This is a genomic window from Sphaerimonospora cavernae (assembly GCF_042435035.1).
GTDB lineage: Bacteria > Actinomycetota > Actinomycetes > Streptosporangiales > Streptosporangiaceae > Sphaerimonospora > Sphaerimonospora cavernae.
Genome location: NZ_JBHMQT010000070.1, coordinates 1 through 49,891 on the forward strand (window position 1 = coordinate 1; position 49,891 = coordinate 49,891).

General features: G+C 69.9%; 41 protein-coding genes and 2 tRNA genes. 29 read left to right on the plus strand and 14 right to left on the minus strand.

Annotation, left to right across the window (positions count from 1 at the left end; all coding sequences use genetic code 11):
• From ACFHYQ_RS28390 to ACFHYQ_RS28415, 6 genes are all read left to right on the plus strand, one after another.
• Positions 1 to 306: ATP-binding protein (locus ACFHYQ_RS28390; protein WP_512701478.1), on the plus strand; the 306-nt coding region annotated here is incomplete at its 5' end.
• 655 nt (positions 307 to 961) lie between these two features.
• A complete protein-coding gene (locus tag ACFHYQ_RS28395) occupies positions 962 to 2,104 on the plus strand; it encodes a type I restriction endonuclease (protein WP_394304218.1) in 1,143 nt (380 codons plus the stop codon).
• A gap of 29 nt (positions 2,105 to 2,133) precedes the next feature.
• A complete protein-coding gene (locus ACFHYQ_RS28400; RefSeq protein ID WP_394304219.1) occupies positions 2,134 to 2,598 on the plus strand; it encodes a hypothetical protein in 465 nt (154 codons plus the stop codon).
• 24 nt (positions 2,599 to 2,622) lie between these two features.
• Positions 2,623 to 2,847 (plus strand): hypothetical protein, encoded by a 225-nt coding sequence (locus tag ACFHYQ_RS28405; RefSeq protein ID WP_394304220.1) that lies wholly within the window; start codon positions 2,623 to 2,625, stop codon positions 2,845 to 2,847.
• Between the two features lie 133 nt (positions 2,848 to 2,980).
• On the plus strand, positions 2,981 to 6,301 hold the full coding sequence (locus ACFHYQ_RS28410) for an ATP-dependent helicase (protein WP_394304221.1): 3,321 nt from the start codon (positions 2,981 to 2,983) through the stop codon (positions 6,299 to 6,301).
• Positions 6,302 to 6,405: 104 nt separating this feature from the next.
• Complete coding sequence (locus ACFHYQ_RS28415) at positions 6,406 to 9,690, plus strand: ATP-dependent helicase (protein WP_394304255.1); 3,285 nt, start codon at positions 6,406 to 6,408, stop codon at positions 9,688 to 9,690.
• A 4-nt stretch (positions 9,691 to 9,694) separates the two neighbouring features.
• Here the strand turns inward: ACFHYQ_RS28415 and ACFHYQ_RS28420 are convergent, their stop codons facing one another.
• From ACFHYQ_RS28420 to ACFHYQ_RS28435, 4 genes are all read right to left on the minus strand, one after another.
• Positions 9,695 to 10,369, minus strand: a complete 675-nt coding sequence (locus tag ACFHYQ_RS28420; RefSeq protein ID WP_394304222.1) for a Uma2 family endonuclease — start codon at positions 10,367 to 10,369, stop codon at positions 9,695 to 9,697.
• A 204-nt stretch (positions 10,370 to 10,573) separates the two neighbouring features.
• A complete protein-coding gene (locus tag ACFHYQ_RS28425) occupies positions 10,574 to 12,241 on the minus strand; it encodes an IucA/IucC family protein (RefSeq protein ID WP_394304223.1) in 1,668 nt (555 codons plus the stop codon).
• Positions 12,238 to 14,082 carry an IucA/IucC family protein gene (locus ACFHYQ_RS28430; RefSeq protein WP_394304224.1) on the minus strand — a complete coding sequence of 615 codons (1,845 nt, stop codon included), beginning with the start codon at positions 14,080 to 14,082 and terminating at the stop codon, positions 12,238 to 12,240. The genes ACFHYQ_RS28425 and ACFHYQ_RS28430 overlap by 4 nt, the downstream gene beginning before the upstream one ends.
• Positions 14,079 to 15,359, minus strand: coding sequence for an ATP-grasp domain-containing protein (locus ACFHYQ_RS28435; protein WP_394304225.1), 1,281 nt, complete (start codon positions 15,357 to 15,359; stop codon positions 14,079 to 14,081). The genes ACFHYQ_RS28430 and ACFHYQ_RS28435 overlap by 4 nt, the downstream gene beginning before the upstream one ends.
• 133 nt (positions 15,360 to 15,492) lie before the next feature.
• Here ACFHYQ_RS28435 and nudC point away from each other — a divergent pair, with 133 nt between their 5' ends.
• A complete protein-coding gene (gene nudC, locus ACFHYQ_RS28440; protein WP_394304226.1) occupies positions 15,493 to 16,413 on the plus strand; it encodes an NAD(+) diphosphatase in 921 nt (306 codons plus the stop codon).
• A gap of 42 nt (positions 16,414 to 16,455) precedes the next feature.
• Here the strand turns inward: nudC and ACFHYQ_RS28445 are convergent, their stop codons facing one another.
• Both ACFHYQ_RS28445 and ACFHYQ_RS28450 read right to left on the minus strand, forming a co-directional pair.
• Positions 16,456 to 16,695: a mycoredoxin gene (locus tag ACFHYQ_RS28445; RefSeq protein WP_394304227.1), complete on the minus strand. Its 240-nt coding sequence runs from the start codon at positions 16,693 to 16,695 to the stop codon at positions 16,456 to 16,458.
• Between the two features lie 134 nt (positions 16,696 to 16,829).
• Entirely contained in the window at positions 16,830 to 17,870 is a 1,041-nt protein-coding gene (locus tag ACFHYQ_RS28450) for an alpha/beta hydrolase (RefSeq protein ID WP_394304228.1), read from the minus strand.
• Positions 17,871 to 18,009: 139 nt separating this feature from the next.
• On the opposite strand from ACFHYQ_RS28450, the gene ACFHYQ_RS28455 reads away from it, so the two are divergent.
• The 5 genes from ACFHYQ_RS28455 to ACFHYQ_RS28475 all read left to right on the plus strand — a co-directional run bounded on the left by ACFHYQ_RS28455 (position 18,010) and on the right by ACFHYQ_RS28475 (position 22,062).
• Complete coding sequence (locus tag ACFHYQ_RS28455) at positions 18,010 to 20,082, plus strand: ATP-dependent DNA helicase UvrD2 (protein WP_394304229.1); 2,073 nt, start codon at positions 18,010 to 18,012, stop codon at positions 20,080 to 20,082.
• A gap of 26 nt (positions 20,083 to 20,108) precedes the next feature.
• Entirely contained in the window at positions 20,109 to 21,002 is an 894-nt protein-coding gene (locus ACFHYQ_RS28460) for an acyl-CoA thioesterase (RefSeq protein WP_394304230.1), read from the plus strand.
• 117 nt (positions 21,003 to 21,119) lie between these two features.
• Positions 21,120 to 21,431 carry a hypothetical protein gene (locus ACFHYQ_RS28465; protein WP_394304231.1) on the plus strand — a complete coding sequence of 104 codons (312 nt, stop codon included), beginning with the start codon at positions 21,120 to 21,122 and terminating at the stop codon, positions 21,429 to 21,431.
• Between the two features lie 120 nt (positions 21,432 to 21,551).
• The gene (locus ACFHYQ_RS28470; protein ID WP_204018708.1) at positions 21,552 to 21,815 is read left to right on the plus strand and encodes a WhiB family transcriptional regulator; all 264 of its coding nucleotides are present in this window, start codon (positions 21,552 to 21,554) and stop codon (positions 21,813 to 21,815) included.
• A gap of 64 nt (positions 21,816 to 21,879) precedes the next feature.
• Positions 21,880 to 22,062: a hypothetical protein gene (locus tag ACFHYQ_RS28475; RefSeq protein WP_394304232.1), complete on the plus strand. Its 183-nt coding sequence runs from the start codon at positions 21,880 to 21,882 to the stop codon at positions 22,060 to 22,062.
• Positions 22,063 to 22,092: 30 nt separating this feature from the next.
• On the opposite strand, the gene ACFHYQ_RS28480 is transcribed toward ACFHYQ_RS28475, so the two are convergent.
• A complete protein-coding gene (locus ACFHYQ_RS28480; RefSeq protein WP_394304233.1) occupies positions 22,093 to 23,424 on the minus strand; it encodes an ABC1 kinase family protein in 1,332 nt (443 codons plus the stop codon).
• Complete coding sequence (locus tag ACFHYQ_RS28485; protein WP_394304234.1) at positions 23,421 to 24,497, minus strand: ThiF family adenylyltransferase; 1,077 nt, start codon at positions 24,495 to 24,497, stop codon at positions 23,421 to 23,423. Before ACFHYQ_RS28485 ends, ACFHYQ_RS28480 begins: the two co-directional genes overlap by 4 nt.
• A gap of 198 nt (positions 24,498 to 24,695) precedes the next feature.
• Here ACFHYQ_RS28485 and ACFHYQ_RS28490 point away from each other — a divergent pair, with 198 nt between their 5' ends.
• Both ACFHYQ_RS28490 and ACFHYQ_RS28495 read left to right on the plus strand, forming a co-directional pair.
• Positions 24,696 to 25,211, plus strand: a complete 516-nt coding sequence (locus ACFHYQ_RS28490) for a M48 metallopeptidase family protein (RefSeq protein ID WP_394304235.1) — start codon at positions 24,696 to 24,698, stop codon at positions 25,209 to 25,211.
• The gene (locus ACFHYQ_RS28495; protein WP_394304236.1) at positions 25,208 to 25,828 is read left to right on the plus strand and encodes a hypothetical protein; all 621 of its coding nucleotides are present in this window, start codon (positions 25,208 to 25,210) and stop codon (positions 25,826 to 25,828) included. The genes ACFHYQ_RS28490 and ACFHYQ_RS28495 overlap by 4 nt, the downstream gene beginning before the upstream one ends.
• Here the strand turns inward: ACFHYQ_RS28495 and ACFHYQ_RS28500 are convergent.
• The 3 genes from ACFHYQ_RS28500 to ACFHYQ_RS28510 all read right to left on the minus strand — a co-directional run bounded on the left by ACFHYQ_RS28500 (position 25,820) and on the right by ACFHYQ_RS28510 (position 28,715).
• Positions 25,820 to 26,809, minus strand: a complete 990-nt coding sequence (locus tag ACFHYQ_RS28500; protein WP_394304237.1) for an endonuclease/exonuclease/phosphatase family protein — start codon at positions 26,807 to 26,809, stop codon at positions 25,820 to 25,822. The two genes, ACFHYQ_RS28495 and ACFHYQ_RS28500, sit on opposite strands and share 9 nt — an antisense overlap.
• Positions 26,810 to 26,915: 106 nt before the next feature.
• Positions 26,916 to 27,473, minus strand: a complete 558-nt coding sequence (locus tag ACFHYQ_RS28505; protein ID WP_394304238.1) for an NUDIX hydrolase — start codon at positions 27,471 to 27,473, stop codon at positions 26,916 to 26,918.
• Positions 27,474 to 27,482: 9 nt separating this feature from the next.
• Positions 27,483 to 28,715 (minus strand): zinc-dependent metalloprotease, encoded by a 1,233-nt coding sequence (locus ACFHYQ_RS28510; protein ID WP_394304239.1) that lies wholly within the window; start codon positions 28,713 to 28,715, stop codon positions 27,483 to 27,485.
• Positions 28,716 to 28,848: 133 nt separating this feature from the next.
• Here ACFHYQ_RS28510 and ACFHYQ_RS28515 point away from each other — a divergent pair, with 133 nt between their 5' ends.
• The 13 genes from ACFHYQ_RS28515 (at position 28,849) to ACFHYQ_RS28575 (ending at position 44,291) form a co-directional block, all read left to right on the plus strand.
• Entirely contained in the window at positions 28,849 to 29,919 is a 1,071-nt protein-coding gene (locus ACFHYQ_RS28515) for an NAD-dependent epimerase/dehydratase family protein (protein ID WP_394304240.1), read from the plus strand.
• A gap of 41 nt (positions 29,920 to 29,960) precedes the next feature.
• Positions 29,961 to 30,386 carry a molybdenum cofactor biosynthesis protein MoaE gene (locus ACFHYQ_RS28520; RefSeq protein ID WP_394304241.1) on the plus strand — a complete coding sequence of 142 codons (426 nt, stop codon included), beginning with the start codon at positions 29,961 to 29,963 and terminating at the stop codon, positions 30,384 to 30,386.
• Between the two features lie 28 nt (positions 30,387 to 30,414).
• Positions 30,415 to 31,458 carry a YlbL family protein gene (locus ACFHYQ_RS28525; protein WP_394304242.1) on the plus strand — a complete coding sequence of 348 codons (1,044 nt, stop codon included), beginning with the start codon at positions 30,415 to 30,417 and terminating at the stop codon, positions 31,456 to 31,458.
• 161 nt (positions 31,459 to 31,619) lie between these two features.
• Positions 31,620 to 34,562 (plus strand): UPF0182 family membrane protein, encoded by a 2,943-nt coding sequence (locus tag ACFHYQ_RS28530; RefSeq protein ID WP_394304243.1) that lies wholly within the window; start codon positions 31,620 to 31,622, stop codon positions 34,560 to 34,562.
• A gap of 107 nt (positions 34,563 to 34,669) precedes the next feature.
• Positions 34,670 to 34,743 (plus strand) — tRNA-Met (locus ACFHYQ_RS28535).
• 128 nt (positions 34,744 to 34,871) lie between these two features.
• Positions 34,872 to 34,948: transfer RNA gene (locus ACFHYQ_RS28540), tRNA-Met, on the plus strand.
• A gap of 132 nt (positions 34,949 to 35,080) precedes the next feature.
• Positions 35,081 to 36,733 (plus strand): ABC transporter substrate-binding protein, encoded by a 1,653-nt coding sequence (locus ACFHYQ_RS28545; RefSeq protein WP_394304244.1) that lies wholly within the window; start codon positions 35,081 to 35,083, stop codon positions 36,731 to 36,733.
• A 3-nt stretch (positions 36,734 to 36,736) separates the two neighbouring features.
• Entirely contained in the window at positions 36,737 to 37,753 is a 1,017-nt protein-coding gene (locus ACFHYQ_RS28550; RefSeq protein ID WP_394304245.1) for an ABC transporter permease, read from the plus strand.
• Positions 37,750 to 38,631: an ABC transporter permease gene (locus tag ACFHYQ_RS28555; protein ID WP_394304246.1), complete on the plus strand. Its 882-nt coding sequence runs from the start codon at positions 37,750 to 37,752 to the stop codon at positions 38,629 to 38,631. Before ACFHYQ_RS28550 ends, ACFHYQ_RS28555 begins: the two co-directional genes overlap by 4 nt.
• Positions 38,628 to 39,461: an ATP-binding cassette domain-containing protein gene (locus tag ACFHYQ_RS28560; RefSeq protein WP_394304247.1), complete on the plus strand. Its 834-nt coding sequence runs from the start codon at positions 38,628 to 38,630 to the stop codon at positions 39,459 to 39,461. Before ACFHYQ_RS28555 ends, ACFHYQ_RS28560 begins: the two co-directional genes overlap by 4 nt.
• Positions 39,458 to 40,408, plus strand: a complete 951-nt coding sequence (locus ACFHYQ_RS28565) for an ABC transporter ATP-binding protein (protein WP_394304248.1) — start codon at positions 39,458 to 39,460, stop codon at positions 40,406 to 40,408. The genes ACFHYQ_RS28560 and ACFHYQ_RS28565 overlap by 4 nt, the downstream gene beginning before the upstream one ends.
• 35 nt (positions 40,409 to 40,443) lie before the next feature.
• Positions 40,444 to 42,582, plus strand: coding sequence for a hydantoinase/oxoprolinase family protein (locus tag ACFHYQ_RS28570; RefSeq protein WP_394304249.1), 2,139 nt, complete (start codon positions 40,444 to 40,446; stop codon positions 42,580 to 42,582).
• Positions 42,579 to 44,291 (plus strand): hydantoinase B/oxoprolinase family protein, encoded by a 1,713-nt coding sequence (locus tag ACFHYQ_RS28575; RefSeq protein WP_394304250.1) that lies wholly within the window; start codon positions 42,579 to 42,581, stop codon positions 44,289 to 44,291. Before ACFHYQ_RS28570 ends, ACFHYQ_RS28575 begins: the two co-directional genes overlap by 4 nt.
• 24 nt (positions 44,292 to 44,315) lie before the next feature.
• Here ACFHYQ_RS28575 and ACFHYQ_RS28580 read toward each other — a convergent pair whose 3' ends face one another.
• Entirely contained in the window at positions 44,316 to 44,687 is a 372-nt protein-coding gene (locus ACFHYQ_RS28580; protein WP_204018725.1) for a DUF742 domain-containing protein, read from the minus strand.
• The gene (locus ACFHYQ_RS28585) at positions 44,684 to 46,693 is read right to left on the minus strand and encodes a sensor histidine kinase (protein ID WP_394304251.1); all 2,010 of its coding nucleotides are present in this window, start codon (positions 46,691 to 46,693) and stop codon (positions 44,684 to 44,686) included. The genes ACFHYQ_RS28580 and ACFHYQ_RS28585 overlap by 4 nt, the downstream gene beginning before the upstream one ends.
• A gap of 158 nt (positions 46,694 to 46,851) precedes the next feature.
• On the opposite strand from ACFHYQ_RS28585, the gene ACFHYQ_RS28590 reads away from it, so the two are divergent.
• The gene (locus ACFHYQ_RS28590; RefSeq protein ID WP_394304252.1) at positions 46,852 to 48,510 is read left to right on the plus strand and encodes an ABC transporter substrate-binding protein; all 1,659 of its coding nucleotides are present in this window, start codon (positions 46,852 to 46,854) and stop codon (positions 48,508 to 48,510) included.
• Between the two features lie 95 nt (positions 48,511 to 48,605).
• On the opposite strand, the gene ACFHYQ_RS28595 is transcribed toward ACFHYQ_RS28590, so the two are convergent.
• Positions 48,606 to 49,004 (minus strand): hypothetical protein, encoded by a 399-nt coding sequence (locus ACFHYQ_RS28595; RefSeq protein ID WP_394304253.1) that lies wholly within the window; start codon positions 49,002 to 49,004, stop codon positions 48,606 to 48,608.
• A gap of 324 nt (positions 49,005 to 49,328) precedes the next feature.
• On the opposite strand from ACFHYQ_RS28595, the gene ACFHYQ_RS28600 reads away from it, so the two are divergent.
• Positions 49,329 to 49,472: a hypothetical protein gene (locus ACFHYQ_RS28600; protein ID WP_394304254.1), complete on the plus strand. Its 144-nt coding sequence runs from the start codon at positions 49,329 to 49,331 to the stop codon at positions 49,470 to 49,472.
• Positions 49,473 to 49,891 lie beyond the last annotated feature (419 nt).

Genomic DNA, 49,891 nt, shown 5'->3' on the forward strand with positions numbered 1-49,891 from the left:
GTGGCACGTCCGGTTCTGAGGGGGCCCCGGCGCAGTAATGCGCTGGGGCTACCCGACACCGATTCCGGAATCGCACCGGACGGGCTGGTCACCGTGTATCTGGCTGCCGGGTGCGGGAAGGTGCACGTCGAAGTGATCGATGAAGGATCGGCAACCAGTACTCCCGTGGTGCGTCAGGTGCACGACGACAGCGACGGTGGGCGGGGACTGTGGATGCTTGATCTCATGGCTACCGCCTGGGGATCTCACCTGGACGACGAAGCAGCAGGGGTCGTGTGGTTCGAGATCGCCCACGGTGCCGCCTGAACCCCGAGACACAAGGGTCCACATAGACACAGAGAGCGCAGCGACTGGCGTCGTTGTGGAGCACTACCAAGGGGCCGCATCAGCGGGTGGCCGCCTCGGCGTCGCCGTGCCCAAAGCAGTTCATCGAGCTCACGCCCGCCTGGCCGCCCAGCCGATCATCCATTCCCTAGAGACACGCCACAAGACGAATCCGTTCTCCTGGCCGGTCTTGTCCAGCCGCCCCGACCGTCATGGCGCCTTTGCGGCCTCTGTCTGGGACACAGGCCTCTGTGTGCATACACAGGCATCTGTTTGCCTGCCAGCGTCTCTGTCGGACGCAGATGGCGGCGCTATCCATACAGAGCTTCTCTCAAGGCCGTGGAACAGGGACGTCGAGGTGGCGGTGCTGTCGAATGGGTTGAGAGCCCACCATGAGACCGTCGCCGGCATCGGTGGCATTTCTACGGTCCCGCCATGGAGCATGGCTGATGATCGGTTGGGCTCGGCTATGTAGTTGTGTACTATGTTCACGAGTCGATCAGGTCTCATTTCCGCTGAAGGGTTCTTTCGCATGGCGATATGACGGTGTCGTCCAGTGACACCATGTGTATCCGCCCTTGCAAGTCCCGCCACCCATGATGGAGACCCCGGCGAAGGGAACGCGAGCATGGCCCCGGTGCATCATGAGAAGGTTTTTGAGGACGCCATCGAGTCGGCTCTGCTCAAGCGGGGGTGGGGTAGGGGCTCGAACGAGCTGTTCGACCATGCGCTCGGTCTGAACCCAACCGAGTTGCTGCACTTCGTCCAGGCGACCCAGCCCAAGCAATGGACTCGCCTGGTCACCCTGCAGGCTGGGGATGAGGCGGGGGCGGCGCGGCGGCTGGCGGAGGTCGTGGCCAAGACGATCGACGCCGACGGGGCGCTCGAGGTCCTCCGGCACGGCGTCAAGGACCGGGGTATCACCTTCCGGATCGCCTACTTCCGGCCGGCGCACACGATCGCGGCCGATGCGCTGGAGCCGTACGGCAAGAACATCCTGAGCGTGGTGCGGCAGTTCCGATACGCGGCCCAAGGGAACGACTCGGTCGATCTGGCGCTGTTCGTCAACGGCATCCCGGTCGCCACCGCCGAACTGAAGAACGACCTCACCGGGCAGACGGTCGAGGACGCCAAGGAGCAGTACAAGGCGCGCGACCCCAAGGAGCCGGTGTTCGCGAAAAGGACGCTGGTCCACTTCGCGGTGGACCCGAATCTGGTGTTCCTCACCACGCGGCTGGCCCGGGAGAAGACCCGGTTCCTTCCGTTCAACCAGGGCACGGGCGGTCCGGGCAACAAGGGCGGCGCGGGCAACCCCCAAATCAGCGAGGCACAGATCAGCGGGGCACAGGTTGGCGAGGCACAGATCGGCGAAGCGCAGCTCAGCGGGGCGCAGATCGGCGCAGCGGGCTACCGGACGGCGTATCTCTGGGAGCAGATCTGGGAGTCGCACACCTGGCTCGACCTGCTCAAGCGGTTCCTGCACGTGGAAGACGAGGACGTGAAGAAGGGCCGGGGGCGCAGGACGCAGCCCGGAAAGGCCCACAAGCTCCCGCTGATCTTCCCGCGCTACCACCAGTGGCACGCCGTACGGGATCTGACCACGCACGCCAGACGGTACGGCTCGGGCCACAACTATCTGGTGGAACACTCGGCGGGATCGGGCAAGTCGAACACGATCGCCTGGCTCGCCCACTCGCTGTCCAACCTGCACACCTCCCACAGCCTGGCCGAGATCGCCCCGGAAGCGCTGGAGAAGGGCACTTCGGCAGGTTCCTGCTGAACCGCCTGCCGCGCCGCGAGGACCCCGCGGTGGACATCGGCGAGGTCGACCTCACCCATCTGCGCATCAGCAAGACGGGCGAGCACGACGTCAGCCTGACGCCCGTGCCCGGCGGGGAGGTGATGCTGCCCGCGCCGTCCGGGGAGAGTTCGGCCGCGGCCGAGCCGGAGATGACGTCGCTGCACGCGCTGATCGCCGCCGTCAACGACAAGTACGGCCTGGGCCTGTCCGAGGCCGACCAGATCTGGGTGGAGCAGCAGTTCCAGGAGGCCGTCGGCAACGAGTCGCTGAAGGTGGCCGCGCTCGTCAACGACGAGGCGAACTTCGGCGAGGTCTTCGCCGACCACCTGGAGAAGGTCGTCGTCGACCGGCACACCGGAAACACCAACCTGGTGCAGCGCTTCTTCGACGACTCGCTGTTCCGGTCGAGGATCACCGACCTGGGCCGCAAGCAGGTGTACCGAATGATCCGCGAAAGCAACGACCTTGAGTGATACGCCAGTGATATAAGCGTGATCATGGATGCGGGCGCAGTCGTCGGGGAACGGTACCAGCTGGTCTCACGCTTGGGCGAGGGCGGTTACGGCGAGGTCTGGAAGGGCTTCGACCAGGTTACCCTCCTGTGCGCGTTACTCCCCGAGATGATCGCGGTCCTGGGCGCCGATGACCCGGAGACGCAACAGGCCCAGGCCCTCCTGGAGAATCTGAAGCGGCTCGACAGCACCGATCTGGATCTGCTCTGACAGGCGCTCTTCGGCTGAGCGGTGCAAGACGGCCCGGTCACTTGCTCCACATGTGTGGGCTCTGGCCACTCTTTTCCACAGGGCTGGGCGATCGGGCACGATCTGTGCCCGTCATCTGGTGGAATGCTGAGTTGTGAGTGGTCAGAACTACCGCCTGGTGCGCCGGGAAGGCCTGGGGCGGCGCGACATTCCCGTGCTGGACGAGCATCAGCGTGCCGTCGTCGAGCACGAAAGCGGCCCGCTTCTCGTGCTGGCCGGGCCGGGCACGGGGAAGACCACCACAATAGTGGAGACGGTCGTCGACCGGATCGAGCGGCGGGGCGTCGACCCGGAACGGGTCCTGGTCCTCACCTTCAGCCGGAAGGCCGCCGGTGAGCTGCGCGAACGCATCACCGGACGGATGCGCAGGACCACGAGGACCCCGCTGGCCCTCACCTTCCACAGCTATGCGTACGCCCTGCTGCGCCGCGAGGCCGTGCTGGACGACCGGCCGCCGCCGCGGCTGCTGACCGGCCCGGAGCAGCTCCTCGAAGTACGGCGGTTGCTCCTGGGCGAGCTGGAGGACGGAGGGCGGCACTGGCCTGCCGACATGCGGGAGCTGCTCAAGACCCGCGGGTTCGCCGAGGAGTTGCGTGACTTCCTGTCGCGGGCGGCCGAGCGCGGGCTGGACGGTGAGGCGCTCGTCCGCCTGGGTCGAGCGCAGGGGAGAGACGACTGGGTGGCCGCCGGCGGCTTCTTCGGCCGCTACCACAACCGCTTCGACCTCGACCCGGTGCCCGCGCTCGACTACGCCGAGCTGATCCGGGACGCGGCCGGGCTGCTGGTGGACGACGCGGACGTACGGCAGCGCGAGCGGGACGCGTACGACGTCGTGCTCGTGGACGAGTACCAGGACACCGATCCCGCGCAGGAGGATCTACTCGGACAGCTCGCCGGAGACGGCCGCGACCTGATCGCGGTGGGGGACCCGGACCAGTCGATCTACGGTTTCCGCGGTGCGGATGTGCGGGGGATTCTGGAGTTTCCGCAGCGGTTCCCCACCCGGGACGGGCGGGACGCGCCGGTCATCGCCCTGCGGGTCTGCCGGCGCAGCGGCCCGGTGCTGCTCGACGCTTCCCGCCGGGTCGCCCGCCGACTGCCCGCCGCCCCCCTGCCGGGTTCCGGCGGCGGACACCGCGATCTGCTGCCGACGCCGGCGATCGCGCCGGGCGAGGTCAGAGTGCTGCTGGCCGACAGCGAGAGCCAGGAGGCCGCGGTGGTGGCCGACACGCTGCGCCGGGCTCACCTGATCGACGGCGTGCCCTGGTCGCGGATGGCCGTGCTCGTGCGCAGCACGGCCAGGCAGTTGCCGCTGCTTCGGCGGGCGCTCATGACCGCCGGCGTGCCGGTGACGGTCGCCGGTGACGAGTTGCCGATCGTCGCCGAGCCCGGCGTCCGGCCGTTCATCACGCTGCTCAAGGTCGCCGTCCGCCGGGAGTCGCCCGACGACGCGGTTCGCCGGGAGTCGCTCGACGTCGCGACGGCCGAGGAACTGCTGACCGGCCCGCTGGGCGGCACGGACACGATCGGCGTCCGCCGCCTGCGCCGAGCCCTGCGCGTCGCCGAACGCGATGCCGTCTCCAAAGAACCGGCGTCCGTCGACCCGGATGGCGCCGGTCCGGACGGCAGCGGCTCGGGCGACAGCGCGCACGGCTCAGTCGGGTCTGACGCCACGCCTGAGGCCGATGCGCGGAAGCCGCGGTCGTCTGATGAACTGCTGGTCGCCGCCTTATGGGATATCAGAGAACTGATCGGGGTGGAGTCGCACATCGCCCTCCCGGTCGAGCGGGTCGCCCGTCTGCTCAAACTGGCCTGCGATGCCGTACGGCAGGGCCTCGGCGCCGAGGAGGCGCTGTGGGAGCTCTGGCAGGCCAGCGGGCTCGCCGAGCGGTGGACCGAGGCGGGCCTGTCCGGGGGGTATCGGGGAGCCCAGGCCGACCGGGATCTGGACGCCGTCGTCGCGCTGTTCGACCACGCGGCCAGGTTCACCGACCGCCTGCCCAAGGCCAAGGTGGAGGTGTTCCTCGACGACCTGACCTCCCAGGAGATCGCCGGTGACACGCTCGCCGAGTCCGCCCCGGAGGGCGAGGCCGTACGGATCCTCACGGCACACCGCTCCAAAGGGCTCGAATGGGACGTCGTCGTGGTCGCCGGGGTGCAGGAGGGGATCTGGCCGGACCTGCGGCTGAGGGGGTCACTCCTCGGCACCGACGCGCTCGTGGAGCTGACCGCGGGTGCGGAGCCGAGCGGCCCCGACGCGGCGACGGCCACGCTCACGTCCAAGCTGCTCGCCGAGGAGCGGCGGCTGTTCTATGTGGCGGCGACCCGGGCGCGCAGCCGGTTGGTCGTCACGGCCGTCGGCGGTGAGGACACCGAGGAGCGGCCGTCCCGCTTCCTCACCGAACTGTTGTCCGACGGCGTCGAGAAGGCCACCGTGGACGACCGGGCGCGCTGGCTCAGCATGCCCGCGCTCGTGGCGGACCTTCGCTCGGTGGTCTGCGATCCTGAGCAGCCGGAGGCGCTGCGCCGCGAGGCGGCGGCCCACCTCGCCAGGCTCGCCCGCGCCGAGGTGCCGGGCGCCGCGCCGAGCGAGTGGTACGCGATGACGGAGCTTTCCGACACCCGGCCGATCGACTGGCCGGACGGGATCGTCCAGATCTCGCCCTCGGCCGTGGAGACGTTCGACACCTGCGGCCTGCGCTGGCTGCTGGAGCGGGCGGTGGGCGCGGGCGGATCCGCTGCCACCCAGCATCTGGGCTCGGTCATCCACGCGCTGGCCGTCCTGGCCACCGATGACGGCGTGGACCTCCACGAACGGCTGGACGGCATCTGGAACCAGTTCGATTTCGGGGGGGTGTGGTTCAACCACAAGCAGCGAAAGCTCGCCGAGCAGATGATCGACCGGTTCGTCCGGTGGCACAAAAACAACACGCGCGAGCTGGTCGAGACGGAGCAGGGCTTCACCGTGGCATTGCCCGAGCGGGAGATCCAGATCAAGGGCCGGGTCGACCGGGTGGAGCGTGACAGCGAAGGCCTACCGGTCATCGTCGACATCAAGACCGGCACCGGCAAGCCGAAGAAGGCCGAGATCGCCCGGCATCCGCAGCTCGGCGTCTATCAGCTCGCCGCGCTGCTCGGTGCCTTCGAACGGATCGGCCGCGAGAAGTTCGAAGAAGGAGTGGGCGGCGCGTCGCTCGTACACGTGGGGAAGGCCGGGGGCAAGACGGACGCGATCGAGCAGGTGCAGCCGGCGCTTGGCGGCGATCCCGAGCGCAACTGGGCCAGGGACCTGGTCGAGAGCGTCGCGGACGGGATGCGGCGGGAGCACTTCATCGCCAAGCGCAATGACGGCTGCCGCACCTGCGCGGCGAAGCTCGTCTGCCCGCTCGACGACAAGGGAGGCCAGGTGTGTTGAGCGACAGGACCTGGACGCCGCACGATGATCTGCCCGAGCGTGCGACGCGGCCCGCATCGGGTCCGGCACTGAGCCCCGAGGAGCTCGCCCGCCGGCTGGACATCATGCCGCCCACGCCGGAGCAGGCGGCCGTCATCAAAGCCCCACTGGAGCCCGCCGTGGTCGTGGCGGGTGCGGGGTCGGGCAAAAGCGAGACGATGGCCGGACGCGTCGTCTGGCTGGTCGCGAACGGCAAGGCGAAGCCGGAGCAGATCCTGGGGCTCACCTTCACCCGAAAGGCGGCGGCCGAGCTCGCCGAGCGGGTGCGTAAACGTCTGAACGGCCTGCTTGAGGCCAAGCTGATCGAGCCCGAGCTGCTCGACGCGGAGCCGACGATCTCGACCTATCACGCCTACGCCGCCCGACTGGTCGCCGACCACGCGCTCCGTGAGGGGCTGGAACCGACCATGCGCCTGGTCACGCCGGCCATCGCCTGGCAGATGGCGGCCCGGGTCGTGGGTCAGTACGACGGCCCGATGGACAGGGTCGACTACGGACCGGTGAGCGTCACCAAGGCCGTCCTGGAACTGGCCGGGGAGCTGGCCGAGCACCTGCGCAGCCCCGACGAGGTGCGGGAATTCGGCGGGTGGCTACGGAAGCGGCTGCTCGGACTGCCAGGGCGAACCAATCAAGATCAGCGGACTCCCGTCGACACTCAGGCGGTCCGCGAGCAGTTGCTGCCGATGGTCGAGGCGTACCAGCGGCTGAAACGCGGCCGCGAGGTCATCGACTACGGCGACCAGATGGCGTTGGCGGCGCGGATCGCCACCCGCCATCCCGAGGTGGGGGCGGTGGAGCGCGCCCGGTTCTCTGTGGTGCTGCTCGACGAGTACCAGGACACCAGCCACGCCCAGCTCGTACTGCTCCGCGCGCTCTTCGGTGGCGGCCACCCGGTGACCGCCGTCGGCGACCCCTGCCAGTCGATCTACGGCTGGCGTGGCGCTTCTGCGGGCAATCTGTCGCGGTTTCCCCAGGACTTCCCCACCGCCGTCGGCGATCCCGCGCCCGTGCGGCAGCTCTCCGTGAGCTTCCGCAACGGCGAGCAGGTGCTGGGCGTGGCCGCGGCGATCCAGCGTCCGCTGCGCGCCGAGGCACGACAGGTGCCGGTGCTGCGCCCGGGCGAGAACCGGGCCGGCCGCGGGCGGGTGGTCTGCGCCTTCCACGAGACCGCCGATGCCGAGGCCGAATGGATCGCCGAACGGGTGGGCACGCTGCTCCGCCGGGAAGGCGCCCCGGACGGCCTGCCCTGGGGTGACGGGGAGCGCGGCCCGAACGGGGAAACGGTGCAGCCCAGGACTGTGCAGCCAAAAGACGTGGCGATCCTCGCCCGCAGACGGTCACAGTTTCCGACCCTGCGTAAGGCGCTGGAGAAGCAGGGCATCCCGGTCGAGGTGGTGGGCCTGGGCGGGCTGCTCATGGTGCCCGAGGTCGCCGACATCGTGGCGACCCTGCGGACGCTGTACGACCCCACGGCCGGTGACGCGTTGGTACGGCTGCTCGCCGGGCCACGCTGGCGGATCGGCCCGGCCGACCTCGCGGCGCTCGGCGCGCTGGCTCGCGATCTCAGCCGGGAGATCCGGGACGGGAAGCAGGGTGAACAGCGGACCGGAGACCTGTTGGACCAGGTCGTCATCGAGCTCGCCGAAGAGCGCGGCAGCCTCATCGACGCGCTCGATGAACTGCCCGAGCTGTCCGACCGGCGGTCCGAATCGCTGAAGGATTTCTCGGCGGCCGCACAGGAGCGGCTGCCCAGGCTCGCCCGTGATCTCCGCCTGCTGCGTGCTCATGCCGGACAGCCGCTGCCGGACCTGATCGGCGAGATCGAGCGGCGATTGGGGCTCGACATCGAGGTGGCGGCCAAGGGAGGCGGTCCGCTCGCGGCTCGTGCCGATCTCGATGCGTTCCTGGACGCGGCGACCCGCTTCGCCGGTGACGCGGAGGACCCGACCCTCGGTGCTTTCCTCACCTATCTCAATGCCGCCGAGGCCGAGGAGTTCGGGCTGGAAGGCGGGCGCGTGGGCGACACCAACAGCGTCAAGTTGATGACCATCCACGCGTCGAAGGGGCTGGAGTGGCCGATCGTCATCGTCCCCGGGCTGTCGCAGGCCACCACCCAGAAGGGGGAGTTGGCCAAGGGCACGATCTTCCCGGCCATGCCGGCGACCAACCCCAGTTGGACGAGGAACCCGCGCAAGCTGCCGTACCCGCTGCGCGGTGACCGGATGGATCTTCCTGAGCTGACCGGTCTGGAGAAAGACGTCCTGGCCGCTTTCGACGAGCGGTGCCGGGAGCGTGACCTGATGGAGGAGCGACGGCTCGCCTACGTGGCGGTGACGAGGGCGCACTACCTGCTGGTCGCGTCCGGCTACCGGTGGGGGACCTCATCCAGGCCCCTTGAACCGTCCGCCTTCCTGACGGAGGTCCGCGATGCGGGCGCCCTGATCGACGGCTGGCACGAGAGCGGCGAGGACGAAGGCGAGCAGAACCCGCGGCTCGTCGAGCCGCCTCAGCAGGAGTGGCCCGTCGTCTCGGTGGCCGAGGGCATCCACGATGGTGCCCGACTGGTCGAGGAAGCACTGGCGGAGGTTTCACGGGCCGAGGACGCGCGGGTAGCAGGTGACGCCCGGGCGGATCACGGGGCCCGAGAGCTCCAGGACTGGGACCGGGAGCGGATGCGCCTGTGGGCGCGGGACACCGAGTTGCTGCTGCGGGAGCGGGAGACGAACCGGAGGCGGACCGAGGCGGTAGTCGAGCTGCCGGCCAGGCTGACGGTGTCGTCGCTGGTGACGCTGGCCGCCGATCCCATGGCGTTCGCCCGGCAGGTGCGCCGGCCGGTGCCGCGCAAACCGGCGCCGCTGGCCCGGCGGGGCACCACGTTTCATCGCTGGCTGGAGTCGCGCTGGGGTCAGCAGCGCCTCATCGACGACTTCGAGCTGCCCGGCGCCGCCGACGAGCCGTCCGACGCCGACGTCCAGCTCGCCGAACTGCAGGAGCGGTTCGAGGAGAGCGTGTGGGCCGGGCGTGAGCCGCTCGACCTGGAGGTGCCGTTCGAGACGGTGATCGCCGACCGGCTGCTGCGCGGCCGGATGGACGCGGTCTTCCGGGAGGGGGACGGGTTCGTGGTGGTCGACTGGAAGACCGGCGAGCGGCCGCAGGGCAGGGCGGCCGAGACCGCCTCGGTGCAGCTCGCGGCGTACCGCATGGCCTGGGCCGCGCTGGTGGGGGCGCCGCTGGAGAAGGTCGGCGCGGCGTTCCACTACGTCCGGTCCAACGAGACCATCCGCCCGGTGGACCTGCTCGACGCCGACGGCCTGGCGGCCCTGATCCGGCGGGTGCCCGAGGTGGACTGACGGGTCAGCCGAAGAGCGTCCCGGTGTCCAGCTTGATCCCGAACGGCTCCGGCAGCTCGACGAGCTCGCCTTCCTCGGCCATCACGATCTGCCGGTACGGCTCCCGATCGTCGTCGGGGGTGAGATCCGGCAGCGGATCGCTCAGCAGCACCACGGTCCGCGGCTCCGCGAGAGGATCCACGATCAGGTAGAGCGGGACGCCGGCCCGGGCGTAGTCGAGCGGCTTCTCCTCCCAGTCCACGGAACGGGTGCCCGGCGAGCACACCTCCGCGACCAGCAGCGCGCTGTGTCCCTTGATGCTCATGTCGTCGAACTGTTCGGCGTCGTCCGGGGCGACCATCAGGTCGGGAAGCCGGAAGTCGGGGAAGGGTGGGATATGCACTCCCCAGGTCTGGTGGAAGCGCCAGCCGTTGGCCAGCTTGAGCGGGTACAGGATGTCGGAGAGCCGGTCGACGATGTTGGAACTCTCCCTGCGTGTCCTCGGGCTCACGACGACCTGGCCCCGTGAGATCTCGGCCGTGTAGCCGGCCTCATTGAGCTCCAGGCAGAGCCGCTGGATGACGTCCTTCTCGTCGACCGGCTCCGGCCTGGGGACATCCGCGGGTGTTGGTGGTGGTGCTGGGTGGATGTGCGGGTGCTGCTGGTGCCTGCCGTGCTTCGTCGGCATCGTGAGCGCCATCTGATCGCCATCCTCTCTGAGACTCCCTACGTTTCCGATGGTACGCATCGTTGCTTTGGAACCACAGAACGTAACAGCACTGCAAACAGAGAAGCGAGGAGACCGAAAGGCGTACGACCAGGCGCGGCGGAGGAAAACGGCACCTTGGATGGAGAGAACCTCACCCCTGGGAGCAGGTCTCCCCCTTGCGTGGAAACCGGCTGGTCAGCGGCCAGGGCCGATTGACACGAGTGGGTTGGCGACGGGGATGTATCCGGCGGTGCGGTCGGCGTGCCGTCGCCACCGCACGCCGAGGTTGGCCTTGGCGGGCAACGTCGCGTCGGAGAGCAACGCCCTGAGCGGGGCCGGCCATCCCCGTTCTTCGGCGTAGCGAGACAGCACCTCCCTGGCCGCCACCCAGAGTTCACGCAGAACGTGACGCTCGCGATTCTGGTCGGCCACTTCCGCGACGGTGGCGGCGACTTCGGCCAGATGATTGACCATCAGGCAGTACGCGACCCGGTTCCAGCCGTGGTCGGGCGCGTACGTCATCGCCTCGGCGACCCGCTCCGGCAGACCCGACAGGTCGTGGCGGCCCTCGACCAGCTTGGCCCCCTCCAGATCACGGAATATCGCCTCGACGGGCAGGCCATCCGGATCGACCCCGACCAGCACGTTCTGCAGGTGCGGTTCGAGCACGACGCCGTGGTGGACGAAGGCGTCGAGCGACGGTACGGCAACGCACTCGACGTAGGCCCGCCACCAGGTGATCGGTTCGGCCCGCCGGCGTGCCTCGACGACCTCCGGAACCCCCGTGCCCCGCACTTCCGCCATGCCGCACGGCGAGGTGGCCAAGACGTATGGAGAGGTGGCCAGCGCGGCGGCGAGGACCGGGGTGACGCCGGGCCCGCACCCGGACCAGGGGCCGGACCGCACGATCACCCCCAGGCCTTCGAGAAGCCGGGTGCCGAGACCCGCCGACCGATACCCGGGCTCGGGCAGCCATCGGGTGCCCGGGAACCGCTCGGCCAGCCGGTCGAAGATCGGTTCGAGCCGCCGGGTGAGCTCGACCGATCCGACCAGTTCGTACCAGGCGTTCTTCCGCACGCAGTTGGTGATCCGTACGTCCAGGCTGAATTTGAGACAGACCGCCGAGACCGGGTCGTACACGGTCCGCACCGACGAGGTGGGGAAGACCGGGCGGGAGCCGTACCCGAGATCGACGAGCCGCCCGTCGGCGAGCGGGGCGCGCAGGTCGGCCGCGAGCAGTTCGAGCTGCCACGGATGCGCGGGCAGCGGCACGTACCCCGGCGGAGCGGCCGCGATCGTGTCGAGTGCCGACGTGTCGCCCTCGCCCATCATGAGGTCCGCGCGGACGCCGAGCAGCCGGAGCGGGAAGCGCGCGTGCGCCTCCGGTGCGTACCGCTCCCATCCCGTGCCGGTTCGCGTCTTCGGCGAGGGATGGAACGGGTGTCCGGCCACGAGGGCCTGCTCGGAGGCGAGCCATGGGTCCGCCGGGGGGGTGGCGAGCTCGCGGGCCGCCAGGAGCGTCGCGACGGCGTCCCGGCTGGCTGCGACCTGCGCCGCGAACTCCCCGTTGAAGCCACTGTCGAGATCTTCCGCGAGCTCCCGTTCGACGAGTTTGATCAGCATGTCCGAGGTCAGCGGCTCCCACACTCCGCCAGCCAGCCGCTGAGCGCGACCACAGAAGTGCAGGGCGATCCCACCACGGGCAGGTACGCGCACGCGGGTCCCCCCGATGCTCGCCAGCAGGTACGGCCCGGCGGTCCGCACCCGGGACCCGCACAGTTCACGTACGCAGCAGCGCAGCAGGGCGCCGAGCGTGACCTCCTCGGCCAGGGCGGAATGCGGGTCGAGCAGCAGGCTGTTCATGGAAGCCTTTCGGGTGCCCGGCGGTCGGCTGCACGGGGCGGTGCGATGCCGACGGCGGCGCGGTTCGGTCGTGGACGGAGATAGTTGGGGCCGGTCGTGCCGTAGAACTTGTTGATGTCGCGCGCACCCGTTCGCTCCTTCGCGACGAGCGTCCCGGCGACGAGCATCGACTTCCCGACGAGCCGCGCGGCGTCGATCGTCCTGGCCCGCAGCAGCGCGGCCATCGGGACGTCGCCACACCGGTCGAGGGCCGCCGACAGCGCCTCCCGGACCAGACCGCCGGCGGTGGCGACGTCGGCGAGCGCTCCGTGGACCACGGCCATCGCGGCCAGGTGAAGGGTGATGGTCACGAACACGTCGGCCAGGGCGTGCGGGTCACGCGTCAGCATGCGGTCGTCGCCGAAGTCCGGCACCTCGATTCCCGCCGCCCGTAGAAGATCGGGGGAGGCCAGCAGTCCGTCGTTGTCCTTTATCAACAGCCGCATCGATCCATCGCGGAACAGCAGCGCCAGGTTCTGCTGATGCGCCTCCAACGCGATGCCGTACCGCACGAACAGTGTGACGTTCCAGTCGAAGAGCGCGGCAAGGTAGTCGCGCAGCAGCGGCGTGAGGTCACCGCCGTGGAACCGGTCGGCGAGGTCGTGCAACACCATCCGGGGTCGGCGCCCCTCGCCGGAGACGGGGCCGGGAACCTCAGGAAGCGCGGGAACCTCGGGAAGCGCGGGAACCTCGGGAAGCGCGGGAACCTCGGGAAGCGCGGGAACCTCGGGAAGCACGGCGAGGAGCGCCGCCACCGGCACGATCTCCCCCTCGGGCAGGCCCCGGACCAGCCAGCCGAGGTATTCGTGCCCGGCATGGCCGTAGGCCTGCTCGTCCGTGAGCGACACCCGCATCAGCGGTTCACGGGTGAGCACCTCCCGCAGCAGCGACTCGGCGAGGGCGCCGTCGCGCAGCGTGCCCGGTTTGATCGATCGGCGGTTGCGCAGGCCCAGTGTGCTCGTCGGGAGCGGCAGCTTGAGGTGGATCTGCTCGCCGACCTCGACCGTACGCATCGACAGCGTCGGCCGGACGGTCAGGTACGGCTCGGGCGCCGCGATGACGGGGACGTCCCCAAAGGGGGCGTCCACGAAGGGGGCGTCGGCCAGTGCGGGCACGGTGAGCGGGTGAACGGGGAAGAGCATGTGGGTCCGGGACATCGCCCGGGGGAGGCCGACGTGCTCGGGGAGCGGCCACCACGGGAAGTCGCCCGGATCGACGGTCGCCGTGACGTGTCCGTACGGCACCGCCGCCCAGGCCAGCCGGAACGCCGGGGCGAACTCGGGGGCGTGGCCGACCAGGTCGTCGGGGGACAGGCCGAGGCGGCAGCGGGCGGTGGGATAGACCGGATGATCCACCCCCGCGGCCAGCGCCTCGTAGAAGATCAGCCCGCGGCCGGTGCTCTCCGAGCGCAGGCGGCTGAGCACCCGGCCGCGGTGTCGGTGGTGCAGTTCCAGCGCGGTCAGCGTCTCGCGGCACTCTCTGGCGAAGGCGGCGACACCGGCGGCGTCGGCCGGTTCGGCGACGGCCTCCAGTGTTCGCAGCACCTCCGCCAGGCTCGGCCCTCCTTCGGCGTTCTTCTCCGTCTTCTCCGTGTTCTCAGCTCCGAGGGGTGGCACGGGGACGGCGAAGTCCTGGAACGGTGAGTCGGCGGCCAGGCGCACCCGCCGGCCCGAGGCGAGACGCAGCGTGACCCCCTTCTTGTCCCGGGTGAGCCGGGCGGTGATCCCGCCGTAGTCCTCCCTGATCAGGGCATTGAGCACGCGCGCCGCCAGGTGGCGTTCCCGGCCGGAGACACGCGTCATGCGATCACCCAGGGGTGGGCGGCGCGGAAGGCGTCGATCGCGGAGTCGATGCCGGCCCGGTCCGGGCCGATCGCGCGGATGAGACCCAGGTAGTCCCGGTTGGTGTTGGTCGGGTCGATCCGATCGCCGACCGCGCGCAGCGGACGATGCCACAGGCGCACGCCGTTTCGCGGTGTCGAGCGGTCCTGGGGAAGCGGCGGGGCCTGGGAAGGGGCCAGGGCGGGCGGGGCGGCGGTGATCACGCCTGGCCGGTCGGCGACGACGCTGACCACCGCGCCATGTAGATCCACACTGTGGCGGCCCGGGCCGTACGGCTCCGCGACGCCGGGAAAGACGCCGGGAAAGACGCCGGGAAAGACGCCGGGAAACGGGTCCGGGATCGGCTCTCCGGCGTGGACGCGCAGGACCCACTCGTGCAGCGGCACGCCGACCAGGTCGGCCAGCAGAAAGTCGCAGTTGTCGCCGATCAGCCGGTAGTTGACCTCGATGATGCGCGGGCCGTCCCGGGTGATGACGTACTCGGTGTGGCAGGCGCCCAGGCCGGCTCCGAGGGCGGCGAGCGCGGCGGACACGTGGCGCCGGTGATCCGTCGGGGGAACGGGATGCCAGTCCAGGCGTTCCTCGACGAAGTGGGGGAGCGGCCCGAGCGTGGTGCGGAACCCCCCGATGACCGCCGTGGACCGGCCGTCGCCCAGCGTCTCCAGCGTGTGGAGTGGCCCTTCCAGGTACTCCTCGGCCACCAGCACGTCGTCCGGCCGCCGTTTCCTGATCTCGCACACCGCGGCGGCGAGTTCCGCCGGGCCTGCGGCCAGCACGACGTCCTCGCTGGCCACACCCATGGCGGGCTTGACCACCACCGGGTACGGCACCGGGTACGGCACCGCCTCCGGCATGGCGGCCGTGCCGGGCGGGAGCCGTACGGACCGGACCGGCTCCACGGCGGCGAGGCGGAGGCGACGGCGCATGAGTGCCTTGTTCTTGGCCGTGGCGCAGGCACGCCAGTCCTTGTGCGGCAGATCGAAGTACTCGGCGGCCAGGGCGGTCTCGGCCTGCAGGTGGTCGGAGTTGGAGAACACGACGTCCGGGCGGTGGTGCGCGGCGATGGCGTCGATCAGGGCCCGGGGGTCGCGCACATCGGTCGCGATGATCTCATGACCCGGGTAACCCTCGGGTTGGTCGGTCAGGATGGTCACATCCCAGCCCAGGGCCGCCGCGGCGGGAAGGAAGCCGTCGATCACGGAGTCGGTCGGGTTGAGGGTGGTGAGGTACAGGCGCACGCGACCTCCGAGATCAGCAGTAGGTAAGCCTTACCTAACTTGCGTCATCGTAGCCGCTGTCAGATCACTCCGTGCGGGGAATCGCCGCAGGGGGGACGGTTGTTCTCGCGGGCACTCATGGAAGGATGACGCCGTGGAAATCTCGGATGGGCCCCTCGGACCGCTGCTTCTGGCTCGTGGCACGATCGACCGTTCGGCGCTCCTGCGTAATGACGGGGATTGGCTGGAGCGAGCCTGGGCCACCGAGAAGACACGGGTCCTGATCGTCAACGAAGGCAGCACGTCGGTCCGCAGGTTCACCGACGGCGCGGCCCTGGCGCTGACCTCCCCCCTCGAAGCGCCCGAGGCCGCCCAGGACGCGAGATATCTGCTCGGCGTGGATGATGACGGCGTCGCGTACTTCGCCGTACGGTCCCCGCTCCCGCCCGGGGATACGGTGGCCCTGCGTGAGGCGGCCGGGCTGCTCGACGACCGCGATGCGGGGTTGCTGGTGAATGCCGTGGCCCTCGAGGCGTGGCACGCGACCCATGAGTTCTGCCCGAGCTGCGGGAGCCGTACGGATGTCGTGGCGGCCGGGCACATGCGGGTCTGCCCGCGTGACGGCAGCCAGCACTTCCCGAGGGTGGACCCAGCGGTGATCATGCTGGTGCACGATGACGACGACCGGGTGCTGCTGGCGCGCGGTCAGGGCTGGCCGGAGGGCCGCATGTCGGTGCTGGCCGGCTTCGTCGAGCCGGGGGAGTCGCTGGAGCACGCGGTGATCCGTGAGGTCATGGAGGAGGTCGGGGTGGCCGTCACCGCGCCGCGTTACCTGGGCAGCCAGCCCTGGCCGTTCCCCCGCAGCCTCATGCTCGGGTTCTTCGCCCGCGCGGTCACGACCGAACTGCGACTGGACCGGGAGGAGATCGCCGAGGCGCACTGGCTGTCGAGGGCCGAGTTGACCGCACTGGTCGCGTCGGGCGAGTTGGGCCTGCCGGGCCCGGTCTCGATAGCGTGCAGGCTCATCGAGGCCTGGTACGGCGGGCCCGTCTCGAGGACCGGCGACTGGCGCTGAGAGTCACGGCCGGGGGTTTGAGCGGTTGGGAGCTTTCGGCGGTCAGCAGGCGCCGGCGAGGTGTCGCTTCACCTCGGCGACCGAGGGGTTGGTCATCGTGTGGCAGTCAGTGACGACGGTGGGGACGACCTGGTTGCCGTTGTTCACGCTCATCACGAACTCCGCGGCCTCCGGGTGACGTTCGATGTCGACTTCGTCGTACGTGATGCCCTCCCGCGTGAGCTGGCTCTTGAGCCGCTTGCAGGGGCCGCACCAGCTTGTCGTGTAGACCGTGAGCGCCACGTTCGTCCCTTTCTCTCGATACCGCACCGCCGTGGGGTGTTCTGAGCAGTCATTGGAACACGCCGCAGCCCCATCCTGTTCCCGCCCCGGCCCCCGGCCCGCGATCTCACAGATAGGTGATCACGGGGCGGGATCTAACGGTTGAGGCGGGAGGCGATCCAGGCCTGGACGGTCTCCGCGACGCCGGGTTCCCGGTAGAGGGCCGAGCTGTGCCGCGTGCCGGGCATCGTCATGATCGTCATCGGGACCCCGACCGCCAGGAGCTCCTGTCTGAGGATCTCGCTCTGGTACGGCGGGACGAACTCGTCGTCGGAGTGGAACGTGAGCACCGGCGCGTCACCCGGCGAAGCGTGGAACGCCACCTCCATGCTCGACCACGCCCGGGAGCACCTGCCGGGCGTGCACCCGCCGGCGAGCAGGGCGGCCGATTTGCGCAGCTTGCGCACCGCGGCGTCCGCGAGCGGGTCCGAGCCGTCCTCGTAGGACGCGAGCGGCGACACGACCGGGGAGATCCCGACGACGCCGCGCAGGCCGGGCAGACCGTCGCCGTACGTGCCGAGCGCCGTGGCGATGTGGCCGCCCGCGGAGAAGCCGACCAGGACGTAGCGATCGGGGTCGGTGTTGAACAGGGCGGCGTGCCGCCGCACCGTCTTGATCACGCTGAGGGCGTCGGTCCGTTGGGCGGGCCAGGGCGCGTCGCCGGACAGTCGGTAGTTCATGTTGACCACCGTGTAGCCGAGCCGTACGTAGCTCTGGCTGATCGAGGTCAGCGACCTCTTGTCACCGCTCGACCACCAGCCGCCGTGGACGATGAACACAGCCGGTCGTCTGGGACCGGTGGAGTTCCACCAGACGTCCATCCGCTGCCGTGGGTGCTGGCCGTACGAGAAAGTCCGCACTTTGGTGCCGACGGGCACGGCGGCGTGGGCGGACGCGCTGGGGGAAGGAGCGGGCGAGACCGCGGGATCCGGCGTGGCCGTGGCCGTGGCGGTGGCCGTGGCGGTGGCCGTGGCGGTGGGAGCCGGGCTCGGCGTCGGGCCGGGCGTGGGATCGCCCGCATGGGCGCCGCCCGTGCTCGCGTTCGTGGGCCCCTGAGCGAGCAGCACGGCGGTGAGCGCGAACGCGCCACCGGCCGTGAAAACGCGAGTTAACGCAGCTCTCGCCGCTTTCCGCACGGCCTGGTCCCTCCCCGCTGTCGCGCGTGTACGTCGCGCCGCCGACCGGCTCCCACCACCGGATCGGTGGGACACCTGTCGGAGGCTGCTGGAAGGATGATGCCAGTACATCCTCCGCACCGCATGTTGGGAGCGTCACGTGGACGTCCTCGAGGGGCTGGATCCCGAGCAGCGCGCCGTGGCCGAGGCGGTCCGCGGCCCCGTGTGCGTGCTCGCGGGCGCGGGCACCGGCAAGACGCGCGCCATCACCCACCGCATCGCGTACGCGGTGCACAGCGGGGTGATCGAGCCGCACAGCGTGCTCGCCGTCACGTTCACCACCCGCGCGGCGGGCGAGCTCAAGCAGCGGCTGCGCCTCCTGGGCGCACCGGGCGTCCAGGCCCGCACGTTCCACGCGGCGGCCCTGCGCCAGCTCAGCTACTTCTGGCCGCGGGTGATCGGCGGAGATCCGCCGCAGGTGATCGAGTCCAAACTGCCGCTGCTCATCGAGGCGTCGCGCGATCTGCGGCGTAACGCCGACAGGGGCGAGCTCAGGGACGTCGCCGCCGAGATCGAGTGGGCCAAGGTCACCCAGATCGGTCCGGAGGACTACCCGACGGCGGCCGCCAAGGCCCGGCGGACCCCGCCGATCGCTCCAGAGGAGGTGGCCCGGCTCTACGAGGGTTACGAGGACCTGCGCCGTCGGCGCAACCTCATCGACTTCGAGACCATCCTGGAGCTGACCGCCGCGGTGATGACCGAGCATCGCGAGGTGGCCGCACAGATCCGGCAGCAGTACCGCTACTTCGTCGTCGACGAGTTCCAGGACGTCAACCCCCTGCAGAAGCTGCTGCTCGACACCTGGCTCGGCGGGCGCGACGACCTGTGCGTGGTGGGCGATCCCAACCAGACGATCTACTCATTCACCGGGGCGACCCCGCAATATCTGACCGGCTTCGCCGTCGAGCATCCCTCGGCGAGCGTGATCAGACTGGTGCGCGACTACCGCTCGACCCCGCAGGTGGTCACGTTGGCCAACCGGGTGATGGCGCGTTCGCCCCACCGGCTGGAGTTGCTCGCGCAGCGTCCGGACGGCCCCGAGCCGGTTCTCACGGAGTACGACGACGAGGAGGCCGAGGCGCTCGGAGTCGCGCTCACGGTGAAGAAGCTCATGGCCGACGGCGTCCCGGCCAGGGAGATCGCCGTGCTGTTCCGGATCAACGCCCAGTCCGGGGCGTACGAGCAGGCGTTCGGCGAGGCCGGCGTGCCGTATCTGCTCCGCGGCGCCGAGCGGTTCTTCGACCGGCCGGAGGTACGGCAGGCCGTGGTGCTGCTGCGGGGGGCGGCCCGCTCGGCGGGCGGAGCCGAGCCGCTGGCCCCCGCCGTCCACGCGATCCTGTCCGGGATCGGCCTGACCGCGGAGCCTCCCGGCGGCGGCAGGGCACGGGAGAAGTGGGAGTCGCTCAAGGCGCTGGCCGACCTGGCCGAGGACTTGGCGGCCGACGGGGCGGACCTGACCGGTTTCGTGGCCGAGTTGGAGCGGCGGGCGATGGAGCAGCACGCGCCGCCCGTCGAGGGTGTGACGCTGGCCTCCCTGCACGCCGCCAAGGGCCTGGAGTGGGATGCCGTCTTCCTCGTCGGCCTCACCGAGGGCATGCTCCCGATCATCTACGCGGAGACGCCGGAGCAGATCGAGGAGGAACGCCGGCTGCTCTACGTCGGCGTCACGCGGGCCCGCGAGCACCTGCACATGTCCTGGGCGCTGGCCCGCTCACCCGGTGGCCGCCGCTCCCGGCGACCCTCCCGTTTCCTGGAGGGGCTGTCTCATCAGCTTCCCGCCCCGGCGGTCAAGGCCGGACGCCGTTCGGAGCGGACCGCGGGGAGGAGGCCGGCCGTGCCGCTGCACTGCCGGGTGTGCGGCAAGACGCTGGCGGCGGCACCTGAGCAGAAGCTGGGCCGCTGTGCGGGCTGTCCGGCCGACTACGACGAGGCCCTGCTCGAAAGCCTCAGGTCGTGGCGGAGCGCCGCGGCCAAGGAGTCCAAGGTTCCGCCCTACGTCGTATTCACCGATGTGACGCTTCAGGCGATCGCCGAGCGGGTGCCGACCACGGAGGCGGACCTGCTGGCCATCGCCGGGATCGGGCGCGTCAAGCTTGAGCGGTACGGCGAAGCCGTAATGGAGCTGTGTCGCGCCGCAGGCGATAGTAGTGTCACCGGTGTTACTGATGAGTAATAGCTCCCCCTTTGGTTGGAGGCCCCGTGAACTCGGCTCTCAAGGAGTTGCTGGACCTGCTCGACCTGGAGCAGATCGAGCTCGACATCTTCAGGGGGCGCAGCCCGGAGGAACGGATCCAGCGCGTCTTCGGCGGCCAGGTCGCGGCTCAGGCGCTCGTCGCGGCGGGCCGTACGGTCCCGGCGGACCGCTTGGTCCACTCACTGCACGCGTACTTCATCCGGCCCGGTGACCCCGCCGTCCCGATCGTCTACAACGTCGACCGGGTGCGTGACGGCCGCTCGTTCAACACGCGGCGGATCACGGCCATCCAGCACGGCAAGGCGATCTTCTCGATGTCGGCGTCGTTCCACATCGCCGAGAATGGCCTGGAGCACCAGTCAGTCGCCATGCCGCCCGTTCCCGAGCCGGAGAGCCTGGGGACCTTCCGACAGCGCATGCTCGACGTGGTGGGGGACGACCCGGCGTGGCGCGAATGGCTGTCGAAGCCGCGCCCGGTCGACGTGCGATATGTGCACCGGCTGCCGTGGGAGGCGCCCGCCGATGACGCCGGGGCTCCCGTCGTGTCCGACGAGAACCACGTGTGGTTCCGGTATGAGGCCGACCTCCCCGACGACCCGCTGCTGCATGTCGTGCTCGCCGCCTATGCCTCCGACTTCACGCTGGTGGACACTGTGCTGCTCGCCCATGGGCGAGCCTGGGGGGCGGCCGACATCTCCGGTGCGTCGCTCGATCACGCGATGTGGTTCCACCGCCCGTTGCGTGCCGACGAGTGGGTGCTGTACGCCCAGGAGTCGCCGTGGTCGGGAGGGGCTCGCGGGCTGGCCCGCGGACAGATGTTCACCGCCTCCGGAAAACTGGCGGTGTCCGTGGTGCAGGAGTGCCTGATACGCGTTGGCGATGATGTCACGAAGTCGTGAAAATCGCAGGTAGAAAATAGGTTGCTCGGCCCGGCGGTTGGGATTTAGGGTCATGGTCAAGCCGGTCGGACGATCCTGTTCCGGCTGTCGTACTACTACTGAGTGGAGGTGAGTCAGGTGGAGAGCATGTTCACGTTCGTCACGCCATGGCTCGCCTCTGCCTGCCCGAGTGCCGCCGTCGTCGCTGCCGCCCAGACGAAGCAGACGAAACTGCGGCGTGGCGTGGCCGCCTTCGCGCAGGTCGGCGCCGTCCAGACGAGGACTGCCGCCGAGCTTCGCTCGGCCACCTTCGGCATGGCGCGGCATGAGATCGATGCATATCAGGTCGCCCTGGTGGACCGACCGATGCGCGACGAGCAGTTCGACCGCACCGCTGACGGCGGGGCGCCGGGTCCGTTGTACGCCTGGAGAGAACCAGTCACGAGATGACCGGTCTCCTTCTCCGGGCCGCGGATCCGACCAGGATCCGCGGCCTTCTTGTTTTGTCGGCCACGATTCCACCCCGCTCACGAGGACAACCAGACCAAACCATTCAAAGAGGTGACGCAGATGGCGGCCCCGGTCATGGACCTGATCGAAGCCGAAATCCCCTGTCGTACCGACCCCGACCTGTGGTTCGCCGAGTCTCCGGACGACGTGGAGTTCGCCAAGGCGCTCTGCGGCGGCTGCCCGATCCGGCAGGCCTGCCTGGCCCGCGCGCTGGAGCGCGAGGAGCCGTGGGGCGTCTGGGGCGGCGAGCTCATCCTCCGGGGGGTCATCGTCCCCCGGAAGCGCCCGCGGGGGCGTCCGCGCAAGACGCCCGTCGCCGCCTGACCGAGACGCGCGAGACGCGCGAGACACACGGAAACGTAAGAAATCCAAGGAAGGATCCAGTCAGATGACCATCTCCCCGAACGCCTCGATGTATCTCTACCAGGAACTGGTAGATGAGCGAATACGCACCCTTCACCGTGAGGCGGAGGCAGCGCGGCTGGCCGGCCGGGTCCTGAGCGTGCGGCGGGCACGCCGGCAGATCGAGCGTGCCTCGAAGCGACTCAGCCACGCGCTGGCACGCCTGTAGGGAACTCTGGGGAAAGGCCCGGGCACGCGATCAGTGCCCGGGCCTTTCCGGGCCGGGTTCGTCGGCGAAACCGGGCACCCATCGGACGACCTCGTCGCGGAACCTGGCGGTGGTGCCGAGCTGGCACAGCACACCCACGCCCGCCGCGTGAACACGATGGATCAGCACGTAGGACGGGGGTAGGTTGAGCTGGCGCACGATGTTGTTCGGCCGGAGATCGGCGACGGCCGCCGCCTGCCGGCGCAGCCACTCCCGGCTGAAGGTGAACTCCTCGACCCGGGTGGGCTCGACGTAGGGCGCGAGGAACGCGCGGAGGGCATCAACATCCACCTCGATGTGCGGGCGGATGAACCCTTCCTCGCGAAGGCCCCGGACGACGGTCTCCATATCGCCCTGGTTGAAGATCCGGGTGAGCGTGCCGAAGGCGCGGGGGTAACCGTCGGGCAGCCGGCTGACCGCCCCGAAGTCGAGCACTCCCAGGCGCCCGTCATCCATCACCCGGAAGTTGCCCGGATGAGGGTCGGCGTGGAGCATGCCCACCCGGGATGGCGAGCAGAAGAGGAACCGGACGAGACGCAGGCCGGCCAGGTCGCGCTCCGCCTTGCTCCCACTCTCGATGATCTTTGATAGTGGCGTTCCGGTCAGCCACTCGGTCACCAGGACCTGCTCGTTGGCCGCGATCACGTCCGGCACGAAGAAGTCCGGGTCGTCCCTGAACTCCTGGGCGAACGCGTGCTGTGCCTCGGCCTCCCGCAGGTAGTCGAGCTCTTCGGCGACCCGATCCTTCAACTCCCCGAGAACCGGTTTGATGTCCAGACCGGGCAGCAGCACCGAGAAGAGCTTGCCCAGACGTGCGAGCTGGTTGAAGTCGGAGATCAGGGCCTTGCCCGCACCGGGGTACTGGATCTTCACGGCGACAGGGCGGCCGTCGTGCCAGACCGCTCGGTGCACCTGTCCGATGGACGCCGCAGCCGACGGGTTGTCGTCGAACTCCCTGAAGTTGTCCCGCCAGTCGTCGCCCAACTGTTCGGCGAGGACCCGGTGAACGGTCGCCGCCGGCAGCGGCGGCGCCGCGTCCTGGAGCCGGGTGAGCGTCGCCCGGTACGGCCCGGCGATCTCGGATGGCAGTGCGGCTTCGAAGATGGACAGCGCCTGGCCGAGCTTCATGGCTCCGCCCTTGAGCTCACCCAGAACCTTGAAGATCTGGTCGGCGGTACGTCGCTGGATTTCGTGGGCCACGAGCTCCGCCGACGCGCCGCCGAGTCGCCTGCCCAGTCCCAGTGCGGTACGGCCGGCGAACCCGAGCGGGAGCGTGGCGAGCTTGGCCGAGCGGGCCACGGCACGGTGGGGGAGGTCACTCACGCGACCATTCTTAGCGACGATATGGGGTTTCGACTACATCCACAGTCGGGATGCGGCTCCCAGGAGCGGCGACGCCAACGCCCGTCGGGCAAAACATGCAGTGTGCCATTGGTCACATCCTCAGCCATGTCCGCGCCGTCGAGGTAGCGGAGCGCGTACCCCGCGGCCTGCGCCGCGACCAGCGAAGACAACACCCCGTCGCATGCGATCTCCCCTGGAGGGTGGCCGCCGATCCGCGCGGTGACCAACGGCCAGGACGGGTCCCTGTCCCTGCGGGTGAGATCGAGGCAGCCGAGGCAGAGCGGGCGGCCAGGGACCACGAGCGGGCCGACTGACCCGTGGCCCTCGAACGCGGTGGCCGGCAGGTGCGTGATCCCCTCCGCCGTGAGTTCGCGGACGAGCAGCGGATCGAGGGGGCCGACGGGGGCGAGGACCACCAGGTCGGGGTGGGGCGCCCGGTCGGCTGGCCGGGACGCGGCACGGCCGGGCCACGCGTTGACGTCCGGCGCGATCCGCATGGCGACCGCGACGGCGCCGTCCTCGCGTGGCATGCCGATCTCCTGCCGCCCGAGCCCGCCGGGCGCGACGTCCTGGGGCCGTGCCGTACCGGGATCGACCACGCAGATGTGCCCGACGCCCGCGGCGGCGAGAAGGCTGGTCACCTGTGCGCCGACCCGGCCGGCGCCGTAGATCCGGACCCGGGCCGCGCGCCTGCGCGTCAGCGCGCCCATGCCGCCGTCGGCCGAGGTGAGGGCGAGCCTGTCCAGTTCGGGGCGTAGCCGGTCCCGTTCGGCCCGGTCCAGGTTGGCGAGCGGCCCGGGAGGGACCGCCGCGTCCTCGATCAGGCCGTGTGCGGCGAGCATCCCGACGAGTTCGCGAGTGGCGTCCTCACCCAGATCGCTCTCCGCCACGATCTGTTCCAGCGTCCTGCTGCCGTCGAGGCGGTCGATCAGCCGCCGGACGGCGGGCTCCACTTCGGCCAGCATGATCGCGTGGGATGGATGGACGCCGAACTGCAGGGTGCGGTCGTCCCGCTCGACTCGGCGCAGCACCGGCTTCAGACGAGGTCTCATAGCCGACAGACCTTGTCACACGCCGGGAGTGCGTGCGCCGGTTCAGGCGAGGCTGTGGATAATTACCGGGTGTTGGTGGCCGGTAAATGCCAGATCCGGCGGGACATTCGCGCCCGCAAGGTCATGTTCGCCCGATTGACCAGGGAAAACGTGGCATACCCCCTGTGGAAATCCCCGCGTGTCGGCTACCTTTCATATGTGCCCCCCGAGACAGTCGAGGTTCGTCGGAGCACGCGACGGCGACGAACCGTTTCCGCGTACCGCGATGGCGACAAGACCATCGTGCTGCTTCCGGCCGGTCTGAGCACGACCGACGAAGAGCAGTGGGTGCGCCGCATGCTCGACCGGCTCGCCGCCAAGGAGCAGCGAAGACGGCCGAGCGACGACGATCTGCTCGACCGCGCGCTGGAACTGTCGGCGCGTTACCTGGACGGCAAGGCACTCCCCTCGAGCGTGCGCTGGGTCGAGAACCAGCACCACCGTTGGGGCTCCTGCACTCCGGATCATGGCACAATCCGGATCTCGGCGCGGCTTCGCGGAATGCCCGCGTGGGTCGTAGATTACGTGATCATGCATGAGCTCGTCCATCTGCTCGTCCCCAGCCACGGCCCGCGATTCTGGGCGCTCGTCGAGCGCTATCCCCGCGCGGAACGCGCCAGGGGCTTCCTGGAGGGGTTCTCGATGGCGTCCAACGGCTCTCTGGAGGAGTGTTGACGCAGGCATCGGCAAGGGTCGCGGCGGTGCTGGTCACCGCCGCGATGGCGGACGCCGCGCCGCCCGGGGTCGACCCCGCCGAATTCCTCATGGCCATGGCCGAGGACACCTACGAGATGGCCGCCGGGCTCGAACTGGTCCGGCCCGTGATCCTGTCGGTCGGTGTTCCAGGGCTGGAGGAGATCGCGTGGCCGGGCACACCGGTGATCTCGATCGCCTCGGCCGCCGAGGCCTTCGCCGCCCTGCCGTACGGCACCGAAGGCGTGGTGATCAGCGGTGACGCGCCGGACCTGCCGCCGCTGCTCGTGGGCAAGCTGCTGCGCGAACTGGGCCGTGCCCACCTCGCCGTCTGCCCGGCCGACGGCGGGGGAGCGGTCGCCGTCGCCGCGCGTCTGCCGCTGCCCGGGTGGGCTGACGTGGACCTCGACGAGCCGTACGACGAGCCGGACCTCGTCGTACGGCTGCGCCGCCGGGCGCCCGGCCCGCGCATGGTCGCCACCACCCCCGGATGGCACCGTCTCAGAAGGCCGACCGACGTCGCCAGGCTCGACCCGGGACTGGAAGGCTGGGACAGCACCCGGGCCCTGCTCTCGGCGACCGGACCCCGATCAAGGTAGGCGCAGCTCGGTGAAGAGCGCTCGGTGATCGCTGCCCGGCACGTCGTGCGTGCTGGTGCGCACAGCGGACGCTCGCTCGTCGAAGAGCACGTGATCGATCGTGATCAGCGGCGGGTGCCGCTGGTCGGCCGGCCAGGTCGTGCGCAGGCCGTTTCCGGTCGCGTCGGCCGCGTCCACATACCCGCGGCCGATGACCGCACGCAGGGCGGCGTGGTCGAGCGTGGCGTTGAAGTCGCCCGCCAGAATGCGGATCGTGGCCGAGGACGAGGCGACGGACGGGAGCGCGGAGAAGTCCGCCAGCCAGCCCGCGATGTTGTGGTGCACCGGGGCGAGCGTGTGGACGTCGACGACCTCGACGGTCCGCCCACCGGGCAGCGTGAGGGCGGCCCTCGGCATGTTGTGCCCGCCGGCCGGCGCGAAGTCCGGAAGCCTCGTGAGCGGGTGGCGTGAGTAGATGCCGCTGCCGGAGGAACCCGCCGCGTCCTCCAGGTGACGGTACGGCAGGCGCGCGCCCAGCCCGGCCGCGTCCAGGGCCTGGACCGCCTCCGGGGTGAGCTCCTGGACGTTCAGGATGTCGGCTCGCAGCCGCCGCACCAGATCGACCACCGTGCGCGCGTCGCCCTGCCCGTAGAAGAGATTGGCGGTGAGGATCCGCAGCGTCGGACCCGTCGCGGTGGGGGCCGAGGGCAGTGCCCGCGGCAGCACGATGATCGCCATGAGGGCGCAGGTCGCCAGAGCCGCGCTCATCGCCGCACGACTGCGGGAGGCCGCCGCGACCAAGAGCGCGAACAGAGACCCCGCGGCCACGTACGGAGTCCCGCTGATGAGCTGGAACATCAGCATGCCACGCTCGAGGCCGGCCAACCGGATCACCGCCCAGGCGGCGAACGGCACGATCACGATCCACGCGAGCGGCACCGGCAACCGCATGCGCCGTCGCTGAACGGTCCTGATCTCACCGCCGACGTCCACCTTGGTCATGACGCCGACACTAATCAGTGAGCGTGCGGGAGCGGGTGAGGCCGACGTGCGTTTCCGGTGCGGAAGTGAACGTGTCGCCTGCGGCCGGGCCGCCTGTCCGGCCGGCTCAGGCCGTACCTGTGCGAGTGAGCAGCAGGTCCCGCGCCCGGCGGGCCAGCCGCCTGGTGGCCTCGTCGCTCAGCTCGGGGATCTCTTCCACGGGGAACCAGCGCAGGTCCAGCGACTCGTCACTGATCATGGCCTCGGCTCCCGGCGGGGCCACCGCGCCGTACTCGACGTCGAGGTGCCAGCTGTGCGGCGGATGGCACCAGACCTTGTGCCTGTCGAGCGCGAGCGGGCCGTTCAGCAGGGTGAGACCGGCGATGCCGGACTCCTCGGTCGCCTCGCGGAGGGCGGCCAGTGCCAGCGAGCCGTCGGAGAACTCGCAGTGGCCGCCCATGGGCAGCCACATCCCTGCCTTGGGATGCAGGGTGAGCAGCACCTCGCGACCGTTGTGAGACAGCACGGCGGTGGTCGCCGTCAAATGGCCGGGCACGCACTCCCGCCACATCGCGTCGTCGTGGGTGTCCAGATGGGCCAGGAACTCCCGGCGGAGCGTCTCCTCCTCGGGAGTCGGGGCGGTCCATCCGGACAGTACGGCTCGCGCGTCACGGTGCAGGCTCACCGCGACAGCCTACCGGCCGCCCCCCTGCCCGCCGGTCTGGTCGTCCGTACCAGGGCCGGGCTCGTCGAGCGCGGACAGGTCGAAGGCGCTCTCACCCTTGACGAACGACTCCGGCGCGTCGAGATCGTCGGCGGTCGGCATCAGATCGGGGTGGTTCCACACCGCGTCCCGGCCGTCGATCCCACGATGGTCCCCCAGGGCCTTCCACAGCGCGGCCGCCTCGCGCAGCCGCCGCGGCCGCAGCTCCAGCCCGACCAGTGTGGCGAAGGTCCGCTCAGCGGGCCCGCCGGTCGCGCGGCGGCGTCGTACGGTCTCGCCGAGCGCGGCCGCCGACGGCAGCTTGCTCGCGGCGGCGGCGTCGACCACCGTCGCCACCCAGCCTTCGACCAGTGCGAGCGCGGTCTCCAGGCGGCCGAGCGCGGCCTTCTGCCGCTCGGTCTCCTCCGGCTTGAGCAGCTCGCCGCCGCCCAGTACCTCCTGGATGCGAGCCGGGTCGCTGATGTCCAGCCCCTGCAGCTTCTCCTCCAGGGCGGAGACGTCCACGGTGATGCCCCTGGCGTACTCCTCGACGGCCCCGAGCAGGTGCGCACGCAGCCACGGGACGTGCTGGAACAGCCGGTGGTAGGCCGCTTCACGCAGCGCCAGATAGAGCCTGATCTCGTCGGAGGGGACCTCCAGGCCCTGGCTGAACGCCGCGATCCCGCCGGGCAGCAGCGCGGCCGTGTCCGACAGCGGCAGGCCGACGTCGGACGAGCCGATCACCTCGCGGGCGAGCGTGCCGATGCCCTGGCCGATCTGCTGGCCGACCATCATGCCGCCCATCTGCCTGAGCATGCCGATCAGCGGGCCGGCCATCGCCTCCGCCTCGGGTGGCAGCCCGGCCGCGCCGAGCGTCCCGCCCATCGTCTGCACCATCTGCGCGGCGATCGGGTCGCACAGCTGCTTCCAGACCGGAATGGTCTTCTCGATCCACTCAGAACGACTCCAGGCCTGGGGGGCGGTCACGCCGCTCGGCAGCGTGGTCACCTCGTTCAGCCACAGGTCGGCCAGATTGAGGGCCTCGACGATCTCGCGCCGCTCGCCCTCCATGACGCTCGGGTCGCCCTCGGCGACCACCGCGTGCCGTGCGATGTTCTTCGCCATGTCCCAGTTGACGGGTCCGGCTTCCGGCGAGGCCGAGGCGGACAGCATGTCCGCGAACTGCCGCATGGCAGCGGCGATCTGCTCCGGGTTGCCGAACATGGCGAACGGGTTATCGTTTGGGTCGTTTTCGCGACCTGGCAGGTCAGTCACCGCGCCACCTCGTGCAGGATGGAGGAGTCCACAACCGCCACGTTATCCGCCGGGAGGCGGATCAGTGCAAAGCGAGGACCTCGTGCCTACCTTGAAACGCCTTCGTCAACCCGTCGTCGCCGTCACCGGCGCCGCGTCCGGAATCGGCAGGGCGTTCCTCGCAAGAGTGGCCTCGTCTGCGGATTTCCGTCGCGTGGTGGCCATCGACGATCAACGAGGCGACGTCCCGGACGTCACCTGGCGGGTTCTGGACATCCGTGATCCGCTCTTGGCGAACCGGATATCCGATGTGGACGTCCTGGTCCATCTGGGCACCGACGAGACGATGGACGCCGAGCCCGCGGAGCGACGGCGCTACAACCTCCGAGCCGCGCAGACGGTGCTCACCGCCTGCGCGGCGGCGAGGGTCCGCCGGGTCGTGCTGGTCACGAGCGCGATGGTGTACGGCGCCGCCCCGGACAACCCGGTGCCGCTCGAGGAGGACGCCCCGGTGACGGCGGAGTCCGACACGGGGGTGATCGGAGACCATCTGGAGATCGAGGCGCTGGTTCGCCGCTCGCTGCGCTCACATCCCGGCCTGGAGGTGACCGTGCTACGGCCCGCCGCCCTGGTCGGGCCCGGCGTCGACACGGTCGTCACCCGCCACTTCGAGGCGCCGCGGCTGCTCGTCGTCAAGGGCTGCCTGCCGCGCTGGCAGTTCTGCCACGTCGAGGATCTGGTGTCCGCACTGGAGGCGGCCGCTCTGGGCAGGGTCTCCGGCGTGGTGGCGGTCGGCTCGGACGGCTGGCTGGAGATGGACCAGGTGGAGGAGATCTCGGGCCTGCGGCGGTTCGAGTTGCCCGCCGGGCTGACTTTCGGGACCGCGCAGCGGCTGCACCGGCTCGGCATCACCCCGGCTCCCGCCGCGGACCTGCATTATGTGGTCTATCCGTGGGTGGTGGACTGCGCGGCGTTGCGCGCGGCCGGATGGAAGCCGGCCTGGGCCAACGAGGATGCCCTGCGCGAACTGCTGGAGCTGTCGGAGGGCAGGCACGCGGTGGTGGGCCGCCGCCTGTCGGGCAAGGAGGCCACGATCACCGCGGCCGGCGCGACCGTCGCCGTGATCGGCACCGCCGCCATCGTGCGCGCCGCCCGCCGCAAGCGGCGTACGTGATCATATGCGCCGGCCGGGCCGCACCGTACTAATCTCAAGGGATGGGCGTTATCCGATTGCTGGGAATCCGTGACTCCGCGCTGTCCGTGGACGAGGTCCTCAACTCGGTGGGAGACCACGCGGCGGGCGGCACGGCCGTGTTCGTCGGCACTGTGCGCGAACAGGACCAGGGCAGGCCCGTGACGTCGCTGTCCTACTCCGCCCATCCCTCCGCCGAGCAGGAGCTCCGCCGGGTCGCCGAGAAGGTGGTGGCCGACTTCCCGGTGACCGCGCTGGCGGCCGTGCACCGTGTGGGCGACCTGCGGCTGGGCGACATCGCGGTGGTCGTGGCAGCGGCCTGCCCCCATCGGGCGGAGGCGTTCGAGGCATGCCGCCGGTTGATCGACGATCTGAAACACGAGGTGCCGATCTGGAAACACCAGGTCTTCGCGGACGGGGATGCCGAGTGGGTGGGCGCCTGCGATTAGCGCGCCACGAGACGCATAGAGTTCGTCCATGTCCCGACGCGCCCTGACTCTGATGGTCGCGGGCTTCCTCACCCTCCTGCTCGCGATCATCGGCGCCATGTTGCCGGTGCCGTACGTCGCGCTGAGCCCGGGTCCCACGGAGAACACCATCGGGGACGTCAACGGCAAGCCGGTGATCAGCATCTCGGGTCACCAGACGTATCCGACCGAGGGCAAGTTGAGCCTCGTCACCGTCGCCTACCAGGGGGGGCCGGGTAACCGGCTGGACCTGGTGACCGCGCTGCGCGGCTGGCTCGACCCGGCCGTCGCCGTGGTGCCGGAGGAGACGCTGTTCCCGAGGAGGACCACGGCCAAGCAGGTCGAGGAGCAGAACACCCAGGAGATGACCGACTCCCAGGAGACGGCCACGGTCGCCGCGCTGAACGCCCTCAAGATCCCTGTGGAGAAGGTCGTCGTGGTGGTCCAGACGGACAAGGGGGCGCCGGCCGAGGGCAGGCTCAAGGCCGGTGACGAGATCATCGCCATCGACGGCGTCACGACGGCCGGCCTCGACTCGGTCGGGGCGGCCGTGCGACGGCACAAGCCGGGCGAGCAGGTCGAGTTCACCGTCAAGCGTGGAGACGCCGAGACCGACGTGCTCGTTCCCACGGTCGAGGACAAGGAGGGCAAGGCCGTGGTCGGCGTCCGCATGAAGGCGGACTACAAGGTCCCCTTCAAGGTCGACATCAGCGTGGGGCAGGTCGGCGGGCCGAGCGCGGGGCTGATGTTCTCGCTGGGCATCTACGACAAGCTGACCCCCGGCGCGCTCACCGGAGGGAAGAACGTCGCGGGCACCGGGACGATCGACCCCGAGGGCAAGGTGGGGGCCATCGGCGGGATCGAGCAGAAGATGGTGGGCGCGAAGAACGCCGGCGCCACGGTCTTCCTCACCCCGGCGGGCAACTGCGCCGACGCCGTACGGGCCGTGCCTCCCGGCCTGCGCCTCGTGAAGGTCGAGACCCTGCGAGACGCGATAGGCGCGATGGACGCCCTGCGCGCGGGCAGGCAGGACCTACCTGCCTGCCCGGCGTAGGCCGTGTCCCGGCCCGCCGCGTGCGGGCGGTAGTTTTCCACAGGCCGGGGACGCTCGGAGCGCGACCGGCCGTATCGCAGTGTAGGTTTTCCAAGCACGGACCGTTGCTCTGAGACAAGGGGTGGGCGTTGAGCTTCCGGAGCCCCGGAGCGGGACGGGCGATGCGCTTGCCCCGTCGGCCGCGACTTCTCGTTCCTGTCACGATCGCCGTCGCGGCGATCGTGGTATTACTTCTGATCTTCGCTTCCATATACACCGACTACCTCTGGTACGACTCGGTGGACTTCTCGTCGGTGTTCTCCACACTGCTCGTGACGCAGATCGTGCTGTTCGTCGTGGGCTCGGTGCTGATGGTGGGGATCGTCGGCGGAAACATGGTGCTGGCGCACCGCACACGGCCGATGTTCGGGCCGGGGATGTTCGGCACCCCGCAGGGGGCCGACCGCTACCGGATGTCGCTCGACCCCCATCGGCGGCTGGTCTTCCTGATCGGCATGGGGATCCTGACGCTGTTCACCGGGTCCTCGGTCGCCGGGCAGTGGAAGACCTGGCTGCTGTTCGTCAACGGGACGCCGTTCGGGAAGAAGGACCCGCAGTTCCAACTCGACGTCTCGTTCTTCATGTTCACCTATCCGTTCCTGCGGATGGTGCTGAACTTCCTGTTCCTGGCCGTCGTTCTGTCGATCATCGCTGCCGCGGTCGTGCACTACCTCTACGGCGGCTTCCGGATCCAGTCTCCGGGCGGCGTGCACGCGACCCGGGCGGCCCGCGCCCACCTGTCGGTGCTGCTCGGCGTGTTCGTGCTGCTCAAGGCCGTCGCCTACTGGCTCGACCGGTACGGACTGGTGTTCTCCGAGCGGGGTTTCGTGGGCGGCGCCTCCTACACGGATGTCAACGCGGTGCTGCCGGCCAAGGGCATCCTCGCCGTCATCTCCCTCATCTGCGCGGTCATCTTCTTCGCCGGCGTGATCCGGCCCGGGGGCATGTTCCCCGGTGTCGCATTCGGACTCCTCGTCCTGTCGGCGGTCCTGATCGGCGGCGTCTACCCCGCCCTCGTCGAGCAGTTCCAGGTCAAGCCCAACCAGCAGGGCAAGGAGGAGCAGTACATCGCGCGTAACATCACCGGGACGCGCGAAGCCTACGGGGTGAGCGACACAGCGATCACAACCTACGACGCGAAGGGCGAACCGCAGCAGGCCGAGGCGGCCAAGGACCAGACCGTCTCGGGCGTGCGACTCCTCGATCCCACTCTGGTGGCCAAGACCTTCCAGCAGAAGCAGCGGCTCAAGGGCTTCTACGACTTCACCGATCCGGTGGACGTCGACCGTTACAAGGGGCCGGACGGCATGGTGAGCGACCACCTGGTCGCCGTCCGCGAGCTGACGGGTCCCCCCGCCGAGCTGGACAACTGGATCAACCGGCACCTCATCTACACCCACGGCTACGGTTTCGTCGCCGCCCCCGGCAACAAGGTCACCTCCGACGGCCTGCCCGACTTCGACGCCAAGGACATGCCCGTCGGCGGAGACCTGGCGAATTCCACCGGGCTCAAGGAGCCCCGCATCTACTTCGGCGAGCGCGGTACCGACTACGTCATCGCCGGTGGCTCCACGGAAAAGCCCCTCGAGTTCGACTACCCGGAGAACGAGGGCACCGGCCAGGTGAACACCAGCTACACCGGCAAGGGCGGCGTCCCGCTCGACTCGTTCTTCAACCGCCTGCTCTACGCGATGAAGTACGGCGAGATCAACGTGCTGCTGTCCAGTGACGTCAACGAGCAGTCGCGCATCCTGTACGAACGGAACCCGGCCGACCGGGTGGCGAAGGTCGCGCCCTTCCTGACCCTCGACTCCGACCCGTACCCCGCGATCGTCGACGGACGGGTCGTGTGGATCATCGATGGGTACACGACGGCCAACGAGTACCCGTACTCCCAGAGTGAGAGCTGGGGCGACATGATCCGGGATGCCGCGACCGATCCGCATGCGATCGTTCCCCAGCCGCGCGACCAGATCAACTACATCCGCAACTCGGTGAAGGCGACGGTGGACGCCTACGACGGGACCGTCACCCTCTACGGATGGGACCCGACGGACCCGCTGCTGAAGGCGTGGGAGAAGTCGTTCCCCGGGCTCATCCAGCCGAAGGACAAGATGAGCGCCGAGCTCCTGGAGCACGTGCGCTACCCCGAGGACATGTTCAAGGTGCAGCGCCACATCCTGTCGCGCTACCACATCACCGACGCGCGCTCCTTCTACAGCGGGCAGGACTTCTGGAACGTCCCGAAGGACCCGTCCACCGACGACAAGGCGGACATCAAGCAGCCGCCTTACTACCTTTCGGTCAAGATGCCGGGCGCGCAGTCCGCGTCGTTCTCGCTGACCACCACGTTCGTGCCCAAGCAGGGGCCCAACCTCGCCGCGTTCATGGCGGTCGACGCCACACCGGGAGAGGGATACGGGAAGCTGCAGATCCTCCGCATGACGGCCAACACGACGATCTCCAGTCCCGGCCAGGTGCAGAACACCTTCGCCAACCGGTTCGCCGGCGAGCTCAACCTGCTGGGTCTGGGCAAGGCACAGATCCGGTACGGCAACCTGCTGACGCTTCCGTTCGCGGGAGGCCTCGTCTACGTGGAGCCGGTGTACGTCCAGGCACCCGCGGGGTCGGGACAGGAGCCGTATCCGATCCTCGCCCGGGTGCTGGTGATGTACGGCGACAAGGTGGGCTCTGGCGACAACCTGGGCAAGGCGCTGGAGCAGATCTTCACTGCTGAGGCCCCGGCGAACCAGGTCCCACCCGGGCAGCAACCCGAGCAGAAGCCTGAGCAGCAGCCTGAGCAGCAGCGGACGCCGACCGACAGCGCCGCCCTGAGCGGGCTCGTCGAGCGGGCGCAGCAGGCGTACGCCGACGCGCAGAAGGCGCTTTCGGCCGACCCGCCGAACTGGGGGGACTACGGCAAGGCCCAGCAGGCGCTCAAGGAAGCGCTGGACGAGCTGAACCGGATGCAGGTCAGCCTGCCTCCGGCCTCGCCCACCGCCACCGCGGAGCCGTCATCGAGTGCGAGCCCGAGCGTGAGCTCCAGCCCGGTGCCCACCGGATGACCGCAGGGGCTGTCTGAGCGGAACCCCGCGCCGCACGGCGCGGGGTTCCGGTTTTCCCGCAACGTGTTTGCCTTGTGTCCGGATCCCGGTTACTCTGTAGGTGTCGACGCGGGGTGGAGCAGTTCGGTAGCTCGCTGGGCTCATAACCCAGAGGTCGCAGGTTCAAATCCTGTCCCCGCTACTTTGGAAGGCCCCGACCTCCGGTGATCTGGAGGAACCGGGGCCTTCGCTATCGCTGGAAGCCGTCTCCCGGGAAACCGATTTGGCGTTCGGGCGCGGCGGCGGTAGTATGGAGATACAAGAAAACGACGCGGGGTGGAGCAGTTCGGTAGCTCGCTGGGCTCATAACCCAGAGGTCGCAGGTTCAAATCCTGTCCCCGCTACCAAGTGAAAGGCCCGGAGGGTTTCCCTCCGGGCCTTTCGTCTGCCCGCACCCGCATCATTTCAGCGTGCCCCCCGCCGGGCCGTTGGGCTGATGAAGGGCCGGCGGTCCGGCGAGAGAAAGGAACCCCCCTCACATGCGCTGGCACAAGCGTCTGCTCGCGGCGGGAGCCGTGGCCACCCTGACCCTCACCGCCACGGCGTGCGGCGGCGGCAAGATCCGTGGCGGGGCCGACGGCTCTGAAGGCTCCACGCAGCCGGGCACGTCCCAGAACGGCCAGAATCCCTCGAGTGCGGCGGACGCCACGTTCGTCTACGTCCCCAACCTCGACGTCGTCACCGACTGGGACCCGGCGAGCTCGTACTCCAACGAGATCCTCGCGATGCAGAACATCTACGAGTCGCTGACCCGCTACAACCCACAGACGAAGCAGGCCGAGCCGCGGCTGGCGACGTCGTGGACGTCCTCGGACGACGGCACGAAGTGGACGTTCACGCTGCGTCAGGGGGCCACGTTCCACACCGGCAAACCCGTCGACGCGGCCGCCGCGAAGGCCGCCATCGAACGCACGATGGAGATGGAGGCGGGTGCGGCCTACATCTGGGACGCGGTCAAGAAGATCGAGGTGGAGGATTCCTCGACGCTGAAGTTCACGCTCAAGTACCCCACGGCTCTCGACCTGGTGGCCTCGGCCGGTTACGCCTCGTACGTCTACGACACCACGGCCGCGGGCTCGGGAGACCTCAAGACGTGGTTCGGTGAGGGTCATGACGCGGGCTCGGGCCCGTACACGATCGACACCTGGGAGAAGGGCAAGGAGACCGAGCTCACGCTGAAGGCGTTCGACGACTATTGGGGCGGCTGGGACGGGCCGCGCTACAAGAAGATCGCATACCGGGTCACGCCCGAGCTCACCACTGCCTGGCAGCTACTGCGGGGTGGCGAGGTGACGTTCGTGGAGCGACTCAACCCGCAGTTGTTCGCCGAGGCCGGCGGCACGCCCACGGTGCAGGCGGCCCAGACGCCGTCGTTCCAGAACCTGCTGACGCTGTTCAACACGCACAGCGGCCCGTTGAAGGACGTACGGCTGCGCCAGGCGCTGCAGAAGGCGATCGACTACGACGGGGTGGTGGCGGCGCTGAAAGGTGCGGGCGCCCCGGCGGCGGGCCTGGTACCCGAGGGCCTGCTCGGCTACGACGCCGGCCAGACGCCGAAGCAGGACCTCGCCGGCGCCGAGGCGCTGCTCAAGGAGGCGGGGTACGGCCCCGGCGGCAAGAAGCTCGAGCTGACCCTCACCTACGCCCAGGGCGACAGCGACCAGGAGGTGCTGGTGACGCTGCTGTCTTCCACCCTCGACACGCTGAACGTGAAGCTGTCGGCCAAGCCGCTGCAGTGGACCACCCAGTGGGACCAGGCCAAGGCGAAGGACCCCGCCAAGCGCCAGGACATCCTCGTCATGTACTGGTGGCCCGACTACGCCGACGCCTTCTCGTGGTTCGTCAACATCTTCCGCAGTGAGGACCCGATCTCGTTCAACCTCTCCTATCTCAGGGACGACGCGATCGACAAGCGGATCGACGAGCTGCCCCAGTTGACGGCGACCGACAGGGACGCGGCTGAGAAGACGTACGCCGAACTGCAGAGAAAGATCATTAACGAGCGGGCGGCCGTGTCCGTGCCGTACGTGATGAACTACCAGCGGGCTTTCGCCACGTCGGTCCAAGGATATGTGGACAACCCCGCCTACCCGAATGTCGTGTTCGTCCACGACCTCAAGCCCGGCGCCTGAGGCATGTCGCGGTACCTGATCCGCCGGCTCGGCCAGGCCGCCCTGGTCGTGGCCGGCGTGGTCACCCTCACCTTCGTGATCATGCGGCTGGTTCCCGGCGACCCGGCCGTCGCCTACATGGGGCCGAGGGCGTCGCCGGCCGAGTTGGCCGCGGCGCGGCAGCGGTTCGGGCTGGACGACCCGCTGCCGGTGCAGCTGTGGAACTACGTCCGCGACCTGGTCACCGGTGACTGGGGCGTCAGCCTGCACACCAGGCGGCCGGTGCGCGACGACCTGTTCCTGGCGTTCCCGGCCTCGCTCGAACTGGTGGCGGCGGCGCTGGTCATCGCGGTGGCGGCCGGGATCCCGCTGGGTGTCGCCGCCGCCCGCCACAAGGGACGGCTGCCCGACCTGTCGATCCGGCTCTCGTCGATGCTGGCCGTGTCGGTGCCGGTGTTCTGGATGGCCCTCGCCCTGCAGACGATCTTCAGTAGTGGCCTCGGCTGGTTCCCGATCGCCGGAGAGTATGACACGAGCCTCGACCAGACCAGCCCCTTGCGCGTCTACACGAACATCACCGCCGTTGACGCCCTGTTCACCGGCAACTGGCCGATCCTCACCAGCACCCTGCACCATCTCGTGCTGCCCGCACTGGTCCTCGCGGCCTACCCGGCGGGTGTGATCGCCCAGATGACCCGGGCCGCGCTCATCGAGGAATCGGCCCGCGACCATGCCCGGATGGAACGCGCCCTCGGATTCGGGGAGACCGCCGTGCTGACCCGTTTCGCCCTGCGCCCGGCGCTGAACCCGGTGCTCTCGCTGATCGCGCTCGTCTTCGCCTACTCGATCGTGAACGGATTCCTCGTGGAGGCCGTGTTCAACTGGCCGGGGCTCGGCCGGTACGCCGCCGACTCGATCCGCACCCTCGACACCCCGTCGATCGCCGGGGTCACGCTGCTCGTGGCGGCGCTCTACGTCATGGCCAACCTCGCCGTCGACCTGATGCAGGGTGTGATCGACCCGAGAGTGAGGGCCCGATGACCGCGCCGGTCGTCCCCGGCGCCTCGGGCGCCGCCACGCCCGCGTTGCGCCGTACGCCGCTGAGATGGCTCGTGGGTGTGGACCGGCTGGCCGTGGCCGGGGCGGCGCTGCTGGCGCTCATCGTGCTCGCCGCGCTCCTCGCCCCGTGGATCGCCCCCTATCCCGAGGACGGCGCTTCGGCCACCCATCCGCTGGAGGCCCTGCTGCCGCCGAGCGCCGAGCACTGGTTCGGCACCGACCAGGTCGGCCGGGACGTGCTCAGCCGGGTCCTGTACGGCGCCCGCACCTCGCTGCTGATCGCCGTCGCGGTGCTGGCGATCTCGGGCGGGACGGGCGTTGCGCTGGGTGTCGTCGCGGGTTACGCCGGAGGCTGGGTCCGTGATGTGATCATGCGGGTGACCGACGTGTTTCTCGCGTTCCCCGCGCTGCTGCTCTCGCTCGCGCTGGCCGTGGTCCTCCAGCCGAGCGTGACGACCGTGATCGTCGCCATCGCGGTCACCTGGTGGCCGTGGTATGCGAGGCTCACGGCCTCGGTCGCCGCTTCGGTCGCGACCCGGGCGTTCGTCGACTCGGCGCGCTGCCTCGGCGTGCCCGCCCCGCTGATCGTCTTCCGGCACGTGCTGCCGAACTCGCTGACGCCGGTGCTGGTCCAGCTCTCCCTCGACGGGGGCGGGGTGATCCTCACCGCGGCCGCCCTGTCGTACCTGGGGCTGGGCGCGCACGAGCCGACCTCCGAGTGGGGCCTCATGGTGCAGCAGGGACAGTCGCTGTTCACCACGAACTGGTGGGTGGTGACGTTCCCCGGACTCGCCATCCTGATCACGGCGTTCGCGTTCAACGTCCTGGGCGAGGGGCTGAGAGCGAGGCTGACCCGATGAGCCGTGCCGAAGAGAGCCCGATCGTGAACGGCACGTTGATCAGGATCAGGGACCTCGCGGTCCGGATCGGCGACCGCGTGATCGCCTCCGTCCCCGAGCTCGAGGTCGGGCCCGGCGAGTGTGTGGCGATCGTCGGCGAGAGCGGCTCGGGCAAGACGACGACGCTGCTCGCCGCGCTCGGCCTCGTCGGTGACGTCAGCGACCTCGGCGTCCGACGTGTCGATATTTCCGGCGAAATCACTGTCTGTGGAGTGGACGTGATGGCGGCCGGCCCCGCCGAGCTGCGCGGCATCCGCGGTTCGCGGGCCGCCCTCGTCATGCAGAGCCCCCAGGCCGCTCTCAACCCCACCATGCGGCTCGGCACGCTGATGCGCCGCGCGCTCGCCCGGCACGGCGTCAAAGGCGCGGCCGCGCGGTCCCGGGCCGAGGAAGCCGTCAAGGCGGTGCTGCTCGACCCGGTGATCATGCGGCGCTACCCGCATCAGGTGTCCGGCGGGCAGGCCCAGCGGTTCGCCATCGCGCTCGCCCTCGCCCTCGGGGCCGAGATCGTGCTGGCGGACGAGCCGACCAGCGCGCTCGACGTCACCGTGCAGGCCGAGGTGGTCGCGGTGCTGCGGCGACTGCGCGACGAGCGCGGCCTGGCCGTACTGCTCGTCTCCCACGACCTCGCCCTGGTCTCCACGATCGCCGACCGGGTGCTGGTGATGCGGGACGGCGCCGTCGTGGAGAGCGGCCCAGCGGCGGAGCTGTTCGACCGGCCGTGCGACGCCTACACCCGGGAGCTGGTCGCCGCGGTGCCCGCGCTCCCGAGTCGCGAGGAGGAGAGATGAGCGTGCTCAGCGCGGACGCGGTGACCCTCGCGTACGGCGCGGCACCGGTGGTCCACGAGGTGAGCCTGGCCGTGGACGAGGGCGGTGTCGGGCTGATCGGCGAGAGCGGATCGGGGAAGACCACGCTGGCCCGGGCCCTGCTCGGCCTGCTGCGCCCCCGCTCGGGCACGATCAGGTACGGCTCCCGCGACCTGGCCGCGCTCGACCGGAGCGGACGCGCGGAGTTCCGCCGAGCCGTGCAGCCGGTCTTCCAGGCCGAGGCCCTCGATCCCCGCATGACCGCGGCGGCGTCGATCGGGGAGGCACTGACCACCCATCACCGCATGAGCCGTGCCGACCGGCGGGCGCGGGTGGCCGAACTGCTCGACGGCGTCGGCCTCGACCCGGCGCTCGCCGCTCGCCGGCCGCATCAGATGTCCGGCGGTCAGCGGCAGCGCGTCGCCATCGCCCGGGCCCTCGCCGTCGAACCGCGGCTGCTGGTCCTGGACGAGCCGACGAGCGCACTCGACGTCACCGTGCAGGCCAGGATCCTCGACCTGCTGGAGGGCCTGGCCGGTGGGCGGGGTCTGGGCTACCTGCTGATCACGCACAACCTCGGGGTCGTCGGCCGGCTGTGCCGTACGTCGCATGTGCTGTTCGGCGGGCGGGTGGTCGAGTCGGGACCGACCCGGGACCTGCTGGTCCACCCCGCCCATCCGTACACGCTGGCGCTGCGCGACGCCGTACCCCGGCTCGGCGGCGAGCCCCCGCGGGCGAGCGGCCGGACCGAGGCGGCGCCCGCCGCGACCGGCTGCCCGTTCCGGCTGCGCTGCCCGCTGGCGGTGGACCGCTGCCGGGACGAGGCGCCGGAGGCTCGCGAGGCGGCCGGGCGCCGGGTCGCCTGTCACCGGGCCGAGGACGTGCTGGAGCGAGAACTCGATGCGTCACGCTGGCGCGGCCGAACGTGACATCCTGCGCGCTATGTCCGGAAGGGGCACTAACTATGACAACGGTCATCGGGGTGGACGTCGGCGGCACCTTCACCGACCTCGTCCTCCACGACGCGGCGACCGGCGAGATCAGGGTCGCCAAACAGGCGACCACGCCGCGTGCGCCGGAGTCGGGGGTGCTCGCCGCCGTGGACGCCGCGGTCCCGGCGGAGTCGCTCGCCCGCTGCGCTCATTTCGTACACGGCACCACGGTCGGGCTCAACGCGCTCCTCGAGTCCACCGGGCCTAGAGAATCAGGGCCGAGGAATCGCGTACCCGGGGTGGAGAAACCCGGGGTGGAGAAACGCGGTGCGGTCGTGGGGCTGGTCACGACGGCGGGCTTCCGCGACGTGCTGGAAATCCGGCGGGGCGACCGCGATGACCCCTATGACCTGTTCTGGACTCCGCCGCCGCCCCTCGTACCCCGGCGGCTGCGGGTCGAGGTCGACGAGCGGGTGGCCGCGGACGGCGGCGTCGTCCGCGAGCTCGATCCGGCAGGCGTACGGCAGGCCGCCCGGCTGTTCGAGGCCGAAGGCGTGGACGCCGTCGCGGTCGTACTGATCAACTCCTACGTCGATCCCGGTCACGAACTGCGGGTCGCGGAGCTGCTCAGGAACGCCGGGTTCACCGGGCCGATCTCGCTGTCCCACGAGATCTCCGGGGAGTACCGGGAGTACGAGCGGACCTCCACCACGGTCGTGGACGCCATCGTGCGCCATCGGATGGGTCCGTACCTGCACAACCTCGATCGCGAGTTGCGGGCGCGCGGCTTCACGGGCAGGCTGCTCGTGACCCGGTCGGGGGGCGGCGCGCTGACGCTGGACGAGGCGGTGGCCAGGCCGTTCGAGACGATCCTGTCCGGACCGGTCGCAGGCGCCGCCGCCACCGCGAGGCTGTCGGCCACCCTCGGCATCGGTACGGCCATCGCCGCCGACGTGGGCGGCACGAGCTTCGACACCGCGCTGGTCGAGGATGGCAGGCTGCCGCTGCTGTTCCAGGGCGAGGTCGTCGGCCTGCCGCTGCAGAGCCCGTGGGTGGACGTACGGTCGGTGGGCGCGGGCGGCGGGTCGATCGCCTACGTCGACCCCGGTGGCCTCCTCAGGGTCGGACCGCGCAGCGCCGGCGCCGTCCCCGGGCCCGCCTGTTACCTGCGCGGCGGTGCCGAGCCGACCGTGACGGACGCCGCGCTGCACCTCGGCCTGATCCCCGCGGGCCGCATTTCCGGCGGGATCTCGCTGTCGGCGGGCGCGGCGGCCCGGGCGCTCGCGCCACTGGCGGGGCCGCTCGCGCTGAGCGGGACGACGGGGCCAACGGAGTCGACCGGGACCGAGGGCGTCGACGCGGTCGCCGAAGGCGTCATCAGGATCGCCTCCGCCCACATGGCCCAGGCGGTGCGGGGGGTCACCGTCGAGCGGGGAGTGGATCCCCGCGGGGCCGCCATCGTCGCCTTCGGCGGAGCCGGGCCGATGTTCGGCTGCCTGCTGGCCGATGAGCTCGACGTGGACACGGTGATCGTTCCGCCCAACGCGGGCAACTTCTCCGCGGTCGGGCTGGTCCAGGCCGACATCGTCCGTTCCGCGGCCCGCACACTCGTGCGCGCCCTGGACGGCGAGGCGCTGCCGGTGATCGAGCGGCTGGCGGACACCCTTTTCAAGCGGCTGACGGCGGTCGAGCGATCGACGGCGGTCGAGCCCTTGACCGCCGACGACGCGGTCCGGGAGGTCGACCTGGATTTGCGCCATCGGGGGCAGGAGCACACGCTGACCATCCCGCTGCGGCCGGGGGAGGACGACGTCGAGTCCGTCACCGCCAGGTTCTCCGACGCCTACCATCGGACGTTCGGTCACCGGCTCCCCGACCCGCTCGAGGTGGTCACCGTACGGGCGACCACCAGGGTGGTGCTCGACGCGGACCGGCCGCCGGTCCCCGCCCCGGCGGCCGGCGACACGGCACGGAGCCTGACCCGCCTGTGGTCCTTCCGGCGGCGGGCCTGGGCCGAGGCTCCCGTGGTGCGGCGAAGCGCGGTGGACGGCCCGTTGGAGGGGCCCGCCCTCGTGCTGGAACCCACCGCGACGACCTACCTGGACGCGGGCTTCACCGCCGAGGCGCACCCGGGCGGCTGCCTGATGATCAGACGGAAGGACCGCCGATGAGCGATCTCGTACGCACCCGATACGTCGAGGTGAACCCGGGGCTGGCAGAGGGAGCCGACCCGGTCACCACGGAGATCATCCGGCAGGGCCTGAACGCCGCGGCCGACCAGATGAAGCAGTCGCTGATCCGCACGGCCTTCTCCCCGATCATCTATGAGGCGCTGGACTTCGCCGTCGCCTTCTACGACGCCGACATGTGCATGCTCGCGCAGGCCCCGACGCTGCCCGCGTTCATGGGGACGCTCGGCTTCTGCGTGCGGGAGGCCGTCGACGGCGTCGGCGGGCCGGGGGCGCTGGGCCCCGGCGACGTGATCCTCTACAACGACCCGTACGGCACCGGCTCGCACCCGCAGGACGCGGCGATGATCGTGCCGATCTTCCACGACGACGTGCTGGTCGGCTACTCCGCGATCAAGGCGCACTGGCTGGACATCGGCGGCAAGGACCCCTACTGCACGGACACGATCGATGTCCACCAGGAGGGGACGATCTTCCCCGGTGTCAAGCTCTACGACGCCGGCCGCCTGGTCAGCGACATCTACCGGATGATTCTGGCCAACAGCCGGATGCCGGAGATGGTCATCGGCGACATCAACGCGATGGTGGCCGGGGCGCGTACGGGAGCCGAGGCGCTGGCCGCGCTGGTCCGCCGCCATGGCCTCGGCACGTTCCGGCGGTCCGTCGCCCGGATGTACGCCCACGGCGAGGCGCTCGTACGCGGCTGGTTCGAGCGGCTGCCCGACGGCGTCTACCGGGCCTCCAGTTTGATCGACTCCGACGGGGTGAACGACGGGCCGATCCCGTTCGGCGTCAAGGTCGCCGTCAGCGGCTCATCGGTGACCGTCGACCTCACCGACTGCCCCGATCAGGTCGGCGGCCCGGTGAACTGTCCGCTGCCGTCGACGGTCGCGGCCGTTCGGATCGCGATCGCCTTCCTCGCCGGCGCGGGCGAGCAGCCGAACGAGGGCCATTTCCGCCCGCTGGAACTGGTCACCCGGCCCGGCTCGCTCTTCCATCCGGTCCGTCCGGCCCCGTGCTTCATGTACGGAATTCCGTCGGACCACGCCATCGAACTGATCATCCGGGCGCTGGCGGAGGCCGTACCCGACTCGGTGCCCGCGGCGAGCGGCGGCGACATCAACGCGCTCGTGTGGTGGGGGAACCGGGAGGCGACCGGCGAACCCTGGGCGGACGGTGCGCCGCATCCCGTCGGGCAGGGGGCCTCACCCTCCGGCGACGGCGCGAGTGCGCTGATGTACATCTCCGAGTCGGCGACCCGGTTCACCCCGGCGGAGGTCTGGGAGTCGAGGAACCCCTGGCGGATCGAGCGGCTGGCCCTAGCCGAGGACTCCGGGGGCCCGGGACGGCACCGCGGCGGCCTCGGGCTCGACCTGTCCTTCCGGGTGCTCGAGGACCAGTATCTTACGGCGGGCCTGGCCAGAACGGCACTCGAACCCTGGGGGCTGGCCGGGGGACTGCCGGGCCGGCCGAACCGGCTCACCGTGGAGTATCCCGACGGGCGGGCGGAAGACTTCTCGCTCAAGACGCGGATCTTCCTGCCCAAGGGCTCGGTCGTGCACCTGCGCACCGGGTCGGGCGGAGGGTACGGCCCGCCTGCCGAGCGCGACCCGCTGGCCGTGCTGGCCGACCTGCGGGAGGGGTACATCACCCGCGATCACGCCGGGCGGCACTATCCGCACGCGTTCTGAGGGATGAGCCGGCGCGGCTCCCCGTCACAGCGCGCGCAGCCCGCTGATGACCTCGCTCAGAATGCCGGCGTTGGGCAGCCGGGCCACGTTCGCCGGCGGGCGCACCTGCACGAGTCCCTGCTCGTGCAGGTCGCCGACGAGCACCCGGACCACGCCGAGCGGCAGGTCGATGGCGGCCGCGATGTCCACCACCGACCTGGGACGGGCGCACACGCTGAGGATCATCCACTGCTCGGGACCGAGGCTGACCGGCGTGAGCCCGCCGGTCGCGGTCACGATGGCCACGAGGTCGATCGCCTTGTTGGACGGCTGGACCCGGCCGCGGGTCAGGGCGTAGGCCGGGACGACCGGCCCCGCCTCCTCGTCCAGCCACTGGTCCTGCGTGCGCTCCGTCACGATCCCTCCTCGCCCGGCCTGTCGGTGTTCTGGTCTCCCCGCCGGAGCGCGGCAAGGATGATGTGCTCAGGCGTGACCTCCTCCTCAGCCAGGAGCGTGAGGTCGGGGTCCTTCGGGACGACGATGAGGGTGGCTGGGATGAGCACGATGGCGGTGGTTCCTCCGTAGGGGGAGGGCCGGAGCGTCACCTTCGCCTCCCTGCGGGCGGCGAGTCTGGCGACGACGAACAGCCCCATTCGGTCGGTGTCCGCGAGGTCGAACTCCGGCGGGTCGGCCAGGCGCTCGTTGATCTCCGCGAGCCGGTCGGGCGTCATGCCCAGTCCCCGGTCCTCGATCTCCACGGCGAAGCCGGTTCCGACCAGCTCGCCACGTACGGTCACGGACGTGTGCGGCGGCGAGTAGACGGTCGCGTTCTCGATCAGCTCTGCGATGAGGTGGATGATGTCGGCCACCGCGGCGCCGTCGACCGCGTGATCCTCCATCGGGAACACGTTCACCCGGGCGTAGTCCTCCACCTCGGCGGCGGCGCCGCGGACCACGTCGTACATCGGGATCGGCCTGCGCCAGGCCCGGCCGGGCGTCGCGCCGGACAGGATGATCAGGCCTTCCGCGTGGCGGCGCATGCGGGTCGTCAGGTGGTCGAGACGGAACAACTCCTCGAGGGTCTCCGGCTCGGTCGTGTGGCGCTGCATGCTGTGAAGCTGGGTCCGCTGCCGGTGTAGCAGTGCCTGGCTGCGCCTGGCGAGGTTGAGGAAGACCTGGCTGACACCACGCTGGAGACGGGCCTGCCCGATCGCGGCCTCGACCGCGGACTGCTGAACCGTGGAGAACGCCTGCCCCACATCCCGGATCTCGCTGGTACGGCCGGTCGTCGTGAGCGCGGGCGCCTCGATCGCGACGTCGACGTCGTCCCCCCTCTTGAGCTTTTCCAGCACGCGCGGCAGCCGTACGTTGGCCAGGTCCAGCGCGGCCTGCCGCAGACCGGCCAGGTCCCGGGCGAGGCGGGAGCCGAAGCGCAGCGAGATGAGGATCGAGGCGACCACCGCGAGGAGGCCGCAGCCGCCGACGACGACGGCGCGCGCCAGGATCGAGTCGGCGATGGGCGCGGCGCGGTCGGCGAGGCGCTTGGCGGCCTCCGTCTGCGCCTTCTGGAACGACCCGGCCAGGTGGTCGGAAGTGGCCTGCCAGACCCGCTGGTTGCGGGCGGTGATCGGGGACCCCGAAATGATCTTCTCTTCCTGCAGCCGCAGCCGCTGATAGAGCGGTGTGGTGATCAGGTTGACGTGCATCTGCCGCAGGCCGGTGTCCAACTCGGGCAGAGCCTGGTCGATGAGGAAGCGACGATTGCCGACGAGCTGGGTGAAGAGCTTGCGCTCCTCGTCGGTCATGCCGCCCGACGCGGCGGCCGCGGCCTCGATGGCCTGTTCCCTGGTCAGCAACTCCTTGGCGTACCCCAGCGAGATCACCACACGTGACTGCTGGTAGATCGGAATGTCGTCGATGATCGCCAGGCCGTAGTGCATCCGGTAGATGCTGTCGCTGACCAGATTGTAGGTCTCGATGGCGCGCAGGCGGTTGGCGACGCCCTCGTCGATCTCTCCGCGGATCTCGTCCAGGCGGTCGAGCCCGGCCAGCATCTCGTCCACCTGGGCGCGCATGGCGGGCGTTGTCGCCCCCCGCGACGCGTCCGACAGGGCCAGCCGCCGGACGTCGTCCCGCGCCTCGTTGGTGTGCACCCGCTGGGTGTTCATATCGGTACGGCCCGCGTCCGCGGGGCGGCCGAGGTAGCGGGCCGACACGAGGCGTTCGCGCTGAAGTTCGACGATCAGCCGGTCGGCGGGCTGGCGCAGCGTGGTCCACAGGGTGTCGTAGGTGCGCAGGCGGAGACTGTCGCCGATGGTCACACCCGCTGTGACCACCCAGAGGGCGACCAGTGAGAAGAGCGGCACCAGGAGCAGGCCGATGAGCCTGACCCTGATAGGCCGGTCCCGCCTACGAGGAGGCATGGCACCTCGTCCCGATGTGGTGACATGAGCTTCGGGGAAGCCCTTGAGACAGCCAGAGAGGTTATCAGTGCGACGTGTCAAATGAGAGACGTGCGATGTGATGACAGGAAATATCGCACCTAATCGTGATCTTGCAGTAGCTTCGATCATGGTAACTCATGTCGGAAAGAAAGTCGCACCGGATGCGCCGTTTCCTTGTTTCGAGGGTCCTCGCCGTGCTGGCGCTGCTGGCCCTCGCCGGCTGCGGTGGAGGCGAGGTCCGCGACGACTCGGCCTCGGCCGACAGTTCGATCAGCGGCTCACCCGCGGGAATGCCCGCCACGAAGGATGCGACATTCGTCTACCTGGACAATCTCGACATCGTCACCGACTGGGACCCGGCGAGCTCGTACTCGAACGAGATCAGCGCGATGCAGAACATCTACGACTCGCTGACCGTCTACAACCCGCTGATCAAGCGGGCGGGTCCACGGCTGGCCGAGAGCTGGAAGGCGTCGCAGGACGGCAAGACGTGGACGTTCACGCTGCGGAGCGGGGCCGTCTTCCACACCGGCCGACCGGTTGACGCGGACGCCGTGAAGGCTTCAATCGAGCGGACCAAGCGTATGGCCGCTGGTGCCGCGTACATCTGGGACCCCGTTCAGAAGATCACTGTGCTCGACCCGCTCACGGTCCAGTTCACGCTCAAGTATCCGGCGCCGCTCGACCTGATCGCCTCCGCTGACTACGCCGCGTACATCTACGACACCGAGGCAGCCGGTTCCGGCGACCTCAAGAAGTGGTTCCAGCAGGGGCGGGACGCCGGCTCGGGGCCGTACACGGTGGCGAGCTGGCACAAGGGCCGGGAGAAGGAGCTCGTCCTACGCGCCTTCGACGAATACTGGGGCGGCTGGGACGGCCCGCACTACAAAAACGTCGAGTATCGCGTCGTCCCCAACCAGAACACCGCCTGGCAACTCCTGCTGCGCGGCGAGGCCAGCTTCGTGGAACGGCTCAACCCCTCGCTTTTCCGGCGGGCCAAGGCCACGGCCGGAGTGCGCACGCTGCAGGTGCCGTCGTTCCAGAACATGCTCGTGCTCTTCAACAGCGCATCCGGCCCACTGCGTGACGTACGGCTGCGCAAGGCCGTGCAGAAGGCGATCGACTACGACGGGGTGATCGCGGCGCTGAAGGGAGCCGGTGACCCGGCGGAGGGTCTGGTGCCGGAAGGCCTACTCGGCCACGTGCCCGGCATGCGCCCCCGTCAGGACCTGGAGAGAGCGGAGGAACTCCTACGGGAAGCCGGGTACGGCCCGGGCGGCCGGGAACTGCGCCTCACCCTTACATATGCCGAGGGCGACAACGACGAACAGATACTCGTCAGGCTGCTCGACAACGCTCTGAGCGAGCTGAACGTCAAGGTCGACGCCAGGGCCATGCAGTGGAACGCGCAGTGGAACCAGGCCAAGTCAGCCGACCCGGCCAAGCGCCAGGACATCCTCGTCATGTACTGGTGGCCCGACTACGCCGACGCCTACTCGTGGTTCCTCAACGTCTTCCGTAGCGCCGATCCTGTGTCCTTCAACCTGACCTACTTGAAGAACAAGGACATCGACGACCGGATCGACAAGCTTCAATCACTCCTGGCCACCGACCGTGAGGCCGCCCAGAAGGAGTACGCCGGTCTGCAGACCGACCTGATCGACAAACGCGCCGTCGTCGCCGCTCCCTGGGTGGTCAACTACCAGCGGGCCTACCTCGGCAACGTCAGCGGCTATGCCGACAACCCGGCCTATCCCAACGTGGTCTTCGTGCACCAGCTCATCCCGACCGCGTGACGGCGATCCCCGTCTCGATCGGAGATCGCCGTCGCCGGGTCGTCGCCAGGTCTGAGAAGGTCGAAGGAGAAGGGAGGTCGAGGAGAAGGAAAACGTCAACCTCTGAGCTTGCGGCTCATGCCCCCGCAGTAGCGGCCACCTGACTGGCGCGGTCCCCGCCTGCCCGGCTCATCCGCCCGCGGCACCAAGGCCTGTGTCCGACCGGCATCAGAGAGGATGCGCTCAACGGGCTCTCCGGAAGGAAGCTGGGCGTGCTTGGCCAGCTCGTGCGCCAGGAAAGTCAGTGGTGCGGGGTCCCCCGCCGCCTCCGCGGCCACGGTGGCACGGGCGGCGGTCAGCAGTCGCAGATAATAGGAGCGCAGCGTGACCTCCCGCATGCGCACCTGCTCCAGGTCGTCGAGCAACTCACCGGCAAGCTGAAGCAGGTCGCTGCCCGGGCGCCTGCCCTCGGCTGCGATGTGTGCACGAATGTCGTCGAACTCCGACCGCGTCATGATGGCCACCTCCACCGGTGAGAGTCCGGGCGGCCAGGTTGGCGCCGAACGGAGACTCTCGCATGCTGTTCGTAACGCGGGGCGATTGCGGACGGCTTGACGTTGGGTTGCGCGGGGAGACGGATCCACGGAAGGAATCCGTCGGCGACCGGAAGCCCTCTCGTCTCGAGAACGTTCACCTGCATGTCCGTCACCCCCTCAATCCTTCGCGCCTCGCCGGCGTCATCGCCGCGGCGCTATGTAGATGCTTGAGCGACGGATCTGGTTGTCCCAGGGGCTCGCACATTTTGCCGAAAATCCGGGCACGAGTTGGTGAACGTCTCGGTGAACGCGTCGCGATCGGCGGGCAGCCCCTGCCGCCGCTGCGGGACCCCGGTCCGCCGCAGCGAGATGCCGTCGGCCATGAACCGGGGGACCGAGCCGTACGAACGGCTGGTCTTCTGGTGCCCGGCGTGCCAGCCGGGGTGACCTTCGATGAACCCCGGGCCGACGGGGTTCAGGTGCGGGACCGGGGCAGCTGGTTGCTACGGGTTGCGAGTCGCGGTGGGCGGTTGGGTGCGGCGGGAACGGGCGGCTGCTCCGGCCGACCGTGATAGTCGCGCTCTGGTGCATGAGGCCTCCGGCCTCCCCTGGCGCGGTGGTCTCGGGCACGGTTATGCGGTGCTCGGTAGGCGTGACACGACTTGGATGTCGGACGTTGTCGGTGTCGGGCTCTGGTAGTCTCGTTGGGCCGGTGTGGTTCGGCGGATCCCATTTCTGATCATCTTGGTGGTCTGGTGTGTGGGATGTGTCGGGTACGGTTGCCGGTGCCTCTTCTTCTTCTCCTGGGTTTTGGATCTGCTGCGGTTTGCGTGGCGGGGCCGGACCGGGTAAGTTAGAGGGGTTGC

Excerpts from the sequence above, each read along its gene's own strand:
- ACFHYQ_RS28405 (WP_394304220.1), top strand. The coding sequence starts at position 2,623 with ATGGATGCGGGCGCAGTCGTCGGGGAACGGTACCAGCTGGTCTCACGC.
- ACFHYQ_RS28415 (WP_394304255.1), top strand. The coding sequence starts at position 6,406 with ATGCCGCCCACGCCGGAGCAGGCGGCCGTCATCAAAGCCCCACTGGAG.
- ACFHYQ_RS28420 (WP_394304222.1), bottom strand. The coding sequence starts at position 10,369 with ATGGCGCTCACGATGCCGACGAAGCACGGCAGGCACCAGCAGCACCCG.
- ACFHYQ_RS28425 (WP_394304223.1), bottom strand. The coding sequence starts at position 12,241 with ATGAACAGCCTGCTGCTCGACCCGCATTCCGCCCTGGCCGAGGAGGTC.
- ACFHYQ_RS28430 (WP_394304224.1), bottom strand. The coding sequence starts at position 14,082 with ATGACGCGTGTCTCCGGCCGGGAACGCCACCTGGCGGCGCGCGTGCTC.
- ACFHYQ_RS28470 (WP_204018708.1), top strand. The coding sequence starts at position 21,552 with ATGGCGGCCCCGGTCATGGACCTGATCGAAGCCGAAATCCCCTGTCGT.
- ACFHYQ_RS28475 (WP_394304232.1), top strand. The coding sequence starts at position 21,880 with ATGACCATCTCCCCGAACGCCTCGATGTATCTCTACCAGGAACTGGTA.
- ACFHYQ_RS28485 (WP_394304234.1), bottom strand. The coding sequence starts at position 24,497 with ATGAGACCTCGTCTGAAGCCGGTGCTGCGCCGAGTCGAGCGGGACGAC.
- ACFHYQ_RS28500 (WP_394304237.1), bottom strand. The coding sequence starts at position 26,809 with ATGACCAAGGTGGACGTCGGCGGTGAGATCAGGACCGTTCAGCGACGG.
- ACFHYQ_RS28510 (WP_394304239.1), bottom strand. The coding sequence starts at position 28,715 with ATGTTCGGCAACCCGGAGCAGATCGCCGCTGCCATGCGGCAGTTCGCG.
- ACFHYQ_RS28520 (WP_394304241.1), top strand. The coding sequence starts at position 29,961 with ATGGGCGTTATCCGATTGCTGGGAATCCGTGACTCCGCGCTGTCCGTG.
- ACFHYQ_RS28525 (WP_394304242.1), top strand. The coding sequence starts at position 30,415 with ATGTCCCGACGCGCCCTGACTCTGATGGTCGCGGGCTTCCTCACCCTC.
- ACFHYQ_RS28530 (WP_394304243.1), top strand. The coding sequence starts at position 31,620 with ATGCGCTTGCCCCGTCGGCCGCGACTTCTCGTTCCTGTCACGATCGCC.
- ACFHYQ_RS28545 (WP_394304244.1), top strand. The coding sequence starts at position 35,081 with ATGCGCTGGCACAAGCGTCTGCTCGCGGCGGGAGCCGTGGCCACCCTG.
- ACFHYQ_RS28550 (WP_394304245.1), top strand. The coding sequence starts at position 36,737 with ATGTCGCGGTACCTGATCCGCCGGCTCGGCCAGGCCGCCCTGGTCGTG.
- ACFHYQ_RS28555 (WP_394304246.1), top strand. The coding sequence starts at position 37,750 with ATGACCGCGCCGGTCGTCCCCGGCGCCTCGGGCGCCGCCACGCCCGCG.
- ACFHYQ_RS28560 (WP_394304247.1), top strand. The coding sequence starts at position 38,628 with ATGAGCCGTGCCGAAGAGAGCCCGATCGTGAACGGCACGTTGATCAGG.
- ACFHYQ_RS28565 (WP_394304248.1), top strand. The coding sequence starts at position 39,458 with ATGAGCGTGCTCAGCGCGGACGCGGTGACCCTCGCGTACGGCGCGGCA.
- ACFHYQ_RS28570 (WP_394304249.1), top strand. The coding sequence starts at position 40,444 with ATGACAACGGTCATCGGGGTGGACGTCGGCGGCACCTTCACCGACCTC.
- ACFHYQ_RS28575 (WP_394304250.1), top strand. The coding sequence starts at position 42,579 with ATGAGCGATCTCGTACGCACCCGATACGTCGAGGTGAACCCGGGGCTG.
- ACFHYQ_RS28585 (WP_394304251.1), bottom strand. The coding sequence starts at position 46,693 with ATGCCTCCTCGTAGGCGGGACCGGCCTATCAGGGTCAGGCTCATCGGC.
- ACFHYQ_RS28590 (WP_394304252.1), top strand. The coding sequence starts at position 46,852 with ATGTCGGAAAGAAAGTCGCACCGGATGCGCCGTTTCCTTGTTTCGAGG.
- ACFHYQ_RS28595 (WP_394304253.1), bottom strand. The coding sequence starts at position 49,004 with ATGACGCGGTCGGAGTTCGACGACATTCGTGCACACATCGCAGCCGAG.